43 protein-coding genes and 1 riboswitch (1 of these 44 running past the window's edge) are annotated in these 57,671 nt (G+C 47.9%); of the genes, 12 read left to right on the forward strand and 31 right to left on the reverse strand.

Annotation, left to right across the window (positions count from 1 at the left end):
* Positions 1–537 precede the first annotated feature (537 nt).
* From C161_RS28885 to C161_RS28915, 7 genes are all read right to left on the reverse strand, one after another.
* Positions 538–1,086, reverse strand: coding sequence for a GNAT family N-acetyltransferase (locus C161_RS28885; protein WP_036674635.1), 549 nt, complete (start codon positions 1,084–1,086; stop codon positions 538–540).
* Between the two features lie 51 nt (positions 1,087–1,137).
* On the reverse strand, positions 1,138–2,742 hold the full coding sequence (locus C161_RS28890) for a response regulator (RefSeq protein WP_036674640.1): 1,605 nt from the start codon (positions 2,740–2,742) through the stop codon (positions 1,138–1,140).
* The gene (locus tag C161_RS28895) at positions 2,739–4,607 is read right to left on the reverse strand and encodes a cache domain-containing sensor histidine kinase (protein ID WP_036674645.1); all 1,869 of its coding nucleotides are present in this window, start codon (positions 4,605–4,607) and stop codon (positions 2,739–2,741) included. Before C161_RS28895 ends, C161_RS28890 begins: the two co-directional genes overlap by 4 nt.
* Positions 4,608–4,635: 28 nt before the next feature.
* Entirely contained in the window at positions 4,636–5,484 is an 849-nt protein-coding gene (locus C161_RS28900) for a carbohydrate ABC transporter permease (protein WP_036674647.1), read from the reverse strand.
* Positions 5,481–6,431: a carbohydrate ABC transporter permease gene (locus tag C161_RS28905; RefSeq protein ID WP_051450025.1), complete on the reverse strand. Its 951-nt coding sequence runs from the start codon at positions 6,429–6,431 to the stop codon at positions 5,481–5,483. Before C161_RS28905 ends, C161_RS28900 begins: the two co-directional genes overlap by 4 nt.
* Before the next feature lie 47 nt (positions 6,432–6,478).
* Entirely contained in the window at positions 6,479–7,816 is a 1,338-nt protein-coding gene (locus C161_RS28910; RefSeq protein WP_051450026.1) for an ABC transporter substrate-binding protein, read from the reverse strand.
* Between the two features lie 244 nt (positions 7,817–8,060).
* Complete coding sequence (locus C161_RS28915; protein WP_051450027.1) at positions 8,061–10,325, reverse strand: glycoside hydrolase family 88/105 protein; 2,265 nt, start codon at positions 10,323–10,325, stop codon at positions 8,061–8,063.
* Between the two features lie 647 nt (positions 10,326–10,972).
* Here C161_RS28915 and C161_RS28920 point away from each other — a divergent pair.
* Entirely contained in the window at positions 10,973–11,752 is a 780-nt protein-coding gene (locus C161_RS28920) for a methyl-accepting chemotaxis protein (RefSeq protein WP_235193977.1), read from the forward strand.
* A gap of 162 nt (positions 11,753–11,914) precedes the next feature.
* On the opposite strand, the gene C161_RS28925 is transcribed toward C161_RS28920, so the two are convergent.
* Complete coding sequence (locus C161_RS28925) at positions 11,915–12,733, reverse strand: endonuclease/exonuclease/phosphatase family protein (protein ID WP_036674648.1); 819 nt, start codon at positions 12,731–12,733, stop codon at positions 11,915–11,917.
* 279 nt (positions 12,734–13,012) lie between these two features.
* Between C161_RS28925 and C161_RS28930 the strand changes: the two genes are divergently transcribed.
* Both C161_RS28930 and C161_RS28935 read left to right on the forward strand, forming a co-directional pair.
* Positions 13,013–14,791 (forward strand): SWIM zinc finger family protein, encoded by a 1,779-nt coding sequence (locus tag C161_RS28930; RefSeq protein WP_036674649.1) that lies wholly within the window; start codon positions 13,013–13,015, stop codon positions 14,789–14,791.
* Positions 14,792–14,796: 5 nt separating this feature from the next.
* A complete protein-coding gene (locus C161_RS28935; protein ID WP_156946190.1) occupies positions 14,797–17,817 on the forward strand; it encodes a DEAD/DEAH box helicase in 3,021 nt (1,006 codons plus the stop codon).
* A 115-nt stretch (positions 17,818–17,932) separates the two neighbouring features.
* On the opposite strand, the gene C161_RS28940 is transcribed toward C161_RS28935, so the two are convergent.
* Positions 17,933–18,397, reverse strand: coding sequence for a hypothetical protein (locus C161_RS28940; protein ID WP_051450029.1), 465 nt, complete (start codon positions 18,395–18,397; stop codon positions 17,933–17,935).
* A gap of 383 nt (positions 18,398–18,780) precedes the next feature.
* Between C161_RS28940 and C161_RS28945 the strand changes: the two genes are divergently transcribed.
* Entirely contained in the window at positions 18,781–19,464 is a 684-nt protein-coding gene (locus C161_RS28945) for a type 1 glutamine amidotransferase domain-containing protein (RefSeq protein ID WP_036674651.1), read from the forward strand.
* 104 nt (positions 19,465–19,568) lie between these two features.
* Here C161_RS28945 and C161_RS28950 read toward each other — a convergent pair whose 3' ends face one another.
* The 4 genes from C161_RS28950 to C161_RS28965 all read right to left on the reverse strand — a co-directional run bounded on the left by C161_RS28950 (position 19,569) and on the right by C161_RS28965 (position 24,943).
* Positions 19,569–20,528: a 2-keto-3-deoxygluconate permease gene (locus C161_RS28950; RefSeq protein WP_036674652.1), complete on the reverse strand. Its 960-nt coding sequence runs from the start codon at positions 20,526–20,528 to the stop codon at positions 19,569–19,571.
* 6 nt (positions 20,529–20,534) lie between these two features.
* Positions 20,535–21,992 carry a glycoside hydrolase family 1 protein gene (locus C161_RS28955; RefSeq protein WP_036674654.1) on the reverse strand — a complete coding sequence of 486 codons (1,458 nt, stop codon included), beginning with the start codon at positions 21,990–21,992 and terminating at the stop codon, positions 20,535–20,537.
* Positions 21,993–22,039: 47 nt separating this feature from the next.
* Complete coding sequence (locus C161_RS28960) at positions 22,040–23,968, reverse strand: beta-glucoside-specific PTS transporter subunit IIABC (RefSeq protein ID WP_036674656.1); 1,929 nt, start codon at positions 23,966–23,968, stop codon at positions 22,040–22,042.
* A gap of 138 nt (positions 23,969–24,106) precedes the next feature.
* A complete protein-coding gene (locus C161_RS28965) occupies positions 24,107–24,943 on the reverse strand; it encodes a PRD domain-containing protein (RefSeq protein ID WP_036674659.1) in 837 nt (278 codons plus the stop codon).
* 321 nt (positions 24,944–25,264) lie between these two features.
* Between C161_RS28965 and udk the strand changes: the two genes are divergently transcribed.
* The 4 genes from udk (at position 25,265) to C161_RS28985 (ending at position 31,356) form a co-directional block, all read left to right on the forward strand.
* Complete coding sequence (gene udk, locus C161_RS28970) at positions 25,265–25,897, forward strand: uridine kinase (protein ID WP_017691162.1); 633 nt, start codon at positions 25,265–25,267, stop codon at positions 25,895–25,897.
* Between the two features lie 110 nt (positions 25,898–26,007).
* Positions 26,008–26,337 carry a chaperone CsaA gene (gene csaA, locus C161_RS28975; protein ID WP_036674663.1) on the forward strand — a complete coding sequence of 110 codons (330 nt, stop codon included), beginning with the start codon at positions 26,008–26,010 and terminating at the stop codon, positions 26,335–26,337.
* A gap of 356 nt (positions 26,338–26,693) precedes the next feature.
* Positions 26,694–27,974: an S-layer homology domain-containing protein gene (locus tag C161_RS28980; RefSeq protein WP_036674665.1), complete on the forward strand. Its 1,281-nt coding sequence runs from the start codon at positions 26,694–26,696 to the stop codon at positions 27,972–27,974.
* A 478-nt stretch (positions 27,975–28,452) separates the two neighbouring features.
* Positions 28,453–31,356 (forward strand): DUF5704 domain-containing protein, encoded by a 2,904-nt coding sequence (locus tag C161_RS28985; protein ID WP_235193978.1) that lies wholly within the window; start codon positions 28,453–28,455, stop codon positions 31,354–31,356.
* A 709-nt stretch (positions 31,357–32,065) separates the two neighbouring features.
* Positions 32,066–32,258, reverse strand: a riboswitch (cobalamin riboswitch).
* Positions 32,259–32,335: 77 nt separating this feature from the next.
* Here C161_RS28985 and C161_RS28990 read toward each other — a convergent pair.
* Entirely contained in the window at positions 32,336–33,163 is an 828-nt protein-coding gene (locus C161_RS28990) for an AraC family transcriptional regulator (protein WP_051447426.1), read from the reverse strand.
* 202 nt (positions 33,164–33,365) lie between these two features.
* Here C161_RS28990 and C161_RS28995 point away from each other — a divergent pair, with 202 nt between their 5' ends.
* Positions 33,366–34,667, forward strand: a complete 1,302-nt coding sequence (locus C161_RS28995; RefSeq protein ID WP_036674667.1) for an alpha-glucosidase/alpha-galactosidase — start codon at positions 33,366–33,368, stop codon at positions 34,665–34,667.
* A 117-nt stretch (positions 34,668–34,784) separates the two neighbouring features.
* Here the strand turns inward: C161_RS28995 and C161_RS29000 are convergent, their stop codons facing one another.
* From C161_RS29000 to ytxJ, 9 genes are all read right to left on the reverse strand, one after another.
* Positions 34,785–35,486 (reverse strand): response regulator, encoded by a 702-nt coding sequence (locus C161_RS29000; RefSeq protein ID WP_036674669.1) that lies wholly within the window; start codon positions 35,484–35,486, stop codon positions 34,785–34,787.
* A 1-nt stretch (position 35,487) separates the two neighbouring features.
* Positions 35,488–37,086, reverse strand: coding sequence for an ATP-binding protein (locus C161_RS29005; protein ID WP_235193979.1), 1,599 nt, complete (start codon positions 37,084–37,086; stop codon positions 35,488–35,490).
* Between the two features lie 7 nt (positions 37,087–37,093).
* Positions 37,094–39,433 carry a histidine kinase gene (locus tag C161_RS29010; RefSeq protein WP_036674673.1) on the reverse strand — a complete coding sequence of 780 codons (2,340 nt, stop codon included), beginning with the start codon at positions 39,431–39,433 and terminating at the stop codon, positions 37,094–37,096.
* Positions 39,434–39,521: 88 nt separating this feature from the next.
* Positions 39,522–40,082, reverse strand: coding sequence for a potassium-transporting ATPase subunit KdpC (gene kdpC / locus C161_RS29015; RefSeq protein WP_036674675.1), 561 nt, complete (start codon positions 40,080–40,082; stop codon positions 39,522–39,524).
* Positions 40,083–40,143: 61 nt separating this feature from the next.
* On the reverse strand, positions 40,144–42,144 hold the full coding sequence (kdpB, locus tag C161_RS29020) for a potassium-transporting ATPase subunit KdpB (protein ID WP_051450033.1): 2,001 nt from the start codon (positions 42,142–42,144) through the stop codon (positions 40,144–40,146).
* Between the two features lie 208 nt (positions 42,145–42,352).
* Positions 42,353–44,032 carry a potassium-transporting ATPase subunit KdpA gene (gene kdpA, locus C161_RS29025; protein WP_370739118.1) on the reverse strand — a complete coding sequence of 560 codons (1,680 nt, stop codon included), beginning with the start codon at positions 44,030–44,032 and terminating at the stop codon, positions 42,353–42,355.
* A gap of 59 nt (positions 44,033–44,091) precedes the next feature.
* Positions 44,092–44,169, reverse strand: coding sequence for a potassium-transporting ATPase subunit F (locus tag C161_RS33535; RefSeq protein ID WP_074096687.1), 78 nt, complete (start codon positions 44,167–44,169; stop codon positions 44,092–44,094).
* A 21-nt stretch (positions 44,170–44,190) separates the two neighbouring features.
* Positions 44,191–44,373, reverse strand: coding sequence for a hypothetical protein (locus C161_RS33245; protein WP_036616354.1), 183 nt, complete (start codon positions 44,371–44,373; stop codon positions 44,191–44,193).
* Positions 44,374–44,450: 77 nt separating this feature from the next.
* Positions 44,451–44,990 (reverse strand): bacillithiol system redox-active protein YtxJ, encoded by a 540-nt coding sequence (gene ytxJ, locus C161_RS29035; protein ID WP_051450030.1) that lies wholly within the window; start codon positions 44,988–44,990, stop codon positions 44,451–44,453.
* 220 nt (positions 44,991–45,210) lie between these two features.
* On the opposite strand from ytxJ, the gene C161_RS29040 reads away from it, so the two are divergent.
* Positions 45,211–46,068 carry a hypothetical protein gene (locus C161_RS29040; protein ID WP_036674791.1) on the forward strand — a complete coding sequence of 286 codons (858 nt, stop codon included), beginning with the start codon at positions 45,211–45,213 and terminating at the stop codon, positions 46,066–46,068.
* 115 nt (positions 46,069–46,183) lie between these two features.
* Here the strand turns inward: C161_RS29040 and C161_RS29045 are convergent, their stop codons facing one another.
* The 3 genes from C161_RS29045 to C161_RS29055 form a co-directional block, all read right to left on the reverse strand.
* The gene (locus C161_RS29045; RefSeq protein WP_036674677.1) at positions 46,184–46,612 is read right to left on the reverse strand and encodes a VOC family protein; all 429 of its coding nucleotides are present in this window, start codon (positions 46,610–46,612) and stop codon (positions 46,184–46,186) included.
* A gap of 166 nt (positions 46,613–46,778) precedes the next feature.
* A complete protein-coding gene (locus tag C161_RS31830) occupies positions 46,779–47,339 on the reverse strand; it encodes a hypothetical protein (protein ID WP_051450031.1) in 561 nt (186 codons plus the stop codon).
* Positions 47,340–47,418: 79 nt separating this feature from the next.
* The gene (locus C161_RS29055) at positions 47,419–47,646 is read right to left on the reverse strand and encodes a hypothetical protein (protein WP_017691180.1); all 228 of its coding nucleotides are present in this window, start codon (positions 47,644–47,646) and stop codon (positions 47,419–47,421) included.
* Between the two features lie 177 nt (positions 47,647–47,823).
* Here C161_RS29055 and C161_RS29060 point away from each other — a divergent pair, with 177 nt between their 5' ends.
* Complete coding sequence (locus tag C161_RS29060) at positions 47,824–48,699, forward strand: CPBP family glutamic-type intramembrane protease (protein WP_051450032.1); 876 nt, start codon at positions 47,824–47,826, stop codon at positions 48,697–48,699.
* Between the two features lie 15 nt (positions 48,700–48,714).
* Entirely contained in the window at positions 48,715–49,476 is a 762-nt protein-coding gene (locus C161_RS29065) for a MerR family transcriptional regulator (protein ID WP_036674680.1), read from the forward strand.
* 58 nt (positions 49,477–49,534) lie between these two features.
* Here C161_RS29065 and C161_RS29070 read toward each other — a convergent pair whose 3' ends face one another.
* The 5 genes in view from C161_RS29070 to C161_RS29090 are tightly spaced (at most 45 nt apart) and all read right to left on the reverse strand, a layout consistent with a single transcriptional unit that may run on beyond the window.
* Positions 49,535–50,407 (reverse strand): sugar phosphate isomerase/epimerase family protein, encoded by an 873-nt coding sequence (locus C161_RS29070; RefSeq protein ID WP_036674682.1) that lies wholly within the window; start codon positions 50,405–50,407, stop codon positions 49,535–49,537.
* Positions 50,408–50,419: 12 nt separating this feature from the next.
* The gene (locus C161_RS29075; protein WP_036674684.1) at positions 50,420–51,295 is read right to left on the reverse strand and encodes a sugar phosphate isomerase/epimerase family protein; all 876 of its coding nucleotides are present in this window, start codon (positions 51,293–51,295) and stop codon (positions 50,420–50,422) included.
* A gap of 38 nt (positions 51,296–51,333) precedes the next feature.
* Positions 51,334–54,480 carry an alpha-mannosidase gene (locus C161_RS29080; protein ID WP_036674686.1) on the reverse strand — a complete coding sequence of 1,049 codons (3,147 nt, stop codon included), beginning with the start codon at positions 54,478–54,480 and terminating at the stop codon, positions 51,334–51,336.
* Positions 54,477–56,789, reverse strand: a complete 2,313-nt coding sequence (locus C161_RS29085; RefSeq protein ID WP_036674689.1) for a glycoside hydrolase family 3 N-terminal domain-containing protein — start codon at positions 56,787–56,789, stop codon at positions 54,477–54,479. Before C161_RS29085 ends, C161_RS29080 begins: the two co-directional genes overlap by 4 nt.
* 45 nt (positions 56,790–56,834) lie before the next feature.
* On the reverse strand, positions 56,835–57,671 hold the end of the coding sequence (locus C161_RS29090; protein ID WP_036674692.1) for a helix-turn-helix domain-containing protein. It continues 1,383 nt past the right edge of the window; only the last 837 of its 2,220 coding nucleotides appear in the window; its start codon lies beyond the right edge, outside the window — the gene reads right to left on this strand; the stop codon is at positions 56,835–56,837.

Raw genomic sequence — 57,671 nt, forward strand, 5'->3', positions numbered from 1 at the left:
TTCGCGTTCATTCTGCAAGCAGAATGTTTACTCACTCGTTGTTCAGTTTTCAAAGATCAAACTTGTTTTCGTTACCGAGCGTTGTTCTCCTCAGCAACTTTTATATCATAACACTTCCGAACCAACTTAGCAAGCTCTTTTTTTAAGTTTCTTTCGAAGCTTATATGTTTTGCCTGCGGCACTTTGTTTCTCGTGTTTTTTTGGCCGGAAATAGAATATATCATATACACAACACAATTACTACTTGTAAAATATCCCATCTGAAAAATTATTATATATTTGATTCAATCTCTTCATAATCTCTTTTTCCAATGGCAATATCCTCTTACTATATCCTATATACACTCACCGGTCTAATCTATCTCAATAATAGGTTGTGAATAGACTCATTCAACATCATTACATTCGTTCTATAAGATAAGAAACATAATACATCTTCTCAATAACACTGCTATCTATTATGTCGGTATCAAATCTAATAATTAAACTCCGTAAGCTGTGGGCTTATATAGATTCTTCTTTTCACTTTTTATACCATTATAAGTCTCTGAACCTGCCCATCACTATCGTGTCGTAATACTGTCCATCCGCATGTCTACGATCCTTTTTCAAAATACCTTCGATCTCAAAGCCACTCTTTTGGTATAACTCGATTGCCTTTTCATTGGATGCCAGCACGTTCAACGTCATCTTCTCTACACCAGTCTGGTCTGCCCATTCTATCGACTTCTCTAACAAGTTCTTGCCAATCCCATGCCCCCAGAACTCTCGGGCTACACACACGCCGAACTCAACTCTATGGCAAAAGCGCTTCAGCACTGTACCTTCACATCGGGAGTATCCCACAATCTCACCCGCTACTACAGCAACAAGGAACAGATTCCGTGACTTCTCACTGTCCAAATGGATGATCCTCCTAAACCCGGTTGCGTCGATATACGCCTCGCCCTCTTCACGATCCATGTTCTCGGTTTCCCCATCGATTTGTACACGTAGTGAAGACAAGGTCTCAGCATCCTTTTCCTCTGCCGATCTAATGGAGTAAGATAAGCCTTTAATGTAATATTCCTGCTGATCGATCATCATAAGAACCATACCTCCTCTTCCACTTTATTTAATTACTGTACCTGTATCGCTCTACCCCACCTCAGACGGACTCTTGCCCGTAAGCATTTTGAACACCTGGCTAAAATACGTTGCATTACGGAACCCCGTCATCTCGCTCACCTCATATACCATGTAATGTCCCGACTGCAACAGTTCCAACGCTCGCTGAATCCGGTACCCGTTCAAATAACTGACGAAATTCTCACCGGTCACCCTTTTAAAAAGTTGACTCAGATACTTCGGATGTACGAACAGCCCCTTGGCTATCGCTTCAAAACTAATCTCTTCGGCGTAATGAAGCTCTACATACTGTTTCACCTGCTCGATAAGTTTATTGCTTTTCTTCTCGCTCATCTCCTTACGTATCTGTTCCAGCCAGTCGCAGATAATACGATCCATCCACTTTACCAGATCATGCAAAGCATATTTCGATTGAATTTCACGCAAAAAATCACTCATCGCCAGCGGCGGCGTTGACATAGGATGAAGTCGGTTCCAGCTATGCATCAACGTGTCAAACAGACTGACCGCCACAACCTGTACATCCTGTATCCCAACACACTTCCCCTCTTTCAGCAAAAGGCAAATATGATGCCATACCTCTTCCGCCAAGTCAGGTCGAATATCCGCCCAAGCCTCGTTCCATTGACGAAGCAATAATGAATAATCGGTCACACTTGGTTCTGTTTCCTCTGATGTTTCATAGTGGTAGATACGACTTCCACCTTGAAACTCTGCTTTTTCCACCGCTTCCCTGCTCTCGAGATAGGAATCTATCACCTCACATGGGTGACTCTTGGATCTTCCGATTCCAGCACTCACTTCAATTTTCAGATACGTAAAGATCTGATCGATCATCCTCTCCACGAATGGCAGGCATTCTTCCAGATGATCTTTATCTCCTAATAGAAGCAACACAAATACCTGATCCGAATAATCAACAATCTCTACCTGACCATTCATGCGCGCCGCTTGCTCCTTCACCGTTTCCTGAATAATATCGGCCGCCCCATAGCGGAGAAGCTGCCAATCCCGTTCTTTCATTCGTGTCAAAAATACGGGGCGATTCAGTTGCAGGCTAATGGCGCGTGTCTGGGAGGACATATGAATGCCTATATAGTCCATGCGTTCTTTGGGCAGCTCGTCTGCCCGATATCGCGTAGTCAGCAGTTCGTGAAGAAATTGTTTGCGCAAATACGGAAGTACCCGTCCGACCTCCTGCTTGTACGTCTGCTCCAGTCGCTCATGCCGCTCTCGCACATCTTGTTCCAGTAACACCTCACGCAGCACAGACTCAATCTCCTCAACCTCTGCCGGCTTCAGCAAAAAGTGATTCACCCCCCAGCGCATGGCTGCCCGGGCGTTCTCGAATTCGTCATATCCACTAAGAATGATGATCGGCAAGTGGGGATGATCACGTCGCAACGTCTGTGTGATCTCAAGCCCGGTCATCCCCGGTAGATATACGTCAGTCATAACGACATCTGGATGCATGCGGTGAAACAGCTCCAGCGCATCCAAGCCATTGGAAGCAGTGCCTGCAATGCTGAGGCCCATAGAAGGCCAATCGATATGATCTGTTAATGCCTTTACAATATGAGGATCGTCATCAACAAGCATAATGGTCTTCATCATTTTTCACCGTCCAGCCATAGATTTAATTGCTCGTCGGTCTCAATACGCGGCAGCGTAATGGTCACTTCCACGCCACCTGACTCTCTATCACCCAGTTGAACGCCATACCTCCTCCCACAATAAAGCTGGATGCGCTGATGTACATTCCTTACACCGATGCCACACGTCTCTTCGAGTTTCCACCCCTCCGGCAACCCCCGCCCATTATCCGTGATACGAATGACGATATCCTCATGCGGGCCAACCTCTTCGTGCATATGCACCTGAATTCGAAGTGTGCCTTCTTCAGGGTGCCCGTGCATAACGGCATTTTCGATGAAGGGCTGCAAAATGATCTTGGGAATGTAACAACCGCGAATATGCGGATCGATCTGCTCCTGATATTGAATGGAGAACGGTAGCCGCTCTGACTGGATGTTAACGTAGCAACGGGCATGTTCCAACTCATCACGAACCCTTATAAACAATCTCCCTCCACTCAGCCCGATCCGTAACAGCTTACTGAGTTGTACAATCATGCGACTGATATCCTTGGCTTCGTAATCAAGTGCGCGCCAGTGGATCATGTCGAGGGTATTGTATAGAAAATGGGGTTTGATCTGGGCCTCAAGCAAGCCCGTCTGGGCTTCACGCTTGGCCCGGCTCTCATCCTTCACCTGTTCCATCAGCGTCGTGAGCTGTGAAGCCATGTGATTAAAGCCATAAGCCAAATGGGCATATTCCTCCGTAAACGAAAGTTGGACCCGGGTATCGAAGTCCCCTTTCTCCAGTTGTCTCATTCGCTTGATTAATTGTCGCAAAGGTCCGATGATCTGCCTTACAAACAGGTACGCCAGCACAGCCGAGCATAATAGTCCCAGCACGGCGATGCCGAGGATCTGCCAGCCTGCTTGTCTGAGCGGAGATAACAGTGTATATACCGGAATAGTCTGTACGAGGCGCCACTGAAGCATGGCTGGCCTGGAGTACAGCACCAATTGAGCACCTCCAGGTTGGCCGGAAACTACTTCGTACCCGTCTGCACCATGCTGTACATGTTCCTGAATCCATGCACTATCTATAATAGAAGAAGATGAATTTACAGCTTCACCCGTTTCCTGTACTGTACTAGCTTCATTTCTTCGATCCGCCCGTTCCTTCTCCCCTGTTGGATCAACTCTCCCCATCTGCATTACGACATTACCAGCCGTATCTACCAACAGGACTTTTCCATCAAGCACCATGGGTACATCAGCAAACCTGCGTACGATGTCCGCTCTACTCAGTCGAATGAGCACATAAGCAACCGTTCCACCACGACTGTCGAAAATCCGCTGGGCGTATCCGACCAGGGATTGGCCTGATTCGTTCTCACGCAGCGGAACCCAAGCCGCATCAGCCTTTTCCAGCGTAGCAAACCAAGAGTCGTGTGCGATGGTGTCCACCGGAAATATGCGATCAGCCATAGTCACTGTCACTTCATTAAAGGCATCCGTATACAGTTCAATGGAAGTGATGCCTTCACTCACGACCATGGTATGATCCAGAATTCGAGAGACCTCTCTCCGCTGGTGAATCTGTGCAAGCCTGCCTGTATCAGCCGTTTCGAGCAGACTGGACAGTTCCCGATTGCTAGCCAAAGCATAAGCGGTTCCGGTTACCCCTGTGATGAAATCAAATCCCCGACGTGTGCTTTCGTTCAGAAGAGCCAGGCGTGCTTTGCTAATCTCGGCAAAGGTGACTGCTGAGAAAGACTGATATGCTAGCCAGACAACAACCGAGACAAGCAACAGGTTAAACGCAATAAAGCAAGTCACCATCAACGTGGAGAGCTTGCTTTGTTGCAGCTTTTGATTAATGAATGAAGACCATCTTCCTTTCCTCATGGAAAAATCAACTCGTTTCGTCTTGGAATTACCCTTTGAGCCCAGAGGTCGCGATTCCTTCCACGAAGTACTTTTGACACACGATAAATACGATAAAACATGGCACCAGCGACAACACCGACATGGCAAACATCGGGCCCCAATCGGATTGAGAGCTGGAATCAAGGAACAGGCGCAGACCCAGCGGCACAGTGTATTTGCTAACGTCACTCAGGTAGATCAACTGACTGAAGAAGTCGTCCCATGTCCACAAGAATGTAAAGATCATCGTAGTGACCAATGCTGGGAAAGCCAGTGGTATGATGATTTTGGTGTATATTTTCACAGGACCGCATCCATCAATGGTAGCCGCCTCATCCAGCTCTTTGGGCAATCCCCGGAAGAACTGTACCATGAGAAAAATGAAGAATGCGTCGGTCGCCAGCCATTTTGGCACGACGAGAGGCAGATACGTATTCACCCACTCCAGGTGGTTGAAAAGGATATACTGCGGGATCAGCGTCACATGATGGGGCAGCATGATCGTCATAAGCATCAGTCCGAAGCAGATAGCTTTGAAACGAAAATTCAGTCGGGCGAAGGCATATGCCGCCATAGAGCAGGAGATGACATTGCCCAGTACGGCGCCAAGCGACAGGATGACAGAGTTGGTCAGAAAGCGGGAGAACGGGTTGCCCTGAATTCCCGCCCAGCCATTCATGTAATTTTCCCAATTCCATTCCTGTGGCCAAAACCAGGTCTCTGTAAAGATCATATGTCCCGGTTTGAATGAGCTGCCCAGCATCCAGAGGATCGGATAGAGCATGACAAAGGCGATGCCTGAGATCAACACATGTTTGCTGACGACCCATGCTGTAGAGTTCCGTTGTCCAATCATGATTTCCCACCATCCTCATAGTGCACCCACAGCTTGCTACTGCGGAATACGAGCAATGTAAATACGCCAATCAGGATGACCAGCACCCAGGCCATCGCAGAAGCATAGCCCATCTGAAAGAATGAAAATCCTTTTTTGTACAGATACAGAGAGTACATTAGGGTTGAGTTCACTGGCCCTCCGCTACCATTACTGATAACAAAAGCCTGCGTGAACGATTGAAAGGATGTAATCAGCTGCATGACAAGATTGAAGAAGATAACGGGTGACAGAATCGGCAACGTTATATAGAAGAATCTCCGCAGGGGACCTGCACCATCTACCGCTGAGGCTTCATCATATTCGGGTGGAATCTGCTTCAGGCCTGCTAGGAAAATAATCATCGACGATCCGAACTGCCACACGGATAACAGCACGATGGAGTACAGAGCATATTTCGGATTCGCTACCCAATCGGGCGCTTTAATGCCTACCATGGCAAGAACACTATTGAGTAGCCCGTCCCCACCCAGCATTTTACGCCACAACATCGCAATCGCCACGCTACCTCCAAGCAATGTCGGGATGTAATACACTGTCCGATAAATACCTAATCCTCGAATCCCTTTGTTGAGCAACATCGCTACAAGCAGCGCAAAGATCAATTTGACCGGTACGGATACAGCGACATACGTGAAGGTGACTTTGAGCGACTGAGTGAACAGTTTATCCGATGTAAACATCGTGGTGTAGTTATCCAGACCGACCCAGGAAGGGGCGGCCAGGATACTGTAATCGGTGAACGAAATGTACAAGGATACCAACATTGGACCTAAGGTGAGAAATAACAATCCGACAAGCCATGGGGCGAGAAATAGAAGTGCGGCTCCATTATGCGCATATCTCCGTTTTACCCGCCGGGTAGCTACACGCTCGATTCGGGCTTGACCGACCTGTGATGTCGTCATCTTCGCAACCTCCCCGCAGAATTAGAAGTGTGAGACAGTTTCAATCATTATTGACTCGATCCAAGCGTAGCCTTGGCTCCTTCAATAAACTGGGCAATGACATCTGGAGTATTGCCTTGACCGAAGGCGATCTGCTCGCTTGCGCTCTTGAAACTTGTGTCCACTTCAGCAAATCCTTGCGGGTATGGCGGGTCAATCTCGCTGGAGTTCTTCGATACAGTATCGATAAATTGGAAAATGGTTTGCTCCGCTTCCGGCAGCGTTGGCTGCATCTGTTCACGAATGCTGGAGTTAACCGGCACACCACGTTCAGAACCAAGAATAGCGGTTGCTTCCGGATCATTGACCATGAAATCAATGAACATTGCAACTTCCTTCGGATGTTTGGTTTTGCCATAACCGGAGAGGAACTGGCCTGGTTTCAGATATTCACCGATTTGCTTTTCACCTACACCATGCGGAAGCACTTGTATGCCAAGCTTATGATCCTGGTTTTTGTTCACCTGCTGGAATGTCAGCAATTGATTGGACCATGCAAAGTCCATGGCGGCTGTGCCCAGTGAGATCGGTCGTGTCTCCAACGCATTGGTTGTGGATGCCGTTATCTCCGCTGTAGTCACTCCACCATTCTCGCGTAGTGCGCTCCACATATCGAACCATTGTTGAAGCTCCTCGCTGGTAGCGGTCATTGTGCCACCATCAAACAATCCTTTTCCGGATTGCCGAATAAACACTTCAAACATGTTCGTTGTACCGGAAATGTCTGCCGATCCATAGAACCCCTCACCTTTGGCTGCGGCGATCTTGGTTGCAATATCCCCAAAATCCTTCCATGTCCAGCTCTCTTGCGGTTCTTCTATACCTAATTCCTGAAATACGGTGGCGTCATAGATGACACCTGGTGCGTTAACTCCGAGGGTAATCGCATATAATTTATCGTCAATCGAACCGGCTGTAATCATGCTCTGATCATGATCCTCTGTCCGCAGCTCTTTGCTCTCTGCAAACGGAGTCAGGTCAAGCAAGGCACCACGCCGGGCAAAGTCAGTCAAAAAGGCGTAATCCATCTGGATGATATCTGGTGCATTTGAACCGGCTACCTGTGTAGTCAACTTGTCAAAGTAACCGTCCCAACCGGAATATTCAGGTTTAATGGTGATTCCCGGATGTTTCTCTTCAAACAATTGGATCACTTTGGTCGTCAGATCATGTCTGGTCTGTGATCCCCACCAGGTCATGCGCAGTTCAATCTTGCCTGATGAATCTCCTTCACTTCCACTTGCTTCCCCAGAAGAAGATGTATCGGTGGCCCCTCCAGAACAGGCTGTAGCGAACAATAACAGGGACAGACAGAACAGGGTTACCCACTTTTTTGTAATCATCATAAATGAATTTCCTCCCCTTTTTGCATTTATGGAATCGCTTACAAAACCTATTGTATCGGTCTATTACTGTACATGACATAAACAAAAGTAAGCTTTCCTGTCAAAAAAGTAAGGAGTTACAGGAATCAAAAACCACCAGGAATGATATTCCCGGCGGTGATGATCCCGTCTCAAATATGATTACGGATATACAACCGTATTACGTGGAGCAGAAGACTGTTGTATAGAAACGATAGTATGAAAATCAGACCTCGGCGGTCTGTGAGGAATGTGAGACGGCAGGTGAAAACACCCTGTGTTCAGCCAGATGTTTCTTCATTTTTGCTACTTCAGTTCCTGCCAGCATCATAATGCCTATTCCGTGATTGTCATTGGTAACGGTACGCAAGTCCTGATCATAATACTCTGCCGTAAACGCATATCGTGATCCGCTACACACGCCATGCACACTCCCTTGACGATCAATGGCTTTGCAGATAAGTCCCTTCCAAGCCCGCTCGGCAGCTGTGACGTAAACTTCTGGGTCTTTGAACCAGCCAAAGCGTACACCTCTCGCAAAACCATAGGCAAACATCGCCGTGCAGGAGGCTTCTTCATACGTCTGCGGAACATTCAACACCTGATGCCACAACCCGCTTTCCCCTTGAAGCGCTGCGTACCCCTCACACAGCTCATTGAAGAAATCTATTAAGGCTGGGCGCTCGGGATGCTCTGTTGGCAAAGCTTCCAATACCTCTGTCAAGGAAAACAGTGTCCAGCCATTTCCCCGTCCCCATGGAATCTGCGTTGCCTGTCCGTATTTGAAATCATACACATGTGACATGATCTTGAACTCAGGCATAAACAGATACTTCCGATACAGTGAAAATTGTCTGGCGGCTTCATCCAATGCGGCTGAGTTGCCTGTCACCCGTGCATAACGAACGAGAAACGGCGTGCTCATATAGAGGTCATCTGCCCACATGGTATTCTCGGCATACTCCCCTACACATGTGCGATAAAATGCACCATCCTCCTGCCGTTCCAGGAGGGAAAGCATGAAATCTGCAATCCGTTCAGCAATCGGAAGAAACGTTGGTTCATGACACTCTGAATACGCTTCTAGCATGGCCGAACCAAAAGAACCACAGTTATCCAGCATTTTCAGCATGACCAATTGTTGATTGACTGCCGGGAAACCATACTGCTCCCGATCCCATAAGGAGTATTCATACATCTGGGTACATGCCTGCACATGCTCAGCCGCATAACGTGTAATGTCCGGTCTTTGCAAATAACGCCCCGTCCGTAATAGACCATATACAGTGACACCCAATGGATAATCCCAGCGACCATAATTGGTCACACTGCCCACTGTCCATTTGTTGCTTAACATCGCGTTCTCATAATAAGGTCTGATCCAAGCATCCGGTCGATCTAAGCGCCAATACGTCTGTTCTAGACCCGTTTGATACACTCGGTCCGTTCGAGTCAGATCCGCCAAGTCCGGTTCAACCTCCGACTCAAAAGGTCCGACATATAACCAAGACTCTCCATTAGCACCGTGCACACGCTGAGGAAGTTCCAGTGAAAGTGGCTTGCCCGACACGGATGCGTTCAAATTAAAATGCCACGGTCCCGCCGCCGTATCAATGCATTCACTTCGGACAAGCAGGTCACTCCGCCCAAAAGAGGCTGGTACATCCACCTCGAACGGACCTGCTTCCTTCACTTGCGCCACAGGCTTGCCGCTAATCCATATACTTAGAGAACCGGAAGATTGACCTGACAATCGCACTGCATTCCCGGTTGAATCGTTATTGTTCAGGTGGGTCCAAGCATAAGCATGCTTACCAGCAAGATTTCCGTATATTCGCTCGAAAGCTGGCTTGGTTTTATCTTCATCAGACCAGCCTGTCTCAGGCAGCCAGTTCAAGCTGACGTCTGATTCTTTTCCAAGCAGGTCCGGTTGTTTACTCGTGGCTGGGTTCGGTTGGGAGAACACCCACCCCGCTTGCCCCTGTCTCTCCTGAAATGGAGCATATACATTCAAAATGCGCACTTTTCCTTCATCTGACCCAAATTGGCAGCCAAATCCGGCAGGGGTGTTTTTCATCTCCAGCCAAATGGTGTTCCAACCAGGCTTGATATCGATGCTGAGCTTCACCGTTGCGTCTGGACTAATCTCATCCATTACGGTAGAGCGATAGACCAACTGCTCATTGAAATAGAAACGAACAGGCCCATAACAGCGGACCAACACGTCCAGATTCCGGTCCTCGTCCCCCCAAACCAATGCAGCTGCGTAGGATATATGGTCTTTAGGCGCATCAGGAAAGCGTTTACCTAAATTCAGATCATAAAGCCCTTTTTCATTTTGCAAAATACCAGACTTCTGGAATACCCGATATACAAAATCAGCCTGTGCATTGGCTCCAATATACCTCTCGGCCAGTACCTTCAACACCTGATCCTGATCTTCTCCAAATCGGTAATACATGCTCTGCGGTTCACTGAAATAGGTCGTCATCGATGGCACACACCCTTCTTCTGTTGAAATAAAGTCTTATATCATAGCATTCATACCGTCCACACTGGAGCACCAAACTAATATGCAGTAATAAAGTATAGCGCTTAACCTAGGTGGGTAATCCCCTTACCGGGAAATAGGTATGTCCCTTGGTTATCTTCTGAATACCGAATAATAATCCCAGTATAACTGACATGTTCGGTGGTGGCTACAGATTTTTGATTACGCTTACAAAAAATCAGAAGATTTGGTTTTTCCTTCGCCAATTACACCTTCATTGGGACATTAATTCAAAAAAACGGAAAATGTTACCGATATAGAAACTATATATGTTGAACTAATCATTTACACAGAAACGTAGAGGACAGAAAAAACTGAAAAAGCGAAGCGTTCGCCTAAAAGCTTTCTGAAAGAAAGCTGCATCGTAAGCATACGCTATCACCGGATTTTTCCCTTGAGAAAAGGGAATCAAAAAAATCTGGGGATAACAGCGATTGGAAGGTTATTCTGTCATCGGAGTGTACGTGTGAATATATCTTTAGTTCAACTTATATAGATTGAAAAATTCCACTTTTTGTATCGGGAAGGAAAGATGCACATTGAATACTCTTGAATCTCTGGTAAATGCTATGCCTTTTGTTAGCCAAATGTTTCGTGACGACATATCCATATCCATTAATGATCATGAGAAAGTATTGTATTTTTCCGAAGCAAAAAGTCTGGAGATTGGCGTGAAGGTTGGGGATGAGCTGCATGATGATTATAAACATTTCAAAATGCTGACTAACAGAGATTCCCGTACCGTGGCACGCATGCCTGGTGATCTGCAGGGCAGACCTTTTGATGCCATTCTAATCCCTATTAAAGAGAACGATCAGGTCGTGGGTATATTGGGTGTGAACTACGCACTGGATAGTCACATGACACTGGAAACGCTGATCCGTGAAAACGAAACAACCATTAATGCGCTCGTCGGCGGCATTCAGCAGATTGCTGCACATTCCGAAGAACTCTCCGCGACATCGGAAGAGATTCTGCGCAATTCCAAAAAAGCTTCAGAGAACTCGGTCAGTGTAAGTAAAGTAACAAACGTCATTCGTGAAGTATCGGAACAAACCAACCTGCTTGGACTCAACGCCATGATAGAGGCAGCCCGTGTGGGCGATCAGGGGGCCGGCTTCGGTGTGGTTGCCAGTGAAGTACGTAAGCTGTCAGATCATACGAAACAAGCAGCAGCTGATATCGAATCGTCCCTAGGCAGCGTGCAAGATTCCATGAAACATATGGAGCAGGAGATCGGTCAGATTACAACCGCAACAGTGGATCAGGCCAAGCTTGTTACCGAGTTCATGGAAAGTATCGAACAGCTTAGTGAGACAAGCGCGAATCTGAAAAAGTTTGTACATCAGATGCTGGCGCTCGAATAACAATAGAGTTCCACAACAGAAAGAACAAACGATATGAAATGTACATAACAAATGATTTAGAATGTGAAAAGCCTCCGGCCACTTCCCTTTGCAGGAAGTCAGCGGAGGCTTTGTTTCGTATTTGCGGTGATATCACCTTTACGATTTATGCTCACACGGCTGTTATATCTCTACAGCGACGCCAAAATGGTCAGACACGACCGGTCCATTTTTACCGTTCAAGACCACGGTGGAAGATTTAGCCCGAATCGGACGATTGGAGAAAATATAGTCGATCCGAAGATCGCGTTTGTTATCTGCCCAGCCGGCAATGGCCTTGACCACGGTTGCTCCTTCATCCTTTTGCAATGCTGTGGTGTACAGGTCATTCCAGCCTTTGTTCATCATATAATCATAGCCTTCATCACGCATTTCCGCGACATTATTGAAATCACCCATTATATATAACGGCTGGTCCATGTAGGGGGCAAGCTTGCTCTCCGTCAACTCCCACTGTCCCTTGAAAGGTTCCTGCGCATCATCCCACCAGTTATAGTGTCCGTTCACAAACCAGGTTGCTTCACCTTGGACAACCGTCTGGATTCCCACAATCTTGCGTGTACGATAGTTGTTATAATCCCGCATGTGGGACACGTATTCCCCAAAAGCCTGCTTAATCGGCGTCCGGCTAAGGATCGCCAGTCCTTCATCGTATTTTTGGAACCCGACATGCGCGGGAATCCACGTCCAGTAATATTGTTCTGTCAGCTGCTGAAGCAGGACGTAGGCATAGTTGTCTTTTTTAATCACAGCGTCGGATTCAGTAGCATAATACATCTTCAGTTCTTCTTCAGAAAGCGCCGCTTCCTGCATGGATTGGTTGACCTCCTGCATGGAGATCACATCGAATTGATGTGTATTAATAAAATCAGCCAGTTGACTGATCTTGTTCAGTTGATCCTCTTCCGCCCAGGCGTGTGTGTTTAACGTAAGTATTTTCATATGCTCTCTCCTGTTGTGTGTAGTATGGCCGTTTCCCCGGCCTGCATCGTTCCTGAAAGGAATACATACCATAAGCATACACAATATGGTGCATTCTTGCATTCCGTCCGCCAGCAGAACTGACGTGTTCATCCTGATTCCAGTTGGTCTAAATAACTTCAAATTCTTCATAACCCATGCACGGATTGGCTCATAACTGATATGATGGATACAACAAATTTACAACATCACGTCATAGACGTGGTGATTACTGAACCTATGTTTACCCCAGGAGATGGAATGATGAACATACCGAATAACATGAGGATGGATGATGCGCAGTGGCAACAGTTAATCAGGCAGGTTGCAGAGCATTTTAATAACCTGACGATCATGCGCGGATTTCAATATTATAAACAGAAACGTGTCGGACCATTAACCTATTCCGAACAACAAGGGATCTCGGCCGTTGTACAAGGATCGGAAGAGTACGAGGTCACACTAAGCATGCAATCCCTGACTACAAGTCATTGCACCTGCCCGGTGAGTTCCGTATGCAAACATATGACGGCTGTATTAATGAGTTATGCCGAGCAACTGGAGCGACCTGTGCATGCGATTGTGAATGCGCACTCCAGTACTGCACTCAAACAAACGACCAAACCCGTCGGGGCCATGTCCGCAGGAATATCCAGCTATGCAGATGCCGATGAACAACAGGATATGGACATTCCGGACAACCAATACAGCCAGATCAAGGAACGTGCAACAGAGCTTGCTGATCTCGAAATCTCGGAATGGCACGAGCTGTTCCACTCTTGTCTGAGACGGCTGGGGACTGGCACAGCAAGCACATCCTACGTGCAAGAAGCAACGGACGAGCTGTATGCCATTAAACCAAGGCTGTCCGCTGCGATGGACCAACTTTTTGAACTACATGTACAGCTGCACCTCATCCGATTCTGCGTGCCACCGGCCCGTAACTCCATCACGCATACCCCCGTGTACTTGAGCTACCCTGCCCAGCTCGCGGTGGATGCACTTCTGAAAGACATTGAGCGGATTTTTAACCACCCACTAGACCTCTCAGGTCTAAAGGGAAACAAGCTTGAACAACTTTGGAGCAGACTGGCCGAAACCTCAGCTTATTTACGCAAACAGATGATGCCTGAGACAGCCAGCATGATGTTCTTCACTCCGATCTATCGACAACTGTGGTTGAACTGGATCGTACCTGAGCTTCAAGGGTCGCGGGACATGTTAGTGTCGGAGCAGGCCATCCTAGATGATATAGAACGCAATATAACCGCCGCTTCGTCACCTTCCCAGTCAGGTGGGAGTGTCTTGGGTAGCGCTCAAAATAATGGAAGTAGTAGTGATAGACCAGGCAAAGCCGTAACACTGCCTTTACCACTCATACTCGCGCAGAGCTGGATGCACTTCCATCTGGGGCAAGATGATCAGGCATGGCAGCGACTCATCCATGGAAGCTCGGCCTACGGCTTCCCGCCAGAACAACTGTTGCATTTTCTCCATGTACTCGCAGATTCGACTGAATGGAAGCGACTTGGGGATTGGTTGGTACAACTTGGCCCCCTTCTGGCGAATCGGCGTAATACACCTTTGAATGATTACATGCATCTATGGGATACGGCCATTCAACATCTGCCCGATGCAGAGAACCGTATGTGGGACACGCTTGTCAGTATGCTTCCCCACTCCCGCCCCGCCTACGAGGATGCTATGCATTCGCGTGGACAGTGGCGCAGATGGATTGATTTTCAGCTGAGTACGGGAACGGAACCTCTCGAATTCCGCGTAGCGATGCTGCAACCAATCGAAAAAGATGCACCTGAGCTGCTGCTTCCCTTCTATCATCAGGCAGTGGAGCGTTATATCGGACACAAAAACAGGGACGGATACAAAGCAGCGGTGAAGCTGTTGAAACGTCTGTCCAAAATCTATAAAAAAATGAAGCAAGAAGCGCACTGGGAGCAATTCATCACCACACTCGCCGTTCGTAACAGTCGGCTGCGCGCCCTGCAGGAAGAGCTTCGGAAAGGTAAACTGATCTCATGAGCTTAATTCATCCTTACACTGAAACGATTGAGGTTCACGTCGCTTTAACCGGATATGGCGATGCATTGTTTTACGGAGCACTCAACACACACCACTTTGTACCGGGACAGTCGCTTAAGCAGCGATTGTTCGCTTGGCATGCGCCTTCCTTCTACGGGACCGAACTGGAAGTTCGGCAGATTGAGGAGATTGAGCTGGTTGTTCTGCCTGCGGAAGAAGTGATTCCCTTTTTTGCCGAGATGCATACGCTGCTTCATATTGAATGGAAGTGGGACGAGCAAGCGGAACATCTGATTCGACTAGCTCCAGCACTGGCATCCTCCATAGAGAAACGAAAATACGTACCTAGCTTCGAGGCATACCGTGCAGGACAGCTTCAGTGGACCTGGGACCCGGATAGCTTGAAAAAGCAGGATCGGGCATCGCTTACCAAAGCGATTCAGCAAACGGACGAGAGTTATGCCGAAGGACTTGGGGCGGCCTATTCCGCCTTTGTATTCCAGCGCTGGTACAGTTCGGAAGAAGCTGCAACGGATCTGCGGCGTGAATTCTCGCAGTTGTTCCCAGAGCGTGGCACTCTACCCAAGACAGCCGGGATGGATGCTCAGTCCTGGCTCGTATCCATTGGCTGGAAAGCAGATGCCGCACCATTCAGACCCATGCTGCAATTGCAGGAGCCGGACGAGGATGAGCCATCTTGGCGGCTGCGATTGGTGTTGCAGAACAAGCTGGATGCCGCTGTATTGGTGCCCGTCATGCTGGATTCACGGGGCAGACTTGAAGGTGAATGGCCAGAGGTATGGACACCGTTCATTCTGGATCGCTCGGCCGGATGGCTGGATCAGCTGCGTGCACATCTGCCGCGTCTTGGAAGCTCCATTAGTGGTAGGCGGGATGTGCTGAGTGATCCTTTGGGAGATCAGGAAGCCTGGCAGTTCCTGACGCAGGATAGCGGCAGGTTGCTCGCAGCGGGCTGGCAAGTTCTGCTACCTGGTTGGTGGGAAGCAGCCCGTAAGAAGAAACCAAAGCTGCGTGCTAAGGTGCAGCCGGAGGAAGGCAGTGAACGGGGACAGTCGTTCTTTGGACTGGACTCGATTATTCATTTTGACTGGCGAATTGCGATTGGTGACACCGATCTCAGCGAAGATGAGTTCGCCGACCTTGTTGCCCGTAATGAACGACTGGTTCGCTTCCGTGGAGAATGGGTTCCTCTCGACCCCGATCTGCTGGAACAGATACGTCGTGCCATGGGCGGTGTAGATCGGGAACAGGGACTCTCATTCCAGGATATTCTGCACCTGCATCTGCTGCACAATGAGCAACGGGAATATCGCAACCAGAAATGGAAGGAAGGACAACAAACCGAGGAAGACCAGCAACCACAGGATGATCAAAACATTCGGCTGGAAGTAGAACTGAATGAGCACCTGAACGGGGTTATTGCACAACTCGGGGGCGGACAAGGCGGCGCACCTTCCCTGCCCATTCCGACAGGGCTTCATGCCGAGCTGCGATCGTATCAGAAGGAAGGTTTTGCATGGCTTGGTTTCCTGCGCAGATTCGGACTTGGGGCATGTCTTGCCGATGATATGGGTCTCGGGAAAACCATTCAGTTCATCACGTATCTGTTACACATCAAGGATCATGAACCACGTAAGCCGGGACAAGCCCCGGTTCTTCTGATCTGCCCAACCTCCGTACTGGGCAACTGGCAAAAGGAAATTAGCCGCTTCGCACCCTCCATTAATGTCAGTCTGCATTATGGCGCACGCCGATTAAGTGGAGAAGAATTCCGGGATCAGACCGAGCAGGTGGATATTATTATCACGTCCTTTGCTACGGCTACACTGGATCAGGAGATGTTACAAACCTATACGTGGTCATGCATCTGTCTCGATGAAGCGCAGAATATCAAAAACGCCCAGACCAAACAGTCGCTGGCTGTCCGCAGCTTCCCTGCGAAACACCGCATTGCCATGACAGGTACGCCGATCGAGAATAGGTTGTCCGAGCTGTGGTCGATCTATGACTTTATCAATCCAGGATATCTGGGCAACGCCCGGGCATTCCAGACTCGCTTCATCAGTGCCATTGAAAAAGATAAAGATGAGCAGCGCATGCAGGATCTACAGCAATTGGTGAAACCATTCATGCTACGCCGTAAGAAAAAAGATCCCAATATCCAGCTTGATCTGCCGGACAAAAACGAGATGAAGACTTACATTCACCTTACGGGCGAACAAAGTGCATTGTATGACCAGTCCGTACAGGCCCTGATGGATAAAATGAAAGAGCTGGAAGGCATCAAGCGCAAAGGTGCCATTCTATCGGCGTTAACCCAGCTCAAGCAACTGTGTGACCACCCTCTGCTGTTGACCAAAGAGGCTTTGCCTGAGGAACTGCCTGAAGACGGCGCATTAACATCTGCTTATGACGTGTACAGTCCGCAAGATATGGCGATGCTGATTAGTCGCTCCGCAAAACTGGAACGACTGATGGAACTTGTCCGGGAATTGCGGGACGAAGGCGAGCGATGCCTTATTTTCACCCAATACATCGGTATGGGACAGATGCTGCAACAGGTACTGCGTCAGGAGTTGCAGGAGCCTGTGCTGTATCTGCACGGGGGTACCTCCAAAACGGCAAGGGATCGTATGATTGAGGAATTCCAATCCCGTACATTGCCTGAGGATAAGCAACCTTCCGTCTTCATTTTGTCCATCAAGGCAGGCGGTGTGGGGTTGAATCTGACCGCAGCCAATCATGTCTTCCATTTTGACCGCTGGTGGAACCCTGCTGTTGAGAATCAAGCCACCGACCGGGCTTACCGGATGGGTCAGACCAAAGATGTTCAGGTGCATAAGTTCATCTCTCTTGGCACATTGGAGGAGCGGATCGACGAGATGTTGGAGAGCAAACAGCAGCTCAGCGATAACATCATCACAAGCTCTGAGAACTGGATTACCGAATTGTCGACGGACGAGTTGCAGGATCTGTTCACTCGGCGTCGTGACTGGTCGGGCTAACTTGGATTAGATGATATATATCATAAAAAAAGAGAAACACAAAAAGAGCGAAGTTTCGGAATTTGAATTCCGACTTCGCTCTTTTTGTATTGTTGCAGCAGTTAATCATCCGTTCTTAACGCATGTTACCGATGATGGATGATCTTGAGTCCTGCATTTTTTTGACAAAGTTTGTCATGACATCAAACGCTTCATTGCGCTTGTTGGACATGGACTGCAGACGAAGCATGTCCATCTGTTGCGAGTTGCTTGCAGCATCAATTTGACCTTTCAGCTTTTGAACAGCTGCTTCATCCCCGTTTTGCTGGGCTATCTGCAATTGAGAGTTCAAATCCGCGATCTGTTGATTACGGTTCTGTACTTCCTGGATTTGTGTTTGCAATTGCGCATCCAGCAATTTGGCGCGTTCGCTCTGAACCATCATCAAAGCCGTTTCGATATCCATACTGCTAATGTTGATAGGTGTTACGCCAGAGATGTTGGAGACTGAAACTGTGCTCGCTGAAGCTGAAGAGACGATGGATACTGCAGCAACAGCAGCAACCACTGTTGAAGCGAAAAATTTGCCTGAACGTTTCATGAATGTTCCTCCAAGTATATATGTAATTTGTACCAGTTTTTTGTTGGCATCTTCCGCCATTCTAAATCAAAAGAACTAGTTGTACAATCAAATTAACTTCAAATTTGAATTAATTTCGTTTCCCCTTACACACGCCTACCTCCGCTTACAATTTGAGTAAATTAAGCAGGGCATAATAAGTAAAAGTGCATTCTTACAGGCATATTTACTACGACTAGATTGTTCTTTACTCCTACGCTTGAAAGTCACATTGGAGATCGACGATACGCTCATGATTTTACTTTAGAAAATGGTTATGTTATATTTAATAATATATTTTACACAATTTAATTTTGTGATATTTATTATAAATTTATGTTATATATTTTACGGGAGGTTTTAATATGAAAAAGATACTGGTTGTTCTAACAAATGTAGATAAGTACGCAACAAAGGACGAGCCTACTGGCTTGTGGCTGAGCGAAGCAACTCATTTTATTGAAGAGTTTGACCATAATGACAATGTTCAGATCGATCTGGTTAGCCCTAAAGGCGGGAACGTACCTCTTGATCCGAAAAGTCTGGGCGACTCTCTGGATGAGAGCACCAAAGCCTATTTCGAGAACGAAATGTTCATGAACCAATTGAAAAATACGTTGAAACCTAGCGAAGTAAACGCGAGTGACTACGATGCAATCTACTTCACAGGAGGTCACGGTACAATGTGGGATTTCCCGGACAATGCCGAACTTCAAGAGCTTTCTCGTGATATCTATGAAAAAGGTGGCGTTGTATCCGGCGTGTGCCACGGGGTTACAGCCCTGTTGAATGTGAAGCTGTCCAACGGCCTGCTTTTGATCAACGACAAAACCGTTTCCGGCTTCACGAATGAAGAAGAAACATTGGCTCAACAAACCGAGTATGTTCCTTTCCTGCTGGAAGATGCTTTGAGAGAACGCGCTGCACAATATGATAAAGCTGCTGCCTTCAGTTCCTATATCACAACAGATGGCCGCGTGGTCACAGGACAGAATCCGCAATCTAGCAAAGCTGTAGCTGAAAGTGTTAAACAACTGCTGGGTCTGTAAAATAAACCGATCGATCCCTCTCCTCCCCCAGGAGATCATATAGATGTACAAAGCAAAACAGCACGTGATCCGTCATGACCTGACAGAACACATGCTGTTTTTTTCTAGTGATTTGTCGAAGCAGAAGCTTCCGTTGCTGTTCCTCCAGCCAAACGCTTCACGATGTAAGGCACGGTCACCGACGTCAGGATCACGGCAAACGCAATCTGAGCGATAGCTGTGTCTACATATGGTGCATACGCCGGATTGAACCCGGCAGCCATCGAAGGCACCACCATGGACAATCCAGCAACCGAACATGTCGCAGCCGCTGCGTAACCTGGTCGTCTTAATATCGTGCGATCGATTCCAATGAGCGGCAACATGCAGATCAGCAAAAATAACACCGTGACCAACAAACCGGACAGACTGGACTGAAATGCAATACGCAGATCAATATTGGACCCGAAGCTGGTACCCAGGAAAGGCAGCAGAATCAGTGTTCCCGGAGCGAACATCTTCTGTATGTTGCTATCCAGGTTACCAAGCAGTATCCCGATAAAGAAAGGTACTAGCGTAGCAAGTACACTGAGATAATCGATACCGACACCGCTTGCCGAATTCAATATCATGACCGGAATAACCGGTACGGCGATCAGATTCAGAATGCCAAACGCAGCCCGATCCACATCATCTCCATATGTGTTCATCAAGGCCAGATATAATCCTGGATTACAACTGGTCAGAACGGCAATGAAGGCTACCGCAGAAACTCCCCCGACCCCACTTATGCCAAAAAAGTGCACAAACGCCCAGCCGAACAGACAGCTGATGAGGAGGCGTGAAATACAGAGCACCCCTGCTCTCTTCAAAGTCACCAGAAGCTGTGACAAGTTGAGCTGTGTTCCTGATATCAGTAAAATCATACCGATCAGCACCATGGTACCTTTCGATGTGAATAGCGCTGTTGTTGGATCTCCGATCTGAAAAAACGATGGAAACACAGTGTTGATGACCGCGGCGACCAGCATAGGAACAATCAGCAAGCCGCCGGGTATTTTTTTGATACGATCCAGAATGTTCATGGTGCGTTACAGTTCTGCTCCGTTGGTACGGATCACATTCTGATACCAGAAGAAGGAATCCTTACGATATCTTTTCAGCGTACCATTGCCATAGTCATCCTGATCGACGTAGATAAATCCGTACCGTTTGCTCATCTCGGAGGTCCCTGAACTGATCATGTCGATTGGCCCCCACATCGTGTATCCCAACACTTCGACCCCATCCGCAATGGCGAGTCCCATCTGTTCGATATGTTTGCTCAGGAAATCAATCCGGTAAGGATCGTTGATCGTTCCGTCCTCATTCAGTTTGTCGTAGAAGCCTGAGCTGTTCTCCAGAATAAAGACAGGTTTTTGATACCGATCATAGACGAGATTCAGCGTATACCGCAGGCCAATGGGATCAATCTGCCAACCCCACTCGTTAGCCGGCAGATGCGGGTTTTTATATACGCTGTGTACATTACCTGCCGTTAGTTCGAGTTGTTCGGTATCACTACTGGAAATCATCGAGTTGTAATACGACATCCCCACAAAATCAGCCGTGTGTGCGCGAATGCTATCCAGATCGCCATCCTCTATGTTCAACTGGATTTCCTTGTTTTTGAAATACGTTTTACTATAGTAAGGGTACTCGCCTTTATTGAGCACATCGAGATAGAACTGATTTTTCATCTGATCATCCTGTTGCATCTGGAGTGCGTCCTCCGGCTTGCAAGTGTAAGGATACGTTGTAAAATAAGCCACCATACTTCCGATCTGGTTATTCGGATCAATCTCATGTGCCATCTTGGTTGCTCTGGACGCAGCTACAAATTGATGATGAAGCCCCTGGAACAACATTTCTTCATAATTTGGAGCATCATAATCAATGATTCCCAGCGTTTTGGCCGATGCTTTCACGCTCATGTTGATCTCATTGAATGTAACCCAATATTTCACTTTGCCCTTGTAGCGATTAAACAGCACATCACAATAGTTCACATACAGATCGATCAGCTTGCGGTTATACCATCCTCCGAACTTGTCCATCAGTACAATTGGTGTATCAAAGTGACTGATGGTGATCAGGGGCTCCATACCCTGTTTAAGACATTCATCAATAACCTGATCATAGAACTCTAATGCCTTTTCGTTAGGAGCGGCATCGTCGCCACCTGGGAATACTCTGGCCCATGAAATCGAATAACGGAATACTTTGAAGCCCATCTCGGCAAACAAAGCGATATCCTCACGGAAGTTATGATAAAAATCGATCCCCCGGCGCTTCGGATATTTCACGGTATCCGGGTCATTCCTGGCCTCTTCAATCATCTCCCAATTCACTCTGATCTGCTTGGTCACTTTGCGGTCGTTCTTCTCGTTAAATTTCATCACTTCAGGGATGGTCAGACTCTTGCCGTCCACATTATAAGCTCCCTCGGCCTGACAGGCAGACAGTGCACCGCCCCACAAAAAATCTTTTGGAAAATTGGAATTCGTCATTTTAGTTTCCTCCTGTTATTACGTGTTATTAGGTCTTATTAAAAGTTTTATGGAATCAGCTTGATCAAAGGTTCACTCTCCCGGATCGGGCCGCTGGTCGCTGTAGTCAGCACATCTCCGTACTGTTGCATGTTGGTTACCACAATCGATGTAATGGTGTTATAGCCTGCTGATGTAATGCCCTCCGGATCAAAATCAACCAATAAATCCCCTGCCTTGATTGTCTGTCCCTGTTCGATATGGGTGTTAAAATATTTCCCTTTCAGACTGACGGTATCCACCCCGATATGAATCAGGATCTCGACACCATTCGCAGCTTTCAATCCGATAGCATGTTTGGTACGATATAGTGCTTCGACTACCCCGTCAAATGGAGCATATACTTTGCCCTCTGTCGGAACGATCGCAATGCCTTTACCCATCAACTCTTGGGCAAATGCCTGATCTTCCACTTCAGAGATCGGTTTGATCTCCCCTGTCATTGGACTAACGATAAGCATGTCAGAAGATGTGGATGTCTGTGATGATACGGACGCTGGAGTTACCTCTGTGGCAACGACTGTCTGATTGCTATTTACTTTATTCGTAGCTTGCTGCTTCGATTTATTTACATCTGTATCTTCCTTGATGCCCGCCAACAGCGTGAACACAAAGCCGAGTACAACTGCGGCAATACAACCAATAACGACATACATGTAACGATCAGAGGTATACGTGCCAATTGCCAATACACCTGGAAGTGAAATTGCATTCGCTGTTGTATGCACCAAGCTGTAGAATCCACCAACTAATCCACCTGCCAGACAACCTGCGAAAAACGGACGTTTGTATTTCAGCGTTACACCATAGATCGCCGGCTCGGTAATCCCGAATAAAGCGGTGAATCCACTCGAAGCAGCCGCTGACTTCATCGTTTTACTCTTCGTTAGGACAAACACACCAAAGGCTGCTCCAGCCTGAGCCAAATTCGCCGCTAGTGCCGTTGGTAACAACACGGTTGCGCCCAGTGTAGCCACTTGTTGAACCTGAATAGGCATGATGGCATAGTGCATACCGAACATAACCATGATCGGTTTGAAAAATCCAAGAATCGCACCAGCAAGAACACCTGCAGTAGAGAACAATGAGTTAATGCCATTCGTCAACCAGTCACCGATATATGATCCTACTGGGCCAAGCACGATCAGTTCCACTGGAATCATAATGAACAAAACAATCATTGGGGTAAGCAGGACCTGTAGAAACTTGGGAATCACTCGATTGACGATCGGATACACATAACTCATAATCCATACCGCCAAAATGATTGGAATGACGGAAGAGGAATATTTCATCAACAGAATCGGCATGCCGAGAAAATCAATACTATTTACACCCGTCTCAGCAATCTGAGCCGCAGCGTTCAAAATGGTTGGATGCATTAGTCCCGCAGCAAGAGCTACCGCCAAATAGGGATTGGTTTTGAAACGGTTTGCTGCACTGACAGCCAGGAAAAACGGCATGAAGTAGAAAATGCAGTCCCCGATCATGTTAATGATTGTTAGGAAACCGGAGCCTTCCAGGTAACCCATGGCAGTTATAACGGTAGCCAAACATTTGATCATCCCGCAACCAACAAGTGCTGGCAGAACAGGCGTGAATATACCTGCGATGGTTTCAAGCACTACATTGACGGGGTTACGTCTCTTTTTCGGCCCACTGTCTGTAGACTCCGTAAGCTCGCCAATCTTGTCAGAAGTTAGATTCTTCACTTCACTGTATACCGCGTCTACTTTGGCACCGATAACAACCTGAACCTGTCCACCGGAATTTTGTGCCTTGAGCACGCCTTCGAGCTGATCCAGCGCCTTGAGGTCTGCTTTGTTATCATCCTTTAATACGAATCTCAAACGGGTTGCACAGTGTGTCAGACCCGATATATTTTGCTCGCCGCCAACGAGATCAAGTACGTTTTTAGCCAAGTCTTTGTTGTTCATGACCCTTCTCCTCCACATGAATAAATTGGATATATAAAAAATGACCAAGCCGGGGAATCGTCATTCCCTACGCTTGGTCATGCCTGATCGAATCAGTAACAGTCCAATATGGATTATTCGGTTAGTTCCTTCACTAGTTCATTCCGTTGGTTCATTTGAGATCAATCGTTGAATATGCAAGATCAAATATAATTTTTCATCATCCGAACAGGTCCAGCCGTAATTATTTTTCAGGAAGTCAGCAATCTTCTCCACACAAGCCAGTTCTTTCGGAAACTTCTCCTTCACCATCAGGAAAAGCGATTCATTCTCATCCTTGAGCGACTTACCGCTCATCTGCCTCAGAATGAAATACCGGATATGTGTGGCAAAGCGCATGAAATGGATGGAATCCTCCTGAAAGTCAATTTTGAGCGCATATTTGATCACGGACAGGATCTCGCCCGTAACTGTAGTCACCTTGGTGGTATCCGTCATCTCTCCCGATCCAACCTGTGCATTAACAAAATGTAATGCAATCAGTGTTGTTTCGGCTATCGGCAGAGCAATATCCGTTTTTTCCTGAATCAGCTTCAGCGCAGCCTCCCCCACCCGGGTCTCGTCCGGATAGAGTGTCCGCACTTCCCATTCCAGTGGATTTTTGATACGGATGCCTTCTCTGGTTCGGGTTAATGCAAAACTGATATGGTCAGACAGGGTGAGAAGCAGATTCGGGTTAAATGTTTTATTCAGGATCTGACTGCCCAGCTTGATGACTTCCTCCGCGAGATAAATATCCTCAATCGGAATACTGTTCAGCAGGTCATACATACGGATGTTCTTCGGTGCTACAAATATTTTTTCCACCAAGTCCGTCTCCGTCAGCTCATAGGGCGTTTTCAGAAATCCGACCCCTTTACCTACGACAAAAACCTCTTCGTTATGTTCATTAATAGCGATGGCCACGTTATTGTTTACTTTCTTGATAACCTTCAATGTTCTCACCCCCCAACAAAAATAAAAAAAGACCGAAAGCGATTACAGTAAAGCAATCGAATTCGGTCATGCCTGGTTTCCCCAGTAACAGTCCGTGTTATGAATATAAGTTTATTATAGTGCTGTTTTCGAAAAAGTCAATCATCCAATCTTAGGGAAACATGCCTCTGCAAAGCAGATGAAAAAAACAAAGCGCTGTGGTACAATGAAGGAATTGTGTATTCACAGACAGACATGTGGGTAAAGGTGCTGAATCGATTGTGGATCAGTGCCCTTTATTCATGATTATGCTGCCATTCTAGGGAGGCTTATGGAACAACCATGCTCATTATTGGTATCGCCGGAGGAACCGGCTCCGGTAAAACGACGGTAGCTCGCTCCGTCATAGACCGTCTGGGATCAGGTAAGGTTACGTTTATATCCCAAGACAATTATTACAAAGACCAGTCGCAGCTCACACCTGAGCAACGCCGACTCACCAATTACGATCACCCGTTTGCATTCGATAATGATCTGTTGATTGAGCATCTCACCTTGTTGAAAAAAGGCCAAGCGGCATATGCTCCCGTATATGACTTCACCATAGATAACCGTGCTGCCAATGAGACGGTTGAACTGGCACCGAACCATATTGTCATTGTAGAAGGGTTACATGTGCTGATTGACGAACATCTTCGCAGTCTGATGGACATCAAAGTATTCGTTGATACTGATTCCGATGTGCGGATTCTACGTAGAGTACTACGAGACATTGAAGAACGCGGACGCACGATCCAATCCGTGTACAAACAATATCTCGAAACGGTAAAACCAATGCATGATGCTTTTATCGAGCCATCCAAAAAGTATGCCGATATCATTATTCCAGAAGGCGGACATAATGAAGTAGGTATTCAGATGTTATCCATCCTCACCGAGAAATACCTCACCGGGGAAAATTGGAACGGCGCTTAATTTACTGCAAGCAACACAACTGAAATCCAGATTACGATACAGCGTAATCTGGATTTTTTGTTGATTTTTCATTTATAATAATCCCCATAATTGAAAGGAGATCTCCCCCTATGGCTACTTTTGAAGAGTTCATGCAGCATGACATCCGGGTTGGTACCGTGGTGGAAGCCGAACCATTTCCAAAAGCTCGCATTCCCGCTATCAAAATGACGATCGACTTCGGACCACTTGGCCTGAAACGTTCCAGTGCTCAGATTACCCAGCGATACACGCCTGACATGATCATTGGCAAACAGGTCGTTGCTGTAGTTAATTTTCCACCTCGCCGGATTGCCGGTTTTGTCTCTGAAGTACTTGTGCTGGGCGGCGTGCCTGGTGAAGGCGATGTTGCCTTGCTCACACCGGATAGTCCATTACCTAATGGAACACCGATAGCCTGACTTTATTTTGAGTAAGAAGAATAGGGCTTTTCAAATGTTTGGAAATCGAGTATTCTTGATTTATTGATTATTGAATTGATTATTGAATTGACTATTGATGGAATTACATATGTTGGAGACCTTAAAGCATAAGGCTATGAATCTGCGGGTTCGTGGCCTTTTTTTGTGTTTTTTGAGGAAATATAGGTCTGGAGAAGTAGTAAGGGTTGAGCGGAGAGGAGGAGTTTTGTTGATAAATCATACCAACAGCCTAGTTATACATGGTAGAATATTGATTATTATTACAAATTTAGTATCTAGTAGCCTGAAAAGTACATATCAAGGAGAGAAATTCACAATTGAGAGGAGTAAGATTCATGAAAAAAATGATGATTTCCGGCGTAACGGCATTAGCTTTATTAACAGGGGGTATCGCAGGTTTTGGAGGTGTTGGGAGTTCTGTAGAAGCCGCACAAGCTACAACTAAATTCAAGGACGTTCCAGCTACACACTGGGCATCCGCAGCGATTAATTCAGCCGTGGAACAAGGTTATTTCAAGGGGTATGCCGACGGGACATTTAAACCAAGCTCACCGGTCACCAAAGCTGAAATGGCAAGTATCCTGGGGCGTCTATCCGACCAGCCGAATGCAACGACACAAGAACAAAACAATTTCACGGACATCCCCGAGTGGGCAAAAAGTGGTGTCTCTACTGCTATAGCAAAAGGTTTTATCAACCCTTCTAATTACAAGGGCAAATTGGACGCACAAGGCGCTCTTCAACGAGGCGAAATGGCTACTTGGCTGACGCAAGGACTAACCGTGGTTGATCCTGAGTACAAACAAGCACTCTCTGATGTGACGAACACCGTTGTGCCCGCAAAGGAATATTTCACAGGTAAACTCGCAAGCGCTCAAAAAAATGCAGTAGCCGTTGCCCTGGGAACAGGACTTATGAGTGTGGCAAACGATAAAACATTTGGCGTTGATCGTACCACCACTCGCGCGGAAGTAGCCGTATTGATCGCCCGTTATGCGGCAGTTGCCAAGACAAAACCTGCCGATTTTCAGGGTCTGAATGAGCTGCGGGCAGTGGGTTTGACGGGGACGAATTTGAATATTATTGCGCCATCGTACAAAAAAACACCTGAGAAAAAGGTTAATCCTAACATTGAATATGATTCTGTAACAGAGGATTTTTCAAAAATAAGAAATAAAAATCTCGTAACACTAACAAATTATTCCGATCTCAAAATCCACAATTGGATTGTTGTTAGTCCTTATGCAGTAGGAGCAAAACGGAGCATTTATTATCCCGTATTTGTTGATGAAGGAGTTATTACAACTTTACGAGGTGCCTATCACTCATTTGTCGAATTTGAATTAAATATTAAAAGTTCATCTATGAATCAGTTACAAGCTGGAAGTCTATTAAACTCAAGTGCTGTTGATCCTCTTCTTTCCCCAAAAACAAAAACTAGTGCTTCATTCGGAATACCGACTAATATTGAATATCTAAGGAATAAAGGATTTTTCACTGTCAAAGATCCTGTATTCTGGGGAGATGGACTACTACATTTCGATAAAGCTCTGATTTCTGCAATTACCCTCACAACTAAAGAGGGAGTTACATTTAGTGTAATCGATGATAAATAAGGATGGGATTATTTTGGCATTAAAAAGTAATTTAAGTCGCTTTCTTTTAGCAGCCTTTACAATAAGTGCATTATTAGCCCCCTTTTCAACGATTGAAGCTGGCGGAGGGCCAGGCACTAAAGAAGAAGTTAAACCATTTCACATGGAACCCTCAGGACCAGCAAAGTCCCAGAAGAAAGTTATTCCTCTTGAAGGAGAAGCAAAAACAAATCTTGGTATCTATATCTTTCAACTCGATAATTTGGATTGGAGGGTAGAAGGTCAGTGTAACGGCATTGATTTACTTAATGATAGTTCAACTAACCTACCTAGATCATCCAGAGTATGTGTAAAATTAGATCTCGATAAAGATGTATACAAACCAACAGAGTACAAAGATAAAAACAATGAGCAGCCCCCTTCATCTACAATAACTGAAAGATCAAAGAAACCGCACTACATGGACAACACTAGCTATTATAGAATTGGTGATCCAATTTTGATTTCTGTAGATGAATTCGATGGATTGAGCACCAAATTCCAAATGCAAGTTGGGGGCGCAATCGCCCCTACTGCATCAAGAGAGTATAATCCTCCGAAATGGTCAGCGGACTATATTTTCAGAACTGATCTTTATTGGAAGGCATTGGCTGAAATAACCAAAGAGATCAATCTTACCGCTGGCGGGCAGCTTAGCTTGAACCAGTCCAAACAATTGAATGCAACGGTCAAAACCAAAAATGGAGATGGAAACTTTGGTGCAGAAACCAATGTAAACAACGGTAGCGGTGGTACAACTACATGGGAATCCTCCAATCCTGTTGTCGCTACCGTTAGTAATTCCGGATTAGTCCAACCTGTCAGTAGGGGCACCACAACCATCACCGTACTGTGGAAGAAAGATGAATTTCAGTTAACTACCACTACAAACATTGGTGTTGAAGAGAATCCAGGTACTGGCGAGGGCGACGGTAACGGGGGCGGTGGTGGAGGTTGCACGCCAACGATTGGACCACCTTCTGCTGGAACCATCATGAGCATGAATGATCTTGATCCAAATGCCAACGGTGTTATCAAGTCAGATAACAGAGATAATGAAACATTCAATGTGTTAAAAGGAATCCCTACTTCCGAGTCACTCTACACAAATGCCTTTGCTGACAATTATCTGTTTAAACAAGCCTGGGCGAAAATGAGCGGTAAAGTTACATACAACTGTAATGTCACAATCTCGTACGACAGAGAGTGGACAGTACCTGGACCAGAGGAATGTGATGATGATGGTTGTACACCAGGGCCACCTGTACCCGCGAACGACACGGTACCCAAGCCATACAACTTCCAGATCACAAGAGACTACTCCTACTGGAAAATTAACAATCTGGAAGTATACAAGATCGCTAAAGCAACCATGAATAATTACGCTTTGCCCGGTGAGACCGTTACGATGAATCCAACAGGATACACACCACCAACACTAGAGTCTAAAAATGATGAAGCCGTAGAAAGCCATGTACGACCAGGACAAACCACTTCAATCTCATATACTCCACCCAAATTAACAGGTGGTTTGGACCAACCTCCCAGTGTGCCTGATGATACATCACGGTTAAAAGGGATAGCTGAATCCAACACACCTCAAAGTAAAGTGAATAATGATTTAGTGAAATTCAACAACACAACCATTATGAATGATGTGGAAGCAACCAAAGATGGCCCAGCGCCATCCAATATTCCTAATCCAACGACGATTGGGCGGGATGTGCTGTACAAACCGGGTAATATGATCAGCAATTCCCTGCTGAATAAAGCAAATACCACAAGCTCTGGTGAAATCTATTATGATTTGCTACCAGATAACGTGAATGGCGGTTCCAATAAAATATTACCGATTAACGGCATCAACACGGTCACGGTACACACCCCTGTCGTCAACTACGCCTGGGTATCGGATGATCAGCCGCATAATCAGAAAACCGTACCAGACCCAACCAGTGCTGCACTCATTCTGGAACGTCCGTTCATTGTGCGAATTCCCACATCGGGACAGCACTTGGAAGCAGCGAGTTATCCCGGTTATGGAAATCGGGACTATGCCAAATATTTTCGAATCAAACAGGTGCAATTCCCGTTTGATGTCTATAACGCTGACCGGAGTCAGTTTATCCCTGCCATGACATGGGTGGATATTCCGGTTAATCAACTGGATACCACATTCTACCTCCCTGTATGGGTAAACGAAGGCAAGTACCACATTGCATTCCGCAATATTGCAGAGAATGCACCTGCAAACTTTACCGAGCAACAGGATTCCAATACCAATCTGGCACATCATGTTGCAGCAGACACCGTACCAGTAGATGTTATCGGAAGGTTATATGATTTTCACGTCACTGATATCTCTGATTACAACTGGGAAAGTGTATTTCGCAAGCGGTTGGGTAGTCCCGAACCAACGGGCTATAGCTACTGGACCGGGATAAATAGCATTGATGGTGATCCGCGAGGTAACCTGGCTCCATTTGTATTGCCCATTCGACCGGGAAGCCACCCGGTACAGGGATTTGCTAACGCAACTGTGAAGACAGGGTACCATTTCAAGTTTGATCTGAAGACCAAGGGCAATATGTTTGGCAAACAGGATGGTATTCGAATTACACCCACTTTTGCTTTTGTGAGTAAAGACGGGTCCTCCCATCAAGAAGTGGATCTGTACTACCATCGCGGTCAGGAACGCCTGATCCGTATCGGATCGGTGCAGGATCTGGAGAAACGCTTTGTTGTCCTGAACTCACGTCTTCGAAATGTACCCGGCACAGAGTTAGGTGATACAGCACGTTATCAGTATACTTATGAACTGACAGCGGAAGAACGCAGCCAGCGTACGTTGGCAGAACATATGGTTCGCCTGGTCGATCAGACTTCTCATCAAAAAACATGGGTAGGTCGTTATGATTGGATGATCCTTTCCGCTCCGATTAGGACACTCATTGGACCTAAAACGGACATTCCTTCCGGGGTCAACGTGGACCGGGCCAATGCATCAATCCAGCGCTGGTACGGGGAGTACAGCTTGCCGGCCGATGTATATGCCGTACCAAAAGGTACAGATCTCGAACCCCTTGCCCAACAAAATCAACTGGATGAGAAATCGAATGTTTTTCTAAAGAATGGTTATATCGTAGTCAACTTCAACATGGAGAGCCTGCGGAATGGAAATACAGAGGCGCCCCATCTGCAATACATTCATGCACCACTGATGAATCAATGGCAGATGGAAGGTTTCAACAAAACGCCAACAGACAGTCAAGGTAGAAACTGGCCGCTGAAGGATGGCGACATTGTCTTTTACCATGCTGATCAGTCCAGCCGGAATGACTTCCAATCCCAAGTACCACACTAGTTTGAATCTCTCATGTCAGTACGACTGGCTAAGCAGATGTAGCCAACTACATGTGGACAGAAGAGTCTATATGCGGAGTACCTCTCCAAAATAGACTGACTGTCTTTATAGCGATAATCACCCAATGAAGCAATCAATAAATATATGATGAAATAGCCATGAAGTGCCAGACTGAGTACTATACAGCCTGCGCAAAACTATGGTGTACTGAATGACATAGGTGCACCGAACCACATACGATAAAGCATTCACAAGTGATTCCGGTGTCACATCCCAACTACACACAACATGCCTGTTATACAACAAAAGGGTTATCCTGAAAGTCATCTATGGACTTCTGGGGTAACCCTTCTTGCATCATTCTCTTTTTATAACCTTACTTAGACTATAAAGAAAACCCGCACATTAGTATTATCCTGACAGACTTTCTCCAGGAGACAGGTAGGTTAGCAGGAACGTGATGCCGAACAATACGACTACGAGTTGTAATAATCGTTTAACGATATATCTGCTCAAGTGCTCTAACGTCCTTCCCCAAAACTTTATTTATGTGCCATGATGTTCTTCATCCACAGCTCCGCTGAAAACTTATAAATTCTATCTAAAAAAGCGTCCATCTCCGTGTTACTGGATGAGGACGCCTTAAACAAACAGATTTTCAGAAAAAATCATGCTTTCTAAACACCTTCCTATCTCCCGTAGGGTACTACTGTGTTTCCTAAACCTGGCAGGTCTCCTGGCTCCAGAATCATCGTCACTTGCAGCTCCTTCCCGGCTTAAACCAGTGGATTATCGCTACTTGACTCCTCTGTTACAGTGGCGGGACCGCGCCGGTATAACACCGGACTTCCCTATTAAGCTTCCACCCTGACGGGCAAAGCACCAACTTCCACATATTCAATTACACTTCTGTATCAGTAACGCGGGACAACATTTAATGATCAAAACTTTTCTTTTAAATTTGAAGCACTAGGTGCGTCTAATCTCGATTTCTCGAACCCTTTGGAGACACACCCTTCACTCGCTTAAACATCTTGGAAAACAGTAATGGGTCTGTATAGCCGACAGAATGGGCCACTTCACTGACCGACAGCCCTGGATTCTGAAGAAGTCCGGCTGCCCGATTCATACGGTACTCCAGAAAAAAGGACTGTAGCGACATGCCATATCGCTCTTTGAACAATCCCGACAGATACGTGCGATCCAGTCCTACAGCTTGGGCAATATCCAGAATGGAGGTTCGCTGGCTGTACCTGTTCTCCATAAACTGCACCGCCTGCCGGATATACGTCTCTTTGTTCGAAAGGAGCTGCCCTATTTCTTCCTCTAAAGGAGAAGAAGAGATTAATTCTGCCATCAAGCGGTACAAGAGACTCTGATTCATCACATCGCCTCCCGGACGCGTAGAAGCCTGGACCATCTCCGTATACAACTTTTCCATCGTATTTGTATCATGGGCATTATATATCGGGTGCTCCGGGCTCAATTGGGCACGTTGCATGAATGCTTTGGCTTGTATGCCTTTAAAACCAAACCACGAATACGTCCAGGGCTCCTTCGGATCCGCCTCATAATGAATAAGTGTGTCCGGGAGAATGACAAAACCCTGTCCCTCGCTAAGCTTGTATTCCTGATCTCCCATGTACACGGTGCCCCGTCCTTCATGGATGTAATGAACAATGTAAGAATCACGTACACCGGGTCCCCAATAATGCGCAGGATCACATGCCTCCCACCCGAAAAACAACAACATCAGCTCCATCTGTGTCCAGCCTGCGGGAACCACATTCATCTCAATGCGACTCATTTTTCGCCCTCCATCCTGACTTCGTTCCGCTTACCTCTTCATTTCGTCTATTTATATTATAACAGCTAAAGTGCTTCCATATTAGTTGAAAGCGGGAACAAAAATGGGATTATGACATGTTTGAAAGGGGTTGAGCCATAGTTATATGTGCCGAATCGGCCTATAGTTGGGGTACAACATTTTTCAGGGAGGCTGAATTTAAATGAATAAAATTACATTTCTCGGTGCGGGAAGCACCGTCTTTGTCAAAAATGTATTGGGTGATGTCATGATGACCGAAGCACTGCAAGATTTTGAATTGGCATTGTTCGATATCGATGCTGAACGTTTGAGCGATTCAGAGCGTTTGCTGACCAGTCTGGCCCGTTCACTCGGAAGTCGTTGCGTTGTGAACGTATATCATGACCGCAAAGAAGCGCTACGCGGGGCCAAGTATGTCATCAACGCCATCCAGGTCGGTGGATATGATCCATGTACCATTACGGACTTCGAGATTCCGAAGAAATACGGATTGCGTCAAACAATTGCAGATACACTCGGTATCGGCGGAATTTTCCGTAATCTGCGTACGATTCCAGTCATGCTGGATTTTGCCCGAGATATGCAGGAAGTATGTCCGGATGCGTGGTTCCTGAACTACACCAACCCGATGGCTGTGCTTACCAACGTCATGAACGTACATGGTGGGATCAAAACCGTAGGATTGTGTCATAGTGTACAGGTATGTGTACCGCATCTGTTTGATGCACTGGGGATCGACCAGACAGGTGTTGTGGCGAAGATTGCAGGGATCAACCACATGGCGTGGCTGCTCGAAGTTACCAAAGACGGGCAGGATCTGTACCCCGAGATTAAACGTTTGGCGAAGGAAAAACAGAAAGAACAGCATGACGACATGGTTCGTTTTGAGTTGATGCAGCGTTTTGGCTATTATGTAACGGAATCCTCCGAACACAATGCCGAGTACCACCCTTACTTCATCAAACGGAATTACCCGGAGCTGATTGAACGCTTCAACATTCCACTGGATGAGTATCCACGCCGCTGTGTGAACCAGATTGAAGGCTGGAAAGAAATGCGTACCAAGCTGTTTGCCAGCGAAAATATTGAACATACCCGCAGCCGTGAATACGCATCGCATATTATCGAAGCGATGGAGACGAATAACCCGTACAAGATTGGCGGAAACGTTATGAACAACGGACTGATCACCAACCTGCCTCGCGAGGCTTGTGTTGAGGTACCTTGTTTGGTGGATGGATCAGGAATCAGCCCTACGTACATTGGGGATCTACCTCCACAACTCGCGGCATTGAACCGGACAAACATCAACACGCAACTGCTAACAATTGAAGCGGCAATCACTGAAAAAAAAGAACATATCTATCACGCCGCCATGCTTGATCCACATACAGCTGCGGAGCTGTCTATCGATGACATCGTAGCGATGTGTGATGAGTTGATTGAGGCTCACGGCGACTGGTTGCCAAAATACACGTCATAATACAAAAGCACCGTTTCCTTTGCAGCTAAAGGGGACGGTGTATTGTTCGTTCTATAGCGCTCACCCGCTGAAGCGTACATCACATCATTTATAAGAAACGCCCCGCTCCATTAAACCTTATTCTGCAGGAAGCAAAAAGCGATAACCAATGCCAGGCTCCGTTTGAATATATCGGGGATTCGTCGGATCTTCCTTTAATTTTTTACGCAGATGTCCCACATATACCCGGAGGTAATGACTGTCAGACTCATGATGATGCCCTCCCCATACTTGCTGCAAAAGCTGACGCTGAGTGATGATTTTCCCTGCATTGGAGGCAAGCACCTTCAGCATCTCATATTCCGTTGGAGTTAATTTGACCAAAGTCCCCTCCAGTTCGACCTGCCTTTGGGCCAGATCAATCGTGAGTAATCCGAAGCGTAGTATCGGCTCATCCGTCGTTTTGGCTACATGACGCAGCGCCACCCGAATACGTGCGACCAATTCACCCATTCCGAATGGTTTGGTCACATAATCATCTGCACCACCATCCAACGCGGCAATTTTGTCTCCCTCCTGATCCTTCGCTGTCAGCACAATAATCGGTACCTGTGACCATTCGCGAATCCGGCGAAGTACCTCCATACCAGACATGCCCGGCAAACCAAGATCAAGGATAATCAGATCCGGATGTATGATACTGGCCTGAATAACACCCTCTTCACCATCCCCACACTCGTGGAGTTCGAATTGGTGTGCCTGAAGGGTGACCTTGAGCAATTTGCGAATCTGCGGCTCATCATCGATCACCAGTATGCGAGCCCCTAGTGGTACGTTCATGTTATTCTTCAACCTCTCCTTGTTCTGAATAGGGAAACCGTGATCCGTGAGCCTCCATGGGGATGTCTATGCGCATTCTCGTTCCCCCGCCCGAATTCGGCTCTGCCACAATGGTACCTCCGTGGACTTCCACAATGCCTTTGCAGATCGCCAGACCAAGCCCCGTTCCTGTGACATGCTGAGTCGACTCTGAGCGATAGAACTTATCAAATATACGTATTCTTTCTGCTTCCGGTATACCGATGCCTTGATCAGCAACCATAATCGTCAATTGATTCGGACTTCTATCACTCGCCACAATGATGACAATCTGGGTCTCGTCGGGCGAATATTTGATGGCGTTGCTGACGATATTGACCAGCACCTGCTCCAGCAATACTTCATCTCCATAAATGAACACCGGATCATCAGGAAGTTCAACTTGAATGTTACGATGCGGACTGAATTCCCGAACTTGTGTCAGTACAACGCTGATTATATCTTCCAAGTCACACCATTTCCGGTTCAGTTGCAACATGCCGCTCTCCAGCCGAACCATACCTAACAGATTTGTGACGAGACGATTCATACGCAAGGCTCCATCCCGAATGTTGCCTGTTAATTCTCTCCGATCCTCGGGTGTAAAAAGCGTATCATTCTCCAACAATCCTGTAGCCGAGCCGATAATGGCGGTTAGGGGTGTACGCAATTCATGAGAGACAGAATCCAGCAGCGCTGTGCGTATGCGCTCTGATTCAGCAGTAATCTGCGCCAATCTGGCCTCTTCCGCCAGCTTCACTCGGGCAATAGCACCTGCGGCCAGTCCTCCGCATGCCTCCAACAGACGAAGCTCTTCTTGCTGCTCATGAATCTCGCCAGCGTCCATGCTTACGGCGAGCACGCCATGAATCTGCTCCTCTGTGCGTAGCGGCACATATAGCCCGAGAGATTCCCGCAATGTGGATGATCCTTTACCAGCGATCTGTCCGTGATTATACACCCATTTGGCAATGGCAATCTCCGACTCTCCATCTCCCCAGCCATCCTTTTCCCCTTCTGATGCGGGTGCAGAAGAGCTTGTAACCAGCAGATCACCCTGCCCATTCGGAAGATACACAGCTACTGGCTTACCCATGGTAAGCGATACTTGGGTTGCAATGTTAACCAGTAATGTATTCAGATCCGTAATAGCTGTCATCTGACGACTCAATGCGTACAGAGAGTTAGTCGTGGCCTCACGTGCTTTTACCATCTCCAGCTGTTGTCGCAATCGACCTGCAAGACTGGCTGTCAGGATCGCCACCGCAAGATACACAACAAAGGAGATGAGATATCTCAAATCCTCAACCGTGAAGCTCAGATATGGCGGGACAAAAAAGAAGTCAAACATAGTGACACTAAAACTCGCGGCATATACAGCTGGCCCCATTCCCCAATACACGGCACTCACCAGGACGGGAAACAGATATATAAGCGCTACATTAACCAAATCACCACTCATGCCGATGGCATGAAGCAGTAAAGTTAGCAGCGTCACCCCGAGGGTCACCCATACATATGCATATGCCGGAACCCTTTTCCCATGGGCTGCCCGCGTTTCTTTTTTTATTCGTTCAGACAAAATCCATTCACATCCCGCTCAGTTCATAATCATAATCTGCAACGATCAATACATCCAGATGTCGCGACAAGCGTACAAGTCGGTTGACCACCGAACCTGAGCCACGGTAGCCATTCAGCCACCACACCCGTCTTGCCTGCCCGACCACCAACTGGGTTGCTCTCGCCTCCGATGCCTTTCTTGCCAAAATCTCAGGTGCATCGCGCAGCCTTGGACTATGATGAATATGAAATTGACCACCAAGCCGAATCGTCAGCTGTTCCAACGCTTCCAGATGGCACTTCACTTCGTCACTCATGGACTCACCGATGTGGATATGATGTACATGCCAGATGGCTTTTAGACGATAAGCCATGCGGAATCCGCGCCGGATCAGCCGCTCGGCATGACGATCACTGCTTACACATACAAAGACCGCTTCCTGTCTGCGCCAAGGTCCTCGAAGTGCAATTTTGGCCTGCTGTGTTTCAAGCCGTTCATCGACATCGTCCGCCAGTTCGCGCAGGGCAAGTTCTCGCAAGGCAATCAGATTACCGATTTTGAAGAAATTCGCAAGGGCTTGCTCGACCTTGTCAGTTGCATAGATTTTACCCTCCCTCATGCGCTGCCGCAAGGCCTGGGGCGCGACATCAATCAACTGCACCTCATCCGCCATCTGAATGATCCGATCGGGTACGGTCTCGCGGACACGAACACCGGTAATATGTTCAACGGCATCATTCAGACTTTCGAGATGCTGTACGTTCATTGTGGTAATCACCGAGATGCCTGCATTCAGCAGGAGCAGGACATCTTCATAACGCTTTTGCCGGACACTTCCGGGCACATTCGTATGCGCCAGTTCATCCACAAGCACCACTTCCGGACAAAGTTGCAGAATACCCTCCGTGTCCATCTCTTCCAGACGAGTCTCCTGATAAACGCGCTTCGCGCGAGGGATCACAGACAGGTGACCCATCTGCTCCACGGTTTCCGCCCGCCCATGTGTCTCCAGCAAACCGATTTGCACATCGATGCCCTTACGGAGCAAATCATTGCCTTCCCGAAGCATCATGTAGGTTTTGCCTACACCTGGTGCGGCTCCGATATATATTTTGAATGTACCGCGCTGAATCTGGCCAATCTGTTCCTTCATTTCCTGCTCGCTTAGTCTGCGGTATGTCAGCGACTCCACATCGTTAACTTTAGCCGGAACCACACGTTCACCCTCCCGGGCCGCTCGATCAGCAACCAGAAACAGATCGACACCACGTAATCTGCGCAGCAGCGAGTTAACAACGGACCCTTGCCACAGTTCCTGCCAGCGTGTACGCCGGGAGTGTCCCATCACAATCCGGGTAATCTGGTGCTCCATGGCGTAACGCGCCAGCGTAGACGGGATGTTGCGACGGTGTAATACGGACAGTTCCTCCATATGGCCGCCAAACTTCTCCACCAACTTGATCATATTGCGCCGAAATACGGTTGCCTCCTTGGTTAATGGCTGCTTCATATTCCGAAAAACCACGGCGCACAGATCACCATTCAGCCGTTTGGCAATCTGTTGTCCACGCCGGATATAGATGGAGCCATTCCAATGATATTGCGTGGACACCAGAATCCGTTCCATGATGCCTGTTGTGACGGTAATTCCCATCTCCTCCCGATGCTCACGCAGGGATTCATTCACCCCTTCTGCAACCAATCTCAGGGCCAGTTCGCGCAGAATACCCAGATTGCCTTGACGAAAAACTGCTTCTCCCTCATGCCCCTTCAGATGACCTTCTGCCAGACGGCTCAGTATGGTTTCTGGTGTGACGTCTATCAGCTTCACTTCATCCGCAAGCTCCAATGTATCGGCAGGCACCGTATATTCTGCTGCGATGCCCGTAAGTTGTCGTGCCAGCTCTGTATAGCCTTCCAGCTCATACACATTCACCGTTGTCATGACACTGATGTTGTTTCGGAGCAAAAACTGAATATCCTCCAGCCGGGTAGCATACCGAGCACCTTCTCTGTTGCGATGTGCCAAACCATCCACCAGCACAACCTCCGGATTACGTGCCAATAGTGCATCCAAGTTCAGATCCTTCATCTCTACATCATCACTCTCGCGTAACCAGTGAATGCTTGGAATCCGTTCGAGTGCGCCAAGCTGTTCCACCGTTTCCGGTCTGCGCATTGTGGAGACGGCGCAGATGACCACATCAATGCCCTGCTCACGCAACGTATTCCCTTCTCGTAACATGTGATACGTTTTGCCCGATCCGCTGACTGGGCCGATGTAGATTTTGAGCGTACCCTGTTGCAGCTTCGTAATCATCTTCAACATCTCTTCCGGTGACTTGCGCTTGAAGCTGTCTTCCATCCGTCCTCTCCCCTTTCTTGTTAATGTGAAGATAAAAATGGAGAAAGCCCCTCCCGATATATCGAGAGCAGGCTAATATGTTCGTTCGTTAGTTCAGTTCTGCTGTCAGCGCCAGATTCAGAGCCGTTACATTCACACGCGGTTCCCCGAATATACCCATTTGCCTGCCTTGCATATGCTCATTTACAAGTTGTACAAGCTGCTGTTCACTAAGCCCTGTAGCTTCACTAATGCGCGGGATCTGTGCCTCAGCGGCTTCGGGAGAGAGATCCGGGTCAAGTCCAGAGCCTGAACCCGTCACGAGATCAGCAGGGATCTGCTTCAATCCCGGATTTTCCTGCCTAAGCTGAGCAATCTTTTCTTTCATCTCGCCGATATACTCCTCTGAGGCTACAGCGCGATTGGAACCGGCCGAAGCCGTTGGATCATAACTAGCATTTGATGCCCGGGGCTGGAACAGCCCCGGCGATTGGAAATCCTGCGCCAGCAGGGACGAGCCGATGATTTTCTCATTTTGCGTAATCAGACTGCCATTCGCCTGCGCAGGAAAGAGAAGCTGGGCTACACCAGTCGTTACAAGCGGGTAGATTAGGCCGCATATCAGCATAAGCACAACGGATAACCGTACGACGGGCAAGAACATGTTCATACAGATCACTTCCTGATTTCATTAGAATAAAAGAACAATTTTGATAAGTGTTGTTATCTCGTTAAAGAATCCCCGACAGAACCATATCAATCATCTTAATGCCGATAAAAGGTACAATCACGCCACCTACGCCATAGATGAACACATTGCGGCCAAGCAACCTTTCGGCTGACATCGCCCGATACTTAACCCCTTTCATCGCGATGGGAATAAGCAGCGGAATAATAATGGCGTTGAAGATCAGCGCCGACAGGATCGCAGACTGTGGTGAAGCCAGATTCATAATATTAAGCGCCTGAAGCTGCGGCATGGCGAGAATGAACATAGCTGGAATGATGGCAAAATACTTCGCGATATCATTGGATATCGAAAAGGTTGTGAGTGCGCCGCGTGTAATCAGCAACTGTTTGCCAATGGAGACGACCGACAATAGCTTGGTCGGGTCGGAATCCAAGTCAATCATGTTGGCCGCTTCTTTGGCCGCCATGGTGCCCGAATTCATCGCCAGGCCCACATCGGCCTGCGCCAGAGCAGGAGCATCATTGGTACCGTCGCCCGTCATGGCGACAAGTTTGCCCTCCTGCTGCTCTTTTTTGATCGCCGCAATCTTGTCCTCGGGCTTCGCTTCGGCAATAAAATCATCCACGCCCGCTTCCAGCGCTATGGTTGCTGCGGTCAGCGGATTGTCGCCTGTACACATAATGGTCTTGATGCCCATGGCGCGCATCTCAGCGAACTTCTCCTTCAGCCCTGGCTTCACAGTGTCTTTCAGATAGATCACACCGTAGATTCGTTCATCGATGGCCACAGCAAGTGGCGTACCTCCAGCCTTTGCAATACGATTTGCAATCTCATCCAGATCACCAGGTATGCTACCTCCTGAGGAAGTAATATATCTTTTGATCGCATCCACCGCACCTTTGCGGATCTTCATTCCGCTACTCAGATTCAGACCGGACATCCGGGTCTCTGCCGTGAATTCCACATTTTCCGCATTGGCATACTCCGTCTCAGACCAACTTTGGCCTTGTTTGCCTCCCAATTCCACAACAGAACGCCCTTCCGGGGTCTCATCTCGCACAGAAGCCTGTAAAGCAGCCCGCGTCATCTCTGATGAAGTAATGCCCTGAACTGGAATGAATTCAGATGCCATACGGTTTCCGTATGTGATCGTCCCCGTTTTGTCCAGAATCAACGTATCGATATCCCCGGCTGCTTCCACCGCTTTACCCGACATGGCGAGCACATTAAACTGCGTAACACGGTCCATCCCGGCAATACCAATGGCCGATAACAATCCACCAATTGTGGTTGGGATCAGGCAGACGAGCAGTGCGATCAATGTCGCCAGATCCAGTCGAATACCCAGGTAATTCGCCATTGGAACCATCGTGAGTATGACAATCAGAAAAATCAGAGTTAATACGGCGAGCAGGGTTGTCAGCGCGATTTCGTTTGGTGTTTTCTGGCGCTGTGCCCCCTCAACCAGAGAGATCATTCGGTCAAGAAATGACTCCCCCGGATCGGTCTGAACACGCATGACGATGTAGTCGGACACGACACGTGTCCCCCCGGTAACGGAGGAGAAATCTCCCCCTGCTTCCTTGATGACCGGGGCGGATTCTCCCGTAATGGCCGATTCATCAATGGAGGCCAAGCCTTCCATAATCTCACCGTCCGTCGGGATCAGTTCACCAACTTCCACACGGACCATATCGCCTTTTTTCAACTGGGTCGAAGACACTTGCCGGATTGTTCCATCCTTCTGCACCAGATTGGCCAGGGTGTCCGACTTCGTCTTGCGTAACGTATCCGCCTGAGCCTTACCTCTGCCTTCTGCAAGTGCCTCCGCGAAGTTGGCGAACAGCAGCGTGAACAGCAAAATGAAAAACACGGCAATGTTGTACCCGCACCCAGCCTCGGATGCGGTGAATAGATCTGGATTGATGCAGAGTAAGAGCGTAATGAATGTACCAACCTCGACAATAAACATGACCGGATTTTTGATCATGAACATCGGATTTAGTTTCTTGAACGCATCGAGTGAAGCCTGAAGTATCATATCCTTGCTTAACGACCGTTTCGATCCGGGATCACGTTGAATATTACCTCGGTTGTTATCCGGCTCATTGCCCTTCGTTCTAAACATTTCTGTATCCATGTGTTGCATCGTCTGCTCCTTCTTTCGTTCGACTGCATTCATCGTGCACTGCCACCTCCGTACGTTACGTCCTTATACCAATTCCTCTGTTGCTCCCCTGTCATATTTCTCATTGAATCATTGCCAGATGCTCTGCGATCGGTCCAAGGGCAAGCGACGGGAAGAACGTAAGCGCACCAACTACAATGATCATCATGACCAAAATGCCAGCAAATAGAGGTGTGTGTGTCCGCAACGTGCCCGTAGTTACAGGCACAACCCGTTTGGTGGCGAGTGAACCCGCAATAGCCAGCATGGCGATCATCGAAACGTACCTTCCCAGCAGCATAACGATACCAATCGCGATGTTGTAAAAGTCTGTATTGGCATTTAGTCCTGCAAAGGCCGATCCATTATTGGCTGCACCCGAGGCAAAAGCATAGAGAACTTCGGTCAGGCCATGCATCCCCCCGTTCGAGATGGACGCAACGGTTTCGGGCCGCATAAGCGCGATTGCCGTTGGCCCCAGAATAATCAAAGGATGAATGAGCAAGGCGATGGATGCGAGCTTCATTTCTTTGCCCTCGATTTTTTTGCCCAGAAACTCAGGTGTCCGTCCCACCATTAATCCACAGATAAACACAGCCAGAATCACATACAGCAGTCCGTTGATCAGTCCTACCCCTTTGCCCCCAAACACGTTATTGAGCATCATCTGAGCCAGTGACACAAGACCTCCAAGCGGAGTGAGCGACTCGTGCATATTGTTGACTGAACCTGTTGTAGCCGCCGTCGTGACCGCTGTGAATAAGGCCGACTCCGGTATGCCGAACCTAACCTCTTTCCCCTCCATATTGCCTTGAAGACCTACTGCATCCAGCGCGGGTACACCGCGATATTCGGAGACAAATACGGTGGTCAACATCACTAGGAAAAGAAAACTCATCGCTGCGAACAATGCCCAACCCTGCTTCCGGTTATTGACCATCAAGCCGAAGGCGTATACCAGTGCAGTGGGTAACAGCATCATACAGACGATATGCACCAGATTGCTCAGGGCCGTCGGATTCTCGAATGGATGTGCAGCATTGGTTCCAAACCAGCCGCCACCATTCGTTCCGATGTGTTTGATCGACTCCAGTGAGGCGACCAGTCCACGTGAGATCGTCTGCTGCGCGCCTTCCAGCGTGGTTGCGTTCACCGCTCCCGCGAGTGTCTGAGGCACCCCCTGGAACACGAGGAACAAGGCCACGATGAAGCTCAGCGGTAAAAAAATTCTCGTAATCGACCGTACAAGGTCGACGTAAAAGTTCCCCAGTTCATCCCGGCGGCCTATCAGCCCGCGAATGAACACAATAGCCACTGCAAATCCCGTTGCTGCCGACGTAAACATCGGAAACGTCACGGCCAGCATCTGTGACAGATACGACAAGGCGTTCTCGCCCGTATACGACTGCCAGTTCGTGTTGGTCATGAAGGATACGGCCGTATTAAATGCCTGCGCCGCTGGCATATTGCCGATGCCATCCGGATTGAGCGGTAAATACTTTTGCAGCCGTAGCACCAGAAACATCAACACCAACATTACAAAGTTGGAGAGGAGAACAGCCGTGAGGTACTTTTTCCACCCCATCGATTCGTTCTCGCGTACTCCCATTACTCGATAGAGCAGTCGCTCCGGTCCGCCAAAAATCCGATCCAACCCCGTTCGCTGTCCATCAAACACGTTCACTATATATTTTCCCACCGGTTTCACCAGCAGTAGGATGATAAGTAGCGTCACCGCTACTTGCACTACACCGATACCCATATCCGCATTTCCTCCCTATTCGACGTTCACTTGTTCGTGCATTACGCACATTGTCAGCATCAGAATTTCTCCGGCTTCACCAGCACATAACCGAGATATATCACCAGTGCGAGTACAATCATGCCGATGACAATCATTTGGCATCCCCCTCTCTACCCTCAAGCCTTCTCGCAGAATTTCACGAATCCCCAAAACACCGCAAACAGCAGCACAACCAATCCAATCATCGTGGCATCATTCACCATGTGCCCTTCCTCCCTCTCGCTACCGTTCTCTGCACCTGCTACATGTAAAATCGTAATATGAAACGCTGTAAAAAAGGGGTAAAGAAATGCCTCCATGGGTGTAAAAAAAACGTAAAAAAGACCCGCTCTCCTCAGCAATGGGCTGAAAAGAACGGGTCTATAAGATTTACTATTTATCCAAATGGATTCTGTGCCCACTGCAATAATCTCTTTTTTGTGATTTTGCCATGAGAGGTATGATGGATGACTTGCCCCTGATCGAGCAGAAGTACCTGGGGTGACTCATGGTGAACCTCTGTTTCCTCTGCAATATGGCGGGACAACGAACGATTTTCAATCACTTTGACGATGCGGTAGTCCATAGGTTGTTTGGGATCTGATGCATGGGTGCCTACAAACGCCATAAACTCTCTGTACGCTCTCGCACTCGTCGGACAAGTCGTGCTGTGTTTCAGAATAAGCACCGGATGATCCTGCGAGCGATGAAGCGCGTCTTCCCAGTCATCAGGTTTATGCAATTCACGGACATGTTCGCTGAGCATATGTTCCGAGTCTGACCCTGCACGTTTGCTAACCACCGAACCAATCACAATGCCAAGCGCCACGCCAAAAGCAATCCCGAGTCCAAGCTGCTGTGTAGCCGTACCAATGCTAACTCCCATGGCAACACCTATAGAAAGCCATACAGCTTGATGATTTACTTTTTTCTTCATGCAGATCTTCCCTTCCTGAGATATGTATATCAAGGCAACCTTCCCACCGTATATTCTAATCAAATTATAGCATAGGCCTCTGTGAGCAGGCGTTGATAATCTTCATCTCCGGGTACAGGTTTCAGTGATTGGATTTATGCAAAATGCTCATTTGTGATACACTGGTTGTAATTTGGAAACGATGAACATGAAGAATGGATTGGAAGGGCGGAAATTCCATATGACATACGCATTTATGATTGAACCGCAGGATTTTATTGCGCTGGATAACGAAGATGAACTGATTGAGAAATGTCAGGAGTGGGGCCTGCTTTCTGGTAAAGCGACCAAACTCAAAACGTTCTATTATAAAGGAAACGGATTAAACATGCCGTGTACCATCATTGGATATGTGGATCACATGGCAGCCGTTATTCAACTGGATAATGGACAAAAGCATTGTATTCACCCGTCGTATCTGAAGGAAATGCAAGCGTCCAGTTACAGCGCCAGAAGCATAAGTAATGTCGGGTCAGATCGCAGCACAGAACCCTCAACTTCGGATACAGTCGTACCAGTTACCCCTGTTGAACTTACGCAAACTCCAGATGCCTTGGTTAATCCGGATGAAATTCCGTCGGATCTGGATGATTCGGACGACACGGACACAGATGAATTCTCCTCGGGGATGAAGGGTGATCCAGATGGGCTAGTAGAAGAGTATGTTGGACCTCAGTCTGGGGCAGCCAGTGAAGCCAAACCTAAAGCCAAAACAGCGAGCAAAGCTAAGAGCGTCAAGATTGATCTGCCCGAAGGCAAAGTGAAGATGAGTGCCGTTGTCAAAGAGTTCACCACCGTACCGAATCACTTCTCTGACAATGACGACGAAGTCATCATCTATGAAGCAGTTACCATTACGGAGCCAGACGTCATTGATGTTGGGGAAGCCTGGTCAAGCCACAGTGCCACCGTTAAGAAACAGGAACTGGAAGTGGGCGACGTTATCACGTTTGAAGCGAAAATTATCAAGAAGAAGCTGACACGTAACCCGGTTCCCTATAAAATCAACAATCCTTCCAAGATTCAGAAGGAAGACTAATCAAGGAAGATTAATCACGAGTCATTACAAAAAAAACAAAAAACCTCCAAGACTGCCTGAAGCAGATCGCGGAGGTTTTGGCCATTTGAAGTTTATATTAGTGAAGAGTACACTCTTAAGCTTGTCCCGGCGTAGCACTGATCTGAAACTGTACGCCAAACTTATCGACAACCGAACCGTAGGCTGGACTCCAGAACGTTTCTTGTATCGGCATTTTCACTTCGCCACCGTCTTGCAACTGGTTGAAAATCGCTTTGGCTTCATCCGCCGTATCCGTGTTCACAGTAACCGTAACATGATTACCTACAGTGTACGGCATACCTGGAAACGTATCAGACAACATTAATACCGAGCTGCCAATCTGCAAAGAAGCATGCATAATACGGTCTTTCGCTTCTGGCGGGATGGGGTGATTCGGGTCAGATGGACCGTCGCCAAATGTTTGAAGCGCGAGCACTTCGGCTCCAAATGCCTTTTGATAAAAATCTACCGCTTCACGTCCATTACCGTTTGTAACCAGATACACATTCAAGCTGATCGACATGCGTTCTTCATCTCCTTGGGCTCTTGTAATTATACGATTCACGCCACTTGCGACATGAGTATATATGAACAGGTTGTCCTTTGACAAACGTATATTTCTGCACTCATCACTGCGGACCTTTACACGATTAGGGTTACCAACATATTCTTAATCCATCCCTCTCCCACTACTTCTTGCGCCTGCGTATGTAGTAGAGAACCGTGATCAGAACACCCGGAACCAGTGCTGCAAAACTGGCATAGATCAGACACCATTTCAACAGGGTAAATAGCGGAGTGAGTTCAGCAAGCACAGACGTACGTTCAGGATAACGATACATGATCAGGGATGCACCTATATTTTCAAGCATGTCCATAACCCAACCTAAGATCGGAATCAGATTCACCCAACGCCAGCGACTCTTTACCGGAAGCACACGATAGAGTATCGATAACAGAACAACTAAGAGGGACAGATAGGCCAAGGGCCATATGAGGTCAAATGTGAATCGTGCTTGAATATAGGCGCTCCGCCCTGCTTCACCATACTGCTCAGCCATCTGATAAAGATCATCCGCCGTGTACAGAAAAGACGAATCCGGGGACTGCCCTCCACCGGTGGCCTCCTCCGACTTTGCCGCCTGCCAGGGCAGAATGAATGCAATAAAACAGGCAAAAACAACAACCGCAGCTGCAACCCATTTCCAATTCACCCGCTGATAGAACCAACCTGACACTTTATTCAGCACGTTCCGTCCCCTTTCCGATAAAAAAAAGACCACTCTCCCGAATCCTATCGGTAAAATGGTTGTGTTCAATCCTATGAAGTTATCGAGCTTGAACGATGTTATCTATTTCACTTTTCAATAAGAGGTATCGGTGAACACTTCTCATGATCGGGACCTTCGTTAGTTTGTTCTTGTCCACGTACAGTTTCATCTGGTCTTTGGTCAAACCAAGCAAACTTCCAGCTTCCGATACCGTCAATACTACCTCGGGGTTCGTAGCATTAAACGTCCTCTTTACTTTCTGATTCCAGTCCTCGAATACCTGCATAGATCAGTGACATCTCCTATCCATAGCCAGTTATTATCAGGCTGAATATATCCAGTATACCACACTTGTGCTGCTCGTAACTTAATCCTTGCGCAGAACCATATTCTGATAGGCATATTTCCTGCTTGACCCTGACGTTAACTCGAGGGTTTATACTGGCTTCAGGAGGGGATTAGCATGAGTATGTCACCTGAACATGTAACCAAGAAACGACGCAGCAGTGGAATAGCCATTATTGGAATGAGTTGGTTGACGATGACATTGGGTCTGTTTTTTGCTACACTCGCAGGGGAGTTTGTCAGCACTATTGTTGCTGGTGAATGGATGGTTCATCTCATCCAAGCTGTTGTCATTATTAGTATCGTATTGCCCGTACTACTCGTCATTCGAAGGCACTTCCATATGAAGTCCGTTCTTCTTCCTCTGACAGGAAAAAGCATAATTCACTTGCTCTTTGGCGCATTATTTGCCACTTCTCTGGCCTTCATCGGGTTAGCGATAGCTAGTATGAACAACTGGATTACGATTACGGAGTGGCACTTCTCAGCCGAGTTTTTGCTTACTGTTGCACTTAATAGTTGTATTGCTTTCTTGTACGAAGCTTTGCCAGAGGAACTATCCATGCGAGGCATGGTCTATGATGGATTACGCTTCAGACTGCGACTTCCTGTGTTTTTCGCTTATGTAACTCAAATCATACTCTTTCTGCTGGTTCCGATGAGTGTCAGCCTATTGCAAGAGCTCGTCGGTATGGATGCCGGAAACCGGATAACCTTGGATTATATGATCCTACTCTTGACCTATGGAATTACGTTACAGCTTCTGCGCAGTTTGACCGGTTCTCTATGGGCCTCCATCGGATTTCATGTCGCTTACCTGGAAGTAGCCCGATTCGTTGTTATGCCAGGTGATAGACCGGCATTGTTAAGCTATACCGCGCAAGATAATGGGTTGGCCGAAATATTTATTTTGTATATGATGATAATCTTCGTCGGTGGGATCATTCTGGCGGTGCTCAATGCATGGCGCTGGTGGAGAATACATAAATCATGAGGGAGGGATCTGCTGTTGTATACCGTTGGACAACTATCCAAACATACCGGAGTATCCATCCGAACACTTCATTATTATGAAAAGCTGGGTTTACTGCGACCGGCCCGTAATGAGAACAATCAGTATCGCTTATATGGTGAAAAGGATATTTTACGGCTTCAGCAGATTACCATTCTGAAGAAAATGCATTTTAAATTGAATGAGATTGGAGAATTCCTCGATCAGGATGCTACTCGCTCTGAACCAGAAAGTAATCTCACTTTATGGAATAATACGTTGGAACAACAACTGGCCGTCGTTAAGGAACAGCAGGAGAGATTAAGCAAGGTCGAGCATCTTCTTTTTTCAACTATATATGCCATCAGAGCATCCGGTACAATCAGTCTGGATGAGATGCTCGGTTTCATCCGTGAACTGGATCAACCTCCGGGCAAGTTCCGTCAAGATGTTTTTACACCTGAAGAAATGGAATCGTTACCTCTGAATAATCAGAACGATTCAATATCCATGGAATGGGCTGATATTCTTAAAGATGTTCATACATGCAAGATGGAACCTCCGGATTCCGAAGCCTCACGGTTACTGGCCATCCGAATCTCTGATTATGCTGAAAGGGCTTTTCAAGGGAATGCAGAATTGGCAGAAAAATATTGGGATTATATCACCCCAGGGGATGATCGGTCAGCTCGTGTATATGGTATGACAACGGAAACCATGCGTTACATCGAAATGATCCTGGACCGATGGACAGTCCAGAATCCTAATGATCAAAAATAAGAGCCACTTCGAAAAGTGGCCCTTGATCCATTCCCTTATTATGTTCCATCATGCTTCGTTACGCCTCTTCCCAGAAGCGACGCAGGTTGTCCATGGCAATTTTGGATGCGGATTTGCATTCCTCCATGCCTTCGAACTCCACCGTAATGTTTCCATCATAGCCGGAGTCTTTGATCAGCTTTACAATTTTACGAATTGGAATGTCACCTTGTCCAACGATCGCTCCTCGCAGGAAGTTACCGTAGGCTGTCGTAAACCATTCACCCTCACCCGGATGCTCATCATAAGGACGGAAGTAGAAATCTTTGAAGTGGACCAGAGAAGCGTACGGCAGATTTTTCATGACACCGACGATCGGGTTCTCATCCACACACATGAAATTGCCAATATCGAGTGTTGTTTTGAAGTTCGGACGATCTACAGCATGCAGAACACGCTGCACCCGATCACTCGCCTGCACGCTGAACCCGTGATTTTCAATGGTTGTCGTGATGCCAAACTGCGCGGCATAGTCCGCAATGATCTGGCTTCCCCGCACCATCAGCGGCAGATTTTGCTCGAACCAGGCGATGGTCATCTTTTCCTTTGGCAGGGTAAACGCCGTGACGTCATGACGCAGATGTTTTACACCCATCCGGTGTACGACATCCACATGTCTTTTGACCCGAGCCATCTCCTCTTCAAACGCCTCTTCCGTCTCCTGCACGAAGTTCGCTGGTAGCGAGTAGTTGGACAGTGCAATACCCTTAGACGCCGCCCGCTCCCGAATCGCATCCGCCAGATCGTGATTATCCTCCACGGTATAACCGTAAGGCACCATCTCCATATGCTCGCCGCCGTTCGCCGCAATCCAGTCGATCACATCCAGCACCGTCATCTCACCCGAATTCAAATCGTTCAACAAACTATACGTGCTCAGGCCCACTTTCATCTGCTCAGCTCCCTATCGATATTGTTGGATAAATTGAACCGCTTTGCGAATGTCCTGCTCCGGTTGATGGCCTACTTCACGTTCAATCGTCAGATAACCGGTGTAACCAATCTCCTGAAGCGCTGCAAAGTATCCATCAAAATCAACGCCACCCTCGCCCAGCGGCACCTCACGGAAGAAAGTCCCGGAAGAGACCATCTCGGCAATCTTATCGTGATCCATAGGGGCATAACCGACCGCTCCGTATACGTCTCGTGGGTCAACTTCCTTCAGCCGCACACCATCCTTCACATGAGTATGTACGATGTAATCCTTGAGCAGATGAACGCCCCGCGCCGGATCATCTCCGGTCACCATCACCATGTTCGCCGGGTCAAAATTCACCGATACTCCGTTGGTCGACAGCGTATCCAGGAATCCTTTCAAGTCAGCAGCCGTTTCCGGTCCTGTCTCAATGGCAAAGTATGCGCCAACACTTTTGGCGTATTGGCCCAACTCCTCACAAGCAGCATGCAGCGTAGCGTAGACTTCCGATGAAGGGTCATGTGGAACAATGCCAATATGTGTGGTGACGATGTTGGTGCCCAGATCGAGGGCCAGATCCACGATCCGCTTTGACTTCTCCACTTTCCACGGATTATCTTCCTTGACCTGAAACCCATGTCCGCCCAGGTCACCGACCAATGCTGAAATGTCGAGACCCAACGAATCGATGTAACTCTTCAACTCCTTACGCGCCGCAGGTGACAAATTTTCAGGGTCCATCTCTCCCTTGACGGCGTAGATCTGCACACCTTCTGCACCTACGTCTTTGGCTTTGTTTAACCCTTCCCGTACACCTACGCCAAAGCTATCCACGATGACACCGATCTTATTCGTTAATTTCATGTCATACCTCCTGTGATTGAGTGAGTAACTCTACGTTCTCATGTAAATGTAAGGTTCGACTCATTACTGATATCAACAAGTTTCACCGACTTGATCTCATACGGTTTGAATGTCAGTTCGATTGTGCCGTTTGAACAAGTCAACGGATGGATCTCATCCTCCAGCAGATTAATGATGGACGCTTTGATTTCCTTTTCAGCCCACTGAACCTGCACCGTTTCCCGACCTCCTGATGATTCGTAGAAACGCAGCACCGTTCCCGAGCCGTCTTCCGCGGGCTTGATTGCGTCCAGAATGACATGCTCACTGTTGAACTGAACCCAAACGTGTTCAGCTGGCAAGTGACCCGAAGACTGACTCGCTGCCACAACCTCCACCGGATGATTAAGCTCCATCGCCCGGCGAACGACGGCGGCTTGTCGCCAATCGCCCTGATGGGGCAGGATCGAATACGTGAATTCATGATCGCCCTGATCGGCATGTTCATCCGGCCATTTCGGGGCACGAAGCAGGGACAGGCGGATCGTCCGATCCTTGATGTCATACCCGTACTTGCAATCATTCAGCAAACTCACACCGCTGTTGCCCTCCGAGATATCCGCCCAACGATGTCCACAGACCTCGAACTGCGCCTGCTCCCAACTGGTGTTGTTATGAGTTGGACGCTCCAACGCTCCAAACGGAATTTCATAAGCCGCTTTGGCTGCCACCAGGTCCACCGGAAATGCCACCTTGAGCAGTTTATGGCTCTCATTCCAGTTCACTTTTGTACGGAAATCAACACGCCGCTGGTAACGATGCAAAATGATATCCTGACTGATCTCCGATTGATTCAACTTCCAGACAAAGCGTAGTACATCTCGCGTAGCCCCGCGCTGTACAATCTCTCTGGAGATCAACTGCACCGCACCAGCTCGCTGGGATTCAAATCGTGGATCGATATCCCATGCATCCCAGTACGTCGGTTTGTCGTGGAAAAACTGCCACTCATTCGCCCGATCACCAGGCTTCAGCCAGTCACGTCCTACCGTTTTGTCATACCATCGAGTGATCTCTCCCAAGTTATTAAACTCAAGCGTGTAAAATTCAGTTTCCCACGTGGAAGGGAAGGATTTTTCTTCCCTTACTGGAAGGATAACATCCGATGCTTCGCGCAGCCATATGGTTGTATACCCAAAAGCAGGAATCGACGGAACATGCACGAGCAACGTATACTTGTCTTCCTTTTGTTCAAGATCACAGGCCAGACGGTTTCCTTGACGATCAAATGCTGCCATCCTGGCGAGGTGGGCATCCCCTGTAATGGTGATATTTTCTCCACGTTCCCAGCCAAGGCTGTTGAATATAATGTAGGGAAGACCATCAACTTCATCTGTAGCAATGTTCTCCGCAAGGGTATCCAGCGTTTCCCGCAGTGCGGATGTACCCAGTGCAAATACCTTCGTGTACTCCTCGGTGGACGTTACGTAAACTTCTGGAATCGACGTTCCCGGAATAATGTCATGGAATTGGTTGAGCATAATCAACTTCCAGCCTTCATCCAGATCATTCTTCGTGTGCGCGCCGTAAGCCCCGGCAAATTGCCCCCAGATTTCCGCTTCCCGATATAATACCTCTGCCTTACGGTTGCTACGTTTGTTCCTCGCATGAGTTGTATACGTTCCGCGATGCAGTTCCAGATACAAGTCCCCGTGCCATTTCGGCAACGTCGGATTATTTAATGATATGTCTTCAAAAAAAGCCCCTGCTGTGCTGAATTTACTGATTGGCTGCCCCACCATCAAGTGGGATCGCTCCGCAAACTCCACCATCTCATTCGTCACGCCGCCACCACCATCGCCATGTCCGTAAAGCAACATTTGCTCAGGGTGAACATCCTTTTGTTTAAATGATTGCCAATGTTCATCCACATCTTTGGGACGCGTATGCTCATTCACCCCATGGTTCAGATACGCAAGCACCGAAGTACCATCAATGCCCACCCAGTCGAAGAGGTCATACGGAAACGCATTGGTATCATTCCAATTCAGCTTGGTGGTCATAAAATAAGGAATATTGGCGAGCTTCAGCATCTGCGGTAAGGAAGCGCAGTAGCCAAAGGTATCCGGCAGCCACTCGATGTTGGAGCGTTTGCCAAACTCGGCCTGATAGAAGTTCTGTCCATACAGAATCTGCCGAACTAACGACTCGCCACTCGGAATATTCAGATCCGGCTCGACCCACATGCCTCCAACCAATTCCCAGCGTCCTTCAGCAATGCGGGCTTTAACTCGCTCGTACAACTCCGGGTAATGATCCTTCACGAAGGCATACAACTGCGGCTGGCTCTGGGAATACACAAAATCCGGGTACGTATCCATCAAGGTGCACATGGTCGAGAACGTGCGACTGGACTTGCGAACTGTCTCACGTACAGGCCACAGCCAGGCTATATCAATGTGGGATTGTCCAACCAGGTGCATGAAGCCACTTCGATATTCCTCCGGGTCTTCCTGCTGTACCGACTGTGCTAATGCATATTCGAAGTTCTGTATCCAGGCTGCATCACTCCAGCGTTCCGGGTCATTGTACATGTTATCCATCACCTGATAAATAGCCTGAACAAGTGCCATCCGCTTGGGCTCCTTCTCGTTATATGCCCGGAGCGACTCGGCGAGTACCGTAACGCTGTACATCAGGCTCTGCAGTGGCTGATTAACATGAACCAATGCTGCCCGAATGCCCTGAATAGGCGGCTGAATAACAGCTTGTCGGTTGAGTGGGTCATGCGGCTCTGGAATCGGATCATAGAGTTCAATCTCCAACTGTGGCGTATTTCCTACCCGACTTCTCGGAAGGGGGACGAACCCGTGATTCCGGTCCAGTCCGTGATAAGACATGCCATTCACCTTCAGCAGCCCTTCTCCCCCAGCCTCAAAGATCAGACCAATAGCCTGATCTTGCCATTCCACCGGAATCTCCACACGGTTGCTCAGAAAATAAGTCGTTCCATGTACGCTGTTCAGCGGATTCAAGCTTTGCATGGCCTTGTCTGCCTGCTCATCTTCATTTACTTCTGCCTGTTCGTACTCGTATTCCCCTGGCCGAATGTATCTGGCCCTCTGCATCTCCCACGCTGGAAGCTCGATCGTATCCAGCCATTGTCGCTGTTTCAGATCTTCGATGAATCGCTGAATTCGAATCATACCTCCACCCCCACCTTCTGAATGTGCAGACTGCAGGCGGTCCAATCCATAGAATTGCGGCCAACCATGAGCCTGAATTCACCCGGTTCTACGACAGACTGGAGACGAGAGTCGATCAGTGCGAGGTGTTCTTTTTGCACAGGGAATGTAACGGTCTGGGTCTGTCCTGGCTTCAGATGAATTTTACGAAAACCCTTAAGTGACATTTCAGCCCGCGTAACCGAAGCCGACACATCCGTGATGTACAACTGCACAACCTCGCTTCCCGCAACCGCTCCGGTATTCGTGACTTCAACCATCACCTGAGCTTCATCGTCCGGGCCGATGACTTCTGGCATTACTCTTACATTCTCGTATTTGAATTCGGTGTAGCTCAGTCCATATCCAAACGGGTACTGCGGCGCCAGATCCATCTCCAGATACCGTTTGCCACGAGTGCGTTTGGCATGATAGTAGACCGGAAGTTGCCCAACATGCTTGGGAATGGAGACGGTAAGGCGGCCAGATGGATTCACATCGCCAAACAGAATATCCGCAATCGCGTTACCACCTTCCTGTCCGGGGTACCACGCTTCCACAATCGCATGGACATGCTCATCAATCCAAGGTTCAGCAATGGGGCGTCCGTTAATATACACCACGATAACGGGTTTCCCCAGCCTATGTACCTCCTGCACCAGCTCCAATTGAACACCCATGAGATTCAAAGACGCCCGGTCAATGCCCTCACCGCACTCCATATCGTTCCATGGATCATCGATTACCACAGACGCACCTGTCCGCAAGTCGATCGTACCTTCACCAAAATCGCGGGCGCTGGAACCACCCATCACCATCACGATGACATCGGCCTGTTCCGCACAGGCGAGCGCTTGTGCAAAGCCCTCCCTGGAATCGCCTTTAATCCGACAACCGGGTGCGTACAGTACCTGACCCGAATCCGTGCCAAGCTTGCGCGTAATGCCATCCAGTACGGTGACGATCTGTTCTCTCGGCTGTGGCGAGGTATAGTCCCCAAGCTGGTTATAGATATGGTTTGCGTTCGGACCAATGACAGCTAGTTTTGTACCTGTTTTGGCAAGCGGAAGAGTATTTTCCTCATTTTTCAGTAAAACAATCCCCTCTTGTGCAACTTCCCTCGCCAGCTGTGTATGGTCTTCACATCCGATGACCTGTTCTGCAAAGTCAGGATCTACGAAAGGTTGTTCAAACAGACCAAGACTGAATTTCATCTCCAGCACTCGCCACACAGCCAAGTCCAGATCCTTCTCTTCAATCATTCCCTGCTCAAGCGCCTGACCAAGATGTTTGCGATACATGTACCCGGACATCTCCATGTCTACCCCTGCCTGAAGGGACTGCGCTACGGCCTGCTCCCCGTTCTCAGCGGTGTTATGTCCATGGACCAGCATCTGAATGGCGCCAAAATCAGTAATCACAAACCCATCAAAACCCCACTGCTCCCGCAGAAGGTCATTCAGCAGATACGTACTGGACGTGCATGGTACGCCATCAATTTCGTTATATGCGGTCATCACGGAGCAAGCCCCGGCTTCCACTGCTTTTTTGAACGGCAACAGGTCTATTTCATGCAATTCACGTAATCCCATATGAACTGGAGCAGCATTGCGCCCACCCTCCGAGCTGCCATAAGCCGCAAAATGCTTGAGTGTCGCGACAATTGTCTGGTTGGAATCAAGGCGGTCACCCTGTAGTCCCTTCATGGCTTCTACTGCGAATTCACCGATTAGGTATGGATCTTCGGCAAAACATTCCTCCGTCCGTCCCCATCTCGGGTCACGTACTACATCAAGCACGGGGGAATACGTTGCCGCTCCCCCCTGGCTCCGGGTCTCCACAGCGATGGCTTCACACATCTTGCGGTATAACTCCATATTCCACGTGCTGCCCACCGTTAACGGTACCGGAAATACTGTCGCCCCAATCGCCATATGCCCATGGGAACACTCTTCTCCGAACAAAATGGGAATGCCCAGCCGAGAATGCTCCATGGCATACTGCTGAATGACATTTGTGGCAACGGCTCCTTGCCGTGGGGTCAGCCCCGTTTCCAGCGTCACTTCGGTCCATGGATCGGCCCGAAGCACACCATACAGAGAACCGACACCGCCCTGTTCCATGTCCGCTTTGAACTCTTCCGTCACCTGTACTGTACCATCAGCTGCTTTATCATACGTCTTCCATCCCATCGGCTGAATGAGTTGTCCAATCTTCTCTGCCGTTGTCATCCGTCCGATCAGATCCTGAACCCGTTCCTGAATGGGAAGCGAAGCATCTTTATAGTCCATATGCACATTCTCCTTATGCGTTCGGAATTAGTTAGGCGCATGCACTCACATGGCTTTGCGATAGTCACTTGGTGCCACACCCACCACGTTCTTGAAGGCCCGGTTGAAGGAATTATAGTTCGTGTAACCCACTTCCTCACTGATCTCCTGAATAGCCTTATCCGTCTCCTGCATGAGCAGCTTGGCTTTTTCAATGCGATGACTAATGAGCAGATCCACAAACTTCTCCCCAATCTCATCCTTGAAAAGCTTACTCAGATACTTCGGATTAATATCGAATAGATCACTAAGGTAGTTCAGTGACAGATCAGGATTGTTGTAATGCTCTTCGATGTATTTGCGAATCTCCAGAATATGTGATCTGTGTTTTCGGGAACAATGCAGCGTCTGCATCTGCAACGCCAGTTCTCTGAACCCTTCCCAGCACAGCTCACGCAGATCGTCTAACGTCTCCCAGCCCTCCAGCCTTGGAAGAAGTGGGGTGAATATAGCGGCCCATGACTCCTGATACTCTCGTGGAAGTTCGGCGAATTCCCGATTGTAATGTTGAAATAACAATTGGATCGTATTCATAATCTCCTGACGGGACAGAACGGACTCACTGATTTGTTCAAACAGTCTCTCAAAATGCTTTTCCCAGACATCGTCCGACAAGCGCATCGCCTGTACCAGCAGCGAGATGGTTTTCAGAAACTCATACACATCATTGGTCGAATTCGGCACATCGCTACACGGAATGATACGGTTTATCCCCAGTACAGCCTTGTACTCCAGCGCGTGCACAGCTTCTTTCAACGAAGCTCTCAGCCCCCGAATATCGACAGCAACCCGACCAACACCAATGGTCACGGTGAAGTTCAGATACTGATCGATTCTGTCCAG

Source organism: Paenibacillus sp. FSL R5-192 (assembly GCF_000517845.1).
GTDB lineage: Bacteria > Bacillota > Bacilli > Paenibacillales > Paenibacillaceae > Paenibacillus > Paenibacillus amylolyticus.

Bases quoted from the DNA above. Each gene is read 5' to 3' on its own strand.
- C161_RS28995 (WP_036674667.1), top strand. From the start codon at position 33,366: ATGAATAAAATTACATTTCTCGGTGCGGGAAGCACCGTCTTTGTCAAA.
- C161_RS28980 (WP_036674665.1), top strand. From the start codon at position 26,694: ATGAAAAAAATGATGATTTCCGGCGTAACGGCATTAGCTTTATTAACA.
- C161_RS29040 (WP_036674791.1), top strand. From the start codon at position 45,211: ATGACATACGCATTTATGATTGAACCGCAGGATTTTATTGCGCTGGAT.
- C161_RS28900 (WP_036674647.1), bottom strand. From the start codon at position 5,484: ATGATTGGACAACGGAACTCTACAGCATGGGTCGTCAGCAAACATGTG.
- C161_RS29060 (WP_051450032.1), top strand. From the start codon at position 47,824: ATGAGTATGTCACCTGAACATGTAACCAAGAAACGACGCAGCAGTGGA.
- C161_RS28945 (WP_036674651.1), top strand. From the start codon at position 18,781: ATGAAAAAGATACTGGTTGTTCTAACAAATGTAGATAAGTACGCAACA.
- C161_RS28885 (WP_036674635.1), bottom strand. From the start codon at position 1,086: ATGATGATCGATCAGCAGGAATATTACATTAAAGGCTTATCTTACTCC.
- C161_RS28930 (WP_036674649.1), top strand. From the start codon at position 13,013: ATGATGAACATACCGAATAACATGAGGATGGATGATGCGCAGTGGCAA.
- kdpB (WP_051450033.1), bottom strand. From the start codon at position 42,144: ATGATACTTCAGGCTTCACTCGATGCGTTCAAGAAACTAAATCCGATG.
- C161_RS29070 (WP_036674682.1), bottom strand. From the start codon at position 50,407: ATGAAAGTGGGCCTGAGCACGTATAGTTTGTTGAACGATTTGAATTCG.
- C161_RS28910 (WP_051450026.1), bottom strand. From the start codon at position 7,816: ATGATGATTACAAAAAAGTGGGTAACCCTGTTCTGTCTGTCCCTGTTA.
- C161_RS28895 (WP_036674645.1), bottom strand. From the start codon at position 4,607: ATGAGGAAAGGAAGATGGTCTTCATTCATTAATCAAAAGCTGCAACAA.
- C161_RS29000 (WP_036674669.1), bottom strand. From the start codon at position 35,486: ATGAACGTACCACTAGGGGCTCGCATACTGGTGATCGATGATGAGCCG.
- C161_RS29055 (WP_017691180.1), bottom strand. From the start codon at position 47,646: ATGCAGGTATTCGAGGACTGGAATCAGAAAGTAAAGAGGACGTTTAAT.
- C161_RS28955 (WP_036674654.1), bottom strand. From the start codon at position 21,992: ATGACGAATTCCAATTTTCCAAAAGATTTTTTGTGGGGCGGTGCACTG.
- C161_RS29045 (WP_036674677.1), bottom strand. From the start codon at position 46,612: ATGTCGATCAGCTTGAATGTGTATCTGGTTACAAACGGTAATGGACGT.
- C161_RS28950 (WP_036674652.1), bottom strand. From the start codon at position 20,528: ATGAACATTCTGGATCGTATCAAAAAAATACCCGGCGGCTTGCTGATT.
- csaA (WP_036674663.1), top strand. From the start codon at position 26,008: ATGGCTACTTTTGAAGAGTTCATGCAGCATGACATCCGGGTTGGTACC.
- C161_RS29085 (WP_036674689.1), bottom strand. From the start codon at position 56,789: ATGGACTATAAAGATGCTTCGCTTCCCATTCAGGAACGGGTTCAGGAT.
- C161_RS28890 (WP_036674640.1), bottom strand. From the start codon at position 2,742: ATGATGAAGACCATTATGCTTGTTGATGACGATCCTCATATTGTAAAG.
- C161_RS28905 (WP_051450025.1), bottom strand. From the start codon at position 6,431: ATGACGACATCACAGGTCGGTCAAGCCCGAATCGAGCGTGTAGCTACC.
- C161_RS29080 (WP_036674686.1), bottom strand. From the start codon at position 54,480: ATGATTCGAATTCAGCGATTCATCGAAGATCTGAAACAGCGACAATGG.
- kdpC (WP_036674675.1), bottom strand. From the start codon at position 40,082: ATGAACATGTTCTTGCCCGTCGTACGGTTATCCGTTGTGCTTATGCTG.
- C161_RS28940 (WP_051450029.1), bottom strand. From the start codon at position 18,397: ATGAAACGTTCAGGCAAATTTTTCGCTTCAACAGTGGTTGCTGCTGTT.
- C161_RS28960 (WP_036674656.1), bottom strand. From the start codon at position 23,968: ATGAACAACAAAGACTTGGCTAAAAACGTACTTGATCTCGTTGGCGGC.
- C161_RS29075 (WP_036674684.1), bottom strand. From the start codon at position 51,295: ATGAAATTAACGAATAAGATCGGTGTCATCGTGGATAGCTTTGGCGTA.
- C161_RS33535 (WP_074096687.1), bottom strand. From the start codon at position 44,169: ATGATTGTCATCGGCATGATTGTACTCGCACTGGTGATATATCTCGGT.
- C161_RS28990 (WP_051447426.1), bottom strand. From the start codon at position 33,163: ATGAGTCGCATTGAGATGAATGTGGTTCCCGCAGGCTGGACACAGATG.
- C161_RS28925 (WP_036674648.1), bottom strand. From the start codon at position 12,733: ATGAAAATACTTACGTTAAACACACACGCCTGGGCGGAAGAGGATCAA.
- udk (WP_017691162.1), top strand. From the start codon at position 25,265: ATGCTCATTATTGGTATCGCCGGAGGAACCGGCTCCGGTAAAACGACG.
- ytxJ (WP_051450030.1), bottom strand. From the start codon at position 44,990: ATGAAGAAAAAAGTAAATCATCAAGCTGTATGGCTTTCTATAGGTGTT.
- C161_RS28915 (WP_051450027.1), bottom strand. From the start codon at position 10,325: ATGACGACCTATTTCAGTGAACCGCAGAGCATGTATTACCGATTTGGA.
- C161_RS33245 (WP_036616354.1), bottom strand. From the start codon at position 44,373: ATGGAGGCATTTCTTTACCCCTTTTTTACAGCGTTTCATATTACGATT.
- C161_RS29010 (WP_036674673.1), bottom strand. From the start codon at position 39,433: ATGGAAGACAGCTTCAAGCGCAAGTCACCGGAAGAGATGTTGAAGATG.
- kdpA (WP_370739118.1), bottom strand. From the start codon at position 44,032: ATGGGTATCGGTGTAGTGCAAGTAGCGGTGACGCTACTTATCATCCTA.
- C161_RS28920 (WP_235193977.1), top strand. From the start codon at position 10,973: ATGTTTCGTGACGACATATCCATATCCATTAATGATCATGAGAAAGTA.